The sequence below is a fragment of the Pseudoalteromonas sp. NSLLW24 genome, assembly GCF_015864725.1.
Taxonomy (GTDB): Bacteria; Pseudomonadota; Gammaproteobacteria; order Enterobacterales; family Alteromonadaceae; genus Pseudoalteromonas; species Pseudoalteromonas arctica.
Map to the genome: position 1 here is coordinate 173,014 of NZ_JADYWQ010000006.1, position 57,671 is coordinate 230,684.

Sequence of the window (57,671 nt, forward strand, 5' to 3'; positions counted from 1 at the left end):
TTTTACATCGTCGAACGCAGGAAGCGTTTTATAAAGCTCTAGCAGTTGCCCTTTTTGATCTTCACTTAGCTCGGTTTTGTGCGCTAAGCAGGCGTAATCGAGTGCGTGTTTTGTACATAGCGAAAAGGGAATATAATTTTGCATTAATCCACGTCTAAATGAATACTCTAATTGCTTTTCGCGCCATGTATTTGAAAATGCTTGGGCGTTATCGCCAATCATGTCGTCGAGTAAGGACAGTACGCCGTGAGTGTTTATTAGCGTACCGTATACGTCAAATGCAAGTGTAGTTGCCATGTTTGCTCCGCAATAAAATAAATTAAGTTGGTTTTAGAGTACTTGCTTACAGCTTAACTTAATTTGAACGAACGCTCAAATTAATAAAACTTATAAGCATCGAGTGCCAAAATATCCATTTCTATATCTTCATGTATTTTTTTGGCTTTACCGTCACTACTTCCAAGCGCTGCAAAAAGAGGTAAAAGGTGCTCCTGGGTAGGGTGATTAAATAAAGCATAGGGTGCTTCATTTAAATAGTTAAGTAACGCTTGGGTGTTTTGCGCTATTAATTTTTGCTCAACCCAATGAGTAAACTCATTAACCATTTGAACACGGTTAGGTGTAGCAGGGCTTTTAAATATTTCACGTAGATTGTGACTAATCCCGCCGGAGCCAATAATTAATACGTTATCGCTGCGCAGTGGTGCAAGTAACTGTCCGTATTTATACATCGCCTGAGCGCCTAAACGCGTGTTAATAGACACCTGAACAATGGGAATATTAGCTCTTGGGTACATTAAGCGCAGCGGGATCCACACACCATGATCCCATCCTTGATCTGCACTTTGCACCGTTTTAATACCCGCTTTGTAAAAGTACTCACTAATAGTATTAGCAAGCTTAGGGTCTCCTGGTGCTGGGTATTGAATTTCATACAGGGGCTTGGGGAAGTTATAAAAGTCGTGAATAGTATGCGGCGCATCTCCTGATGTAATAACTATATCGTGCGCTTCATCAAAGTGGGCAGAAAAAACCACAATAGCACGTGGTTTACTAAGCGTTTGACCTAATGATGCAAGAAAATCTGACGTAGCCGATTGCTGAACAGCCATCATTGGCGAGCCGTGAGATATAAATAAAGCAGGCTGAGTCATACTAAAACCTTAAATAAATAGACGTGTTATAAACACTATATAAGTTTCTAATTTGACGATAAATATGATACTTATTTATACATTATCAACAAAGCATTGTTAAAAAAAATGGATAAGCTCACCACCATGAAGACCTTTTTAGCCGTTGTGCAAGAAGGCTCGTTTTCAAAAGCGGCCGATAAACTCGATATTTCGCCGCAGTTAGTCAGCAAATATATTTCTGCATTGGAAGATAATCTACGCACGCGTTTATTACACCGTACAACGCGAAAAGTAAGTGTTACAGAGGCTGGAAATCAGTATTATCAGCGTTGTCAGCAGGTGATTATTGATATTGAAGACATGGAAAACTCCCTCAATAACTTAAGCGAAAATGTATCGGGTGTGCTTAGTATTAGTGCGCCTATGTCGTTTGGTACTAAGCATTTAGCAGGTTTGTTGGTTGATTTTCAAAAGCAGTATCCAAATTTAAAGTTAGATTTACGGCTCACCGACCAATATGTAGATATAGTAGAGCAGGGTATTGATATTGCTCTGCGCATTGGCGTATTAAAAAACTCAACGTTGATAGCTAAAAAAATTGCCCCTATACACCTAGCGGTGTTTGCGTCACCCGACTATTTAAAACGCCATGGCACGCCACAAACACTGCTAGATTTACAATCACATAATTATTTACGCTATTCCCACAGCGAGCCCACAAAGCGATTATTTGGGGTTAATGAGCTAAAAAGCGAGCTAAAGCTTGAAAGTAACTTTGTGGCTAACAATGGTGACTTACTACTAAATACAGCCATTGCTGGAGGTGGTATTGCTATGCAGCCAACATTTATAGCAGGGGAAGCACTGGCTCAAGGTAAAGTAGTGCGCATTTTAAAAGACTATGAACCCGAGCCAATGGGGCTTTACATGGTGTATGCAAACAGACAGTTTTTACCCAGTAAAGTACGTGCATTTGTTGATTTTACTAGTGGATATTATGGCGATACACCTTACTGGGATTTAGCGTAATAAAAAGTAAACCGCCTAACAGGCATTATATAAAAGCTAAATTTTTAAAAAATTCCGTAGTAAATTTCTTAGTACTTTAAACACCTCTTGATTACTGTGTTGCTGATGCTGTAATACATCAACATTAGCCATCCAACCCATTTCTTCAAACTCAAGAGGAAGTTTAACCAGCTCACCACTTTGTACTGCATCTACAGCTACATGGTTTGGTAATAAGCACCACCCGTTACCTTGTATTGCTAGCTCGAGTAATACAAAGTAATTATCGGCATACCAAATCTCTGGGCTAATTTTTAGCTGAAAGCTACTTGTTTGCGTATTGCGAGAACGAAGAAGAAGTTGTCGATGTAGCCGAAGGCCATCCATATTTTCACATCTGATCCCCGCTAAAGGGTGCGATTTAGCAACATATAAATCAAATTTTACTGATCCAATACATTCATAGTCTAAGTAACTCGGTATATTTAATTCACTAAAAATAATACCCGTTATAGGCTTTTCGCTGTTTAGCATGTCAATTATGTCATGGCTGGATGCACTTAAAAACTCAAGCGATACGTAAGGATACTTACTTTGCAGCTTGCTAATAATACTCGCGATAGTTTTAAACGGGATCCCTTCGTCAAGTGCGATAGTGATTTCGGTTGGTGTTTTTTCGTTTAGTGCTAATGCAGAGTTTGTTAATCGCTGGTGTTGATTAAGCACGGCCTTAGCCTGGGGTAGTAACTGTTTACCGGCTTCGGTTAATTGTGGATAGCGCCCTGTGCGCTCAAATAATGTCGCATTACAGTCTATTTCTAAATTAATAATATGCTGGCTTATTACCGACTGCGCTTTACTTAAACCGCGCGCAGCAGCTGAAAACGATCCAGCTTCAACGGTAGCCACAAATGCTTGAAGCTGTTCAATACTAAACATATCGCTTTTCCCGATACTAAGTAACTAACACATATCTTTATAATGAATGAAAATACAGCCATCGTCATCAACTTAAGAAGTTATTTATATATGAACACAGCAGAACGTATTTTTCAGGCACTAATATTTGAGATGATAGCATTATCTTTTGTTGTACCTGCATCAGTTTATTTTGGTGGGTTTGCAACAGGAAAAATGGCAATAGTAGGTGTTGGTTTATCAGTCTTCGCCATGCTTTGGAATTACATTTACAACATAGTGTTTGATAAAATAGTTGGGCATAACCGAATCGAGCGAGGTTTAGTAACCCGCATTACGCATGCATGTGGCTTTGAGCTGGGTATGGTGGTTATAACGCTGCCAATACTTGCTTGGTATTTAAATATTACATGGCTAGCCGCTACAGCATTAGAAGCTGGCTTTTTAGTTTTTATACTTATATACACGTATATTTTTAATGTGTTGTACGATAAGTACCAACCTTACAAAAAATGGGTTAATAAATCGCAATGTGCTTGATATTTTTAAGTTTATAAAAGCAACGTTGTGGGGTATTGAGATCGTTTTGGCAAAAGCGCAATGGTAATAAATAACGGTAAATGTGGTTTTTAATTAAACCAATTAGCACTGCTCAATTGACTAAGTAGTGCTAATTTACTATTTGTACAATTTACCGGCTAACTGTAATGGGGGTTTACAGTAACTTTTTACTTTATATATTTAGCTCTTTCAATATGTTCCACACGCTCTCACCACTAGGATGAAGTGCAGCATGATACCGATATGCGTAATATGTAATAGGCACGTAATAATGCTTTTGGCCAACCACAACTAAACAATCCTCTTTTAACATACTCACTGAGATGTTCATTTAGTTTATAAGGTTACGAGCTGTTATATAAAATATTTTACTGCTTGAGGTAGTGTATTCGGTAGATTTTTCCTACCTATTAGCTCTGCGCCTTGTGTCTATAATTTATCGAGACACAGCATGTAGAGCTTGCTCACGCGAGAAACCGAGCTTTTGACTGCCTAATCACTAATTTTAAAAACTACGTTTTTAAACGCCAGCAAGCTGCGCTTATATAAATGCCCAACAATCAATGTACTTACTACTAAGCGTTGCTTGAAAGTCAACCTCATTAGCTATAACGAGGTGTGCCAAGCAAATGGCACACCTATTTTGTTATGTGGGTATGGGGGCGTTTTCTGCAATAAGCTGTTTAGATTTCAATTCACTCCAAAATTCGCTTGGTATGGTAACTTTCATTGAGGCTACATTAGCTTTAATTTGCTCTGCCGTGCGTGCGCCAGGAATAATTGAGGATACCGTTGAAGGCGCCTCTGCGAATTGCAGTGCAGCTGTTTTAATATCAATCCCATGTTTAGATGCAATGTCGCTTATTGCATTAAACTTTTGCTGCATAGGCCCAGGAATTTTAGGTGAATAATTAAAGCGGTTACGACCGGCTAAAAAACCACCATTAAGCGGAGCACCAATGACTGCTGAAACACCTCGTTTATCAAGCATAGGAAAGGTTTTATCAAGTGCCTGCTTATGATCTAAAATTGAATATTGCAGCGCTAGTAAGCAAATATCAGGGTCTGACATATCAAGTGCTTTATAAATAGCATGAGGTGTATTTACTCCAAAACCCCAGCCTTTAATTATTCCTTCATCACGCATTTTAGTTAACTCAGGAATAGCCCCTTTTGCAGCCTGATCAAAATACTTAAGCCAATCATCTCCCATATCACTATTTTGCGGTGATAAATCGTGAATATAAACAATATCAAGTGAGGCGACACCAATACGATGTAACGTGTCTTCTATTGAACGACGCGTACCTGATGCAGAGTAATCATATTTATAATGAAAAGGTGAGTGATCAGCCCAATGCCAACTATTTTCTAGAGGCTCTGCTGAAGGGGTAAGAAGGCGACCTACTTTTGAGGATAAAACATAATCTTCACGCTTTTTGTTTCGAAGTAAATCACCGAAGCGCCTTTCACTTAAACTCAAGCCGTAAAAAGGTGACGTATCAAAATGACGAATACCAGAATCCCATGCTGCATTTAGCATTGTTAAAATTTCTGCATCGCTTGATATAGTATTAAAGCCATTCCCAGCGGCAAGACCGCCTAAGCCCATTCTGGATTCAGGCCGGTAATGCTTAGCGTTAGTAACATCGTTTGTGGGCAGAGCAGCGCTTTTATCTATTGCTCCTTTAGTTTGCATAACACTGCCGTTAGACATTTTTACTTTTAATTGTTCAGCCAAAGCTGAAGCACTAAAAATAGAGCCTAAACTTAAAGCAGCGCCTGCTTTAATAAAATTTCTGCGAGATACCATGTAACTATTCTCCTTGAGTAAGGTTAAATATCTACGCTATAAACTAGTATAAATACCAACCAAACTCAAGCGGGAGAAAAACAATAAATATCAATAATTTCAATAAGATGGTTAAATTAACAAACGCTGAACGCGCACTTTAATTAACATTTTAGAATGATTATTTTCTTTACTCGTACAGTACTTTAATATGCACAAAATAGTGCACTTTAATAGCTTGATAAAAAAGCAAACTTCCAAATTGGTGCACGCCTTAATACTCATTTACACAACATAAAAATGGTTACATTTATTCAAGTGTAAAAATTAGTAAACAAAACCGAAATGTATAAAAAGAGTGAATACCAAAGCTTAGTTAATCTCACTAGCAAAGCGATTGCGGTAACGCTTAGTTAATTTAACCGAACGTAGCTGGTCGCTAATTAAAGTAAATATTGGTGAAGCGTTTGTTTTTACAGGTTTACCTTGGCCTAAACGGCGTATTTGCCTTTTTACCAGTGCCATAGTGGCAAGCCCTGCGAGGGTTTTATCTTGCCAAGTAACATTGGGTAATACGGCTAGTTGCAGTGGCTCATTTTGCCATTTGTTTGGTAAATTTGGTTGGTATGCAAGCGCAGTGGCAATACCCACGAGGGCCACTCCACTTTCAATCACGTTGTTGGCAATAGATAAGCGACTAATGCCGCCGGTGGTCATTATTGGGATTGATGAGCGGTGGCTAATCGCTTTTGCAAACTCTAAAAAGTATGCTTCGCGGGCAAGTGTGCGTTCGTCACCTGTTTTACCTTGCATTGCAGGTGCTTCGTAGCTACCACCCGATAACTCCACAAAATCAACATTGAGTTCATTCAATAAATCCACTACAACTTGCGCGTCACTGGGTTCAAACCCACCTCGCTGAAAATCAGCAGAGTTTAACTTTACCGAAACCGAAAGGGTGGGGGAACAAACCGCTTTAATACTGCGGGTTATTTCGAGAAGTAAACGGGCTCTATTTTGTAAACTTCCCCCCCATTTATCGTTGCGCTTATTGGTAAGTGGCGATAAAAACTGGGCAAGTAAATAGCCATGCGCTGCATGTATTTGTACGCCATTAAAACCGGCTTTTTCGGCTTGTAGTGCAGTTTGTGTAAAGCGGGTAATAACATCGTCAATGTCGGTTTGCGTCATTGCCTTTGGTACGCCAAATAAGTGCGAGTGCTTACCCATATTAAGTGTAACACTTGACGCTGATAGAGCCTTTCCACCCATTTTTTTAAATACTTGCCTACCAGGGTGATTGATTTGCATCACCACTTTGCAATTATTTTGCTTTGATAAACGAGCAAGCTCTGCAAAGGCAGTAATATCGGTACTTTGCTCAAGCACAAGGCCACCAGGGCCTGTCATCGCTAAATGATCAACCATTACATTGCCAGTAATAATTAGCCCTGTACCGCCTTTAGCCCATGCGCTATAAACGTTTTTAAGTGCTTGGGAGGGCGTTTGGTCCTCTTGTGCTAGGTTTTCTTCCATAGCGGCTTTGGCAATACGATTTTTTAATACTAAACCACTTGGCAAGGTAAAGGAGGTAAACACAGGGTTGCGCATAATTATTGGCTAATTAAATTGACATTAAAACAACTATAACCTTAAAGTTAGCTTGAAGGTCAACCTACTAAGTTTATGTAAAGTGGAGTTATTATTAGTTATGAAAATAGGCGAACTTGCAAAACTTACCAACATACCTGCCAGCACTATTCGTTTTTACGAAAGCAAAGGGTTATTAACACCAACCACTCGCAGTGCTAATGGTTATAGGCTGTACACCCAACAAAACTTAGAAAAACTGCAATTAATTAAATTTTCACAAAGCTTGGGTTTTTCACTCAACGAAATACCTTTATTACGTAACGAAAACGGCGAGCTAAACCACACAGTAATAATCGAACGTTTAGAAAAAAAACAAAAAGAAGCTGACATTTTGATTGAGCAAATGCAGAAAAAGTCACAGCGTATTGGCAGTTTAACTGCGTTACTAAACTCTTATTGGGATAAAGGCGAATGCCTGCCAGAAAGTAAATTAAATGAATTACTAGAAGTGATGGATTACAAATAAACTAATACAGCTTATTCAGGGCCTGTTTATCTTTTGAGGTTAAATTTGCAGCAGTATGTTTGGTATTTAGGCAAGGCAGAGTCTATGTAGTGTGGTTATTCCCCATAAACAGACGATAACGTAGTATAAATGCCAAACATGCGCTGCCCTAAGGGTTCTGCCTAGGGGCAATTTACTCTTTGTAGCTCGGTTTTTACTTATTATTACATGGATGTAAGCCATTAGAATAACGCAGGAGCAGTTATCGAGCCCACTAAATTACAAACCTCGCGCCGCGATTAAATAGCCCCTAGATTGAACAAATTTTATCCTGAGAGGTCAACAAGCCCCAGTAAGCTGTATTTTATTTATGTTACTTAAGCTTTTTAATGCCAATTAACACACAGATGGCACCGCCAATAATACCCGCCCATGCTTCTATTGGTGTATCACCACTAAATGCACGGCTTAACTGCGAAGCCGCCGCATCATAAACGTCATATCCCCACATAATTAAAGCGATACCTATAACGATTAAAACAATACCTATAATCTTATTATTCATAAACACCTCTGGTTTCTAACGTACATTATTCAACATACTTAATTGAAAACACTTAATAAATCTAATCAAGCTCTAGCTGCGCACGTTCAACGCTCTCACTAGGTAACTCTTTTTGTACCGATACACCAAGCTCTTTAAACTCTGATGCTTGTTTAATTAAATTACCTTTACCGCGGTATAATTGCGAGAACGCTTTGTCGTAACTTTCTTTCGCTTTATCAAGCTGCTTACCTACGCCTTCCATACTTAATAAAAAACCATTGAGCTTGTTATAAAAACGCTCAGCACGATTTGCCAGCTCTTTTGAGTATTTGGTTTGCTCTTCAAAACGCCAAAGCTGTTTAACAATATTTAAACTAGTAAGCAGGGTAGTAGGTGTAGCTACCAGTATATTTTTTTCGATTGCTTGTTGGTAAATATCACTTTGATATTTAAGTGCTTCTACAAAAGCTGATTCTATTGGTACAAACATAACCACAACTTCAGGCGAATTAAGCCCTGGTAAACGGTCGTACGATTTACTCGCAAGCTCATTAATACGTGCTGTAACAGCGCTTACATGCTCTTTAATTGCTTGATTAGCATCTAGCTCATTTTCAGCGTTCACATAGCGTGTATAAGCATTTAATGATGTTTTAGCATCAATGACTAAGTGGCGACCTTGTGGTAAGTAAACAACTACATCAGGGCGCAAGCGGCCATCTTCAGTGTTAAACGACACTTCGCGCTTATAATCAACGCCAGCACGTAAGCCAGCGCTATCTAAGACGTTTTCGAGCATGAGTTCGCCCCAATTACCTTGGGTTTTCTTTTGCCCTTGTAGCGCGTTGCTGAGCTTGTCGGCTTGATCTGTTATGGCTTGGCTTTTAGCTTGCAAATGCAATAGCTCGGTTTTAAGCGCGGTTCGTTGTTTTATGTCTTCAACATGTATTGATTCCATTTTTTCTCTAAAGCCTTTTAGCTCGCCTTGAACCGGTTTTAATAATTGTTCAATGCTTTCTTGATTTAAGGTTTTAAAGCTTTGTGATTTTTCTTCTAGAATCTTATTGGCTAGGTTTTCAAATTCTTTTTTGAGCATATTTTTACTTTGCTCAATTTGCGCGAGTTGCTCGGTAAAGCTTTGTTGTTTTTGCTCGAGGGTGGTGCGCATATTATTATATTCAACATCGCGTTGATTATATTGCTCACGAAGCGCTGCAAGCTCGCCTTCGGCTTTACGCCAAAAGTGATTGTATTGAATGCTTTGTTTTTCTTGTTCGCTAAAACGCGTTTTAAAATGCTGGGCTTCATCGCGCTGTTCTTGGTGAGTATGTTCTAGCAGTTCGTGATCTTCTTGCAAGGCACTATATTGCAGCTCTTTATTATCAAATTGATTTTGTAATAGGGAAAGCTGTTGCTGCTGTTCGCTTATTTGTAGATGTAGCTTTTTGCGAAGCTGTGTTGATACAACGCCGTAAAATACAACGCCTAACGCAACACCAGCACCGGCGCTTAGCCAATCAATATTAGTGAGTACTTGAGTGAGCATAAAATAAACTTATAAAATTTAGAGACATGCCATCATAACCAATAACACGCAATAGAAGTAGGGGAGCAAAGAAATTACAGACATAAAAAAACCAGCTCAAAATAAGCTGGTCAAATATTACTAAATTAAGTAATCAAAGGGAAAATCAACATGTGCCCGAGTAAGCTGCAACTTAAATACATAATCACCAAAATAACTAATATTACTGGGTGAGGCTATATAACAACAGGCATTAGAGTAGACCGGAAAACAAAATAATTAATTCAAATTAATTTACGAAAGATCATTTATTTTTATTCGGGTTGATTTAAACAAATCAAATTATGCGCATAAAAAAAGCCAGTTCAAAATGAACTGGCTTAATCATTACTAAAATTAGTAATCAAATAGGGGGAAATCAACATAAAACCTGTATTAACTGCAATTAATCAACAAGCATAATAGTAGACGCCGCTCTTTGAATTAAGTTCATAAAAAGATCAAAACTTTTAAAATAAAAATTGAATGCTAAATTTAGGCATAAAAAAAGCCAACTCAAAATGGGCTGGCTCAATCATTACTAAAATTAGTAACTAAATGGGGGGAATCAACATGAAAACTTGTATTAACTGCAATTAATCAACAAGCATAATAATAGACGCCACTTTTTTAATTAAGTTCATAAAAAAATAAAAACTTTTAAAATAAGTGCTACACGCTAAATTTTGGGCATAAAAAAAGCCAACTCAAAATGGGCTGGCTCAATCATTACTAAAATTAGTAACTAAATGGGGGAATCAACATGAAAACTTGTATTAACTGCAATTAATCAACAAGCATAATAGTAGACGCCATTTTTTAAATTAAGTTCATAAAAAAGTAAAAACTTTTAAAATAAGTGCCGAACGCTAAATTTTAGGCATAAAAAAAGCCAACTCAAAATGGGCTGGCTTAATCATTACTAAAATTAGTAACTAAATGGGGAATCAACATGATGCTTGTGCTAACTGCAATTAACCAACAAGCATAATTGTAGACGTCCGCTTTTTAATTAAGTTCATAAAAAGATCAAAACTTTTTAAATCAATTTAGTTTTTAATTAGCGATAACATTTGTTGTTCATCAAATTTTGTAAAGCTCATTGATTTATCAGTAAATAACGCATCTACAAGGGCTTGTTTGTCTTGTTGCATTTTAAATACTTTTTGCTCTATTGAATTACTCATTATGAGCTTATACACAAATACAGGGTTAGTTTGGCCAATACGGTAAGCTCTATCAGTCGCTTGTTTTTCTACAGCAGGGTTCCACCATGGATCAAAGTGAATAACTGTATCGGCTTGTGTAAGGTTAAGGCCTGTACCGCCAGCTTTTAAGCTAATTAAAAACACTGATGTTTTACCACTGGTAAACTCGTCGATTACTTTATCTCGGTGGCGCGTTTGGCCTGTAAGCATACTAAAGTTAATGTTTATTTCTTCAAGGCGTTGGGCTATTAAATCAAGTGCCGATGTGAACTGACTAAATATAATAATTTTACGACCGAGACTTAACATAAGCGGTAAATGTGTTGTTAACCATTCAAGCTTAGCGGAGCCTGCTTGAGTGTCTGGATCTATTAATTTAGGGTGGCAACAAATTTGCCTTAACTTTAAAAGTGCCTCTAAAAATGCAAGTTTACTTTTTTGTGCGCCTTGTTCGGCAAATAAGTCTATTAGCTTCTCTTCTAATGAACGTGTAATACCTTGATACATTTCTTTTTGCTTAGGCTCAAACTCAAACTCTTTAGTTAGCTCTGTTTTTTCAGGCAGCTCTTGCGCTACTTGTGCTTTAGTGCGGCGCATTATAAAAGGCATAATTAACGCTTTTAACTGCTCAGCTCTCTCCATATCAGCTTCACGCTCAATAGGCGTTTGAAAGTGCTGCTTAAAGTGGGCTTGAGACCCAAGTAACGATGGCATAGCAAAATCGAGTAACGATTTAAGCTCAAGTAAATTATTCTCGATTGGAGTACCACTTAAACAAAGTTTAAAGTCGGCATTTAAGCGTTTAACTAATCGCGAAACCTGTGCGGTATCGTTTTTAATGTATTGTGCTTCGTCGAGGATTATATTTTCAAAATATAATGGCGAATAATATGCAATATCACGCTTTAAAAGTGGATATGTAGTAAGTATACACTGCGCTTGCGCTAAGTGCTGTAAAGGATCGTTACGGTTTGAACCAAAAATAGTGGTGACTTTTAAGCTTTTAGCAAACTTAATAATTTCGTTTTTCCAGTTACTCACCAAACTAGTTGGACACACTATAAGTGTAGGGCCCGCTTGCGGGCGGTTAAATGTACTGGCTAAAAATGCAATAACTTGCAAGGTTTTACCCAGACCCATGTCATCAGCTAAAATACCACCTAATTGGTGACGTTTTAAAAAGCTAAGCCAGTCAACACCTTGCTGTTGGTACTCACGAAGTGTTACTGAGTCATTTAAGCCATGTAATGAAACCTTAGTAATTGCTTTATCGGGACTATTTAGCTCTTGTAAGTATAGCTCTAATGAGTCGTCGTGAAGCTCTACGTTTATAGCAGTGTGCTTTACTAATTCAGGTAAATACGAAAGCGGAATATTAAATTCGTCTCGTGTTTTTACAAATTCAAAACGCTCTTTAAATTCATTTAATAAGTTAATTGCTGACTTATTAATAACCCCAAATTCACGACCAAGCGGATAGTAGTAAAATAGTTCACTTTGGCGATTTAATGACTGATATAGCGGGTCAGTATTAGTAAACAACAGCGATGCCTTAGCATCACATAGCAATACTTTGCAGTGCATTTGATGCCCTGCTGCGCGGTGTACATGTAAACTAACTTCACACTGCGGATTAGGACTCGTTACTTTACTTACACTTACTTGCCAACCACGTTGCTTAAAGCCAGGGAATACTTCGTATATTAGCCAATGCAAATGGATTGAAGACTGCTTTGTAAATACTAGTTCACTTTGTAAACCCCCTTTACAAAATTCAAATCCTAAGTTAATTAGTTCGTTAGTTACAGTATTTTCAAATGCACTATTAATCGTACTTGCAGGTGCAGCACCTGCTAAATAGTTTTTATTTTTATACTTAAATAACAACGAAAGAGATAAACCTTGATCGCCCATAGTTACTTTTAAAACAGCATTACTAGAGATTTTAGGCAATGTTGGCTGTAAATTAGTAGGGTGGGGTATTACACCTGCACCAAAGTTATCGGCAAGCTGCTTGTATATTCTATCAAAATTAGCGTCATGCAAAGCAGGCATAGTTTGTAAATGTGCTATTTCGTCTGCACTCAATGGGGTGCGAAGACGGCCCGCTTTTAAATGATCTAAATCGAGGTAAGTAGGTGGTGTTGTTTTTAATAAAGCCCAGTTTTGTGTTTGCTCAAGCTTAATAACTAATTGTGAGAGATCTTTATCTTGCTCCCAACTAAAACTTAATGCTTGGCCCGATTGCGCCTTAATTGGCACTCGAGAACGCTGGAAAAACAGGCGTTCTGTAGCTATCAACTGTTGTAAGGCACTAAAACCCCACTGGCCTTTTAGCTCAATACTTCCCACTGCATTTTGTGAGCGTATCCAACTAAATAATCTAAAATCACTTTCGAGTAAGTCACTCGGCGTTACAAAACTATTTAACTGCTGCTCGGTCAGGTTTCGACCTAACGTGTAATTCTTTTTAGTCTCAACATTCGCTATTTTAGGTGTTAAGAATACTTTGTTATTTTCAATATCTAATACAAATAATAATACTTGCGATGGCGTGTTTTGATCACCACTTTTAAGTGCGCTTAATTCGCTAAACCAGTCATTAATAAAGTAATCTTCGCCATACTCACCAGAGTGCTCTATTTTGAGCTTAAATAAAATAGCAGCTAAATGTCGGCATTTAGTTTTTGCATTACACGTACAATGCGTATCAACAGAATAGCCAGTTGGTACTTTACTGATCTCAATACGTTGGTTAAACGATGATCCATTATCCACTTGTACAGTAGAGTCGACTACAGAAAAATTAGGGGTGTGTTCTAGCCAAGTAATTTGACCTTTCTTGTAATATTCTTTTCCTTTATCTAAAACATTTTCACGGAAAAGTTTTTTAATAAAGCGTTCAGACAGAGGAAACTGGGTAGCCTGCTCATTTTTAATTTCTTCAAAAATAGCCATTAAATCATTTTTTGATAAGTTAGCAGACATGTCACTCTAAGCATTAAATTTTAAAAATAATCCTGCCAGTATATGCCTTATGTGCTCTGAGCTAAAGCACTATTAACAAGATATAAACTGGTTGGAGCTGATAACTTAGTAAAAAATCGGTTTGTAAGTAAAAATAAGCATCCAATTTTACAAAATAATATTTAAAACAACTGCAATGGTAGAAGTTACATATAGTTAGAAACATAAAAGTAAGCATTACAGATCACGATTTTACTAACAATAATAATAAATGAAGGAATGTAGCTAAAAAGAGGAGATTAGTTAGTAAAAAAGTGATCTTGAGGAAGGAATATGATTATTTAAAGAGGAAATAGGCTAGTAAAGATCAGATTTTTACTAACAAAACAATCTGCCAGATCACTATTTAACTAAGTAAATATGCCTGACAGATCATTATTTAACTAACTAATTAAAGGCACTTAATAACTTAGTTAATTGCTCTAAGCGTTTGTCTGTCATTACTTTATTATCAATTTTGATAGAGACATCACCGCTTTTTAAATTGCGTTGTACCGATATAAAGTTATTTTCTAGTACAGCTTCGCGCTTAACAGCTACTTGTGGCTCTGAAGTTAGGCATTTAGTGATCGCCATTGCACGCTTGTCGTCGCTTGTAATCGCATTTAACTCTTCATCACTAGCAAGGGCACTAACAAGTTGATTAAACGCCTCTTCGTCTCGCTCCTTTGCGCTAACAAGCTTTTTAGCGACTTCGCGACCTACGTGATTAGCAGTAGGGTAAAGCGCAATGACATCAGCAGGAATTTGCTCATAAGCTTTAATTGCATCTGCAATTGCAGTATGCGATACACCTTCTACCGCGGCAATCTCTCTGTAAGATCCTTTTTTACCTTGCTCAATAAGCTCATTTTTAGTTTGTTGGTAAGCTTGGCCAAGCTCCCATAAACTAGGAGCAATGTATTGATCTGAAGATACCGCTAAAATTTTTGCATCTTGATCAGTAAAATCGCTTGAACTAAGTACTAAATAATCTGCGTTACCTAAAATACAGGCCATACGACGACGTGAACCTGCCAGAACTAAACTTTTGTCACCTTGATCCCAAAGTAGGGCAGGATGTTGATTTCGGCCATCCTCACGAATTGCAGGAAGAATGTCTGATACTGACTTTTCGTTTAGAAGTGCCTGTACACGACGATTTTTGCCATATACACCAGTGGTAGATTCAATATCAGCATGTGCGATCACTTTACAAACAAGCGTAATTTGACGAGCAGGGTCGCTCGGTGCAGGCATTCTAATTACATCGCCAGCATTCGCTTGTTCTAGTAATGCATCAAGACTACTGCTACCTACAGCAGTTGCAAATGGATCTAAGCGGGTGTCATTTTTACGTTTTTTAGCCATTTTTATTTAACATCCTTACTTAGGGGTATTGAGTGTTGATTGAGTTGACTGCCAATTTGAACGAATAAGCATTTCTAGCTCATCGACCACGTCTTTAATATTTTCTTGAGCGCGCATTAATGACTCACGACTTGCTAAGCTGTCTGATGCTTTTTGATCAAAAATAGTGTTGAAAGACGATGAACTAGCGGTAATCGCGGAGCTGTGATTGATTGGGTAGCTCATTACTTGGCGACCAAATGCACTACGAACATCTTTAACGATATCGCGCTGTGAGTGATTACCTTTCACATAGTTGGTCACTAAAAATTGCATAAAGTCCCAGCCCTCATGGCCAAGTGCTGCAACTGTATGGTAAATCTCACCTAGTCGTTTCAAATATTTGTTATTAGCATCAAAATCTACAGCTTCTGGATGAACAGGAATAAGCATCGCAGTAGAGGCCATTAATGCATTATAAAACATAAAGTTAAGGGTAGGTGCGGTGTCAATTAAGATAATATCAAACTCGTCTTTAACGGGGTCAATTACTTTCTCAAGTAACTTGTGGTAATGGCGAGTTTGCTCATAATTTGAGGTATCTTTGAGCAATGTTGCCGTTTCGTGCTCAAAGTAAAAGTCATCCATACCCGATGGTAATACACGAATATTTGGGATATGCGTTGGTAAAAATGAGTTAGACACAAATTCAGGCCATGTTTCACCCTCGTCTAAATCTATGCAATCACGCATTAAATCACCAACAGTAATCGGGTCGTGCTCACTTGAAGGAAAAAAGCTTGAAGAAGAGCCTTGTGGGTCTAAATCTATAATACCAATGCGATAACGTTTAATATTTGTAGTTGCAAGCGCTGCCGCTATATTAACCATACTGGTAGTTTTACCGCAGCCGCCTTTGAGAGAATTAATTACAATAACTTGCAGTTTGTCATCACCAGTACGATGATCTGGTTTAATGTCCATAATATCGGCCATAGCAAAAATATTTACTAATGTGTAAGCATAGTGACCGTTAGCACCGCGTTTTATGTTTAAATCATCGAAGTCGCCATTATCATGACGTCTTTTTAAAGTACGATTATTACAACCTAATAAATCAGCAGCTGCTTTTTGTGTATACGTTCTTAATTCTTTTTCTTCTGATTTAAGATGAGCACGGTAGTGCTGAATACGTCCTTCTAATGATTTTTCAGCAACTTCAGCTGTGGCTTTCAAAAGCCGATAGGTACTTAATGCGTTATTGTTGATAGACATACTTTCTTCCTCAAAGTTAGGCAGTTAGTATAATGTCCATTCAAATAGCTGTAAACAACTATTTAAGACGACATGCATTTTAAAAACAAGACATCTAAAAATATTTTTACACCTTTAATATTGCTTAGTATAAATAAAGAAGTTTAAAGGTGGTTAAATATATAAGGTAATAAAGGTTAAGGGTGTAAAATCATCACATAACATTATGATTTATATGAATAATGTTTAAAAAAGCAGATCAGGTTTATACTTGGTTAAGATCAGATCTTTATCTACCTGCGGATCAGCTTTTTACTAAGGTCAATTTTAAATATAGAGTTATGCACAGGTTACGCATGAAGTTATGAACAAAAAGAGCCCTGCAGATCAGTTTTTTACTAAGTAAATTATAAAGTTATGCACTAGTCGCAACATCAAAATACGCTTTTAATTAGTATAGATCTGATCTGTACTTGGTACAGATCAGATCTATTCTAACTCGATAAGGCTTTATCCACAGGGGAATATATTTTTTGGTGTATTTGTCGTGCTTAATTTTAAAATTAAGCCATTGTAATGGACAAAATAACAGCTGAGTTAGTAAAAATTAGATTTGTGATAGTCCACTTAGTATAAATATGATCTGAAATCGTAAGTAATGTACATCACTTAGTATAATAGTGATCCAAACGTTTTATTTAAAGTCAGATCACTTTTATACTAACTTAAACATTTAACTTTTGTTGCTTAATGTGTTGTTATTAGCTGTCGCAATAAAAATGGAAATAAGAACAATGAGCCGAAAGGTCAACATCTCGGTAGATAACTTGCCCGATACACTTAGGGGCCAAATCCACGGGGTGGAAAGTGCAATAGATAACGAAAGTTTAGCACTATTTACAGACAACAAAGACGTGCGAATTTCTATTGAAAACGCAGCACATGGATTACGTGCATATTCAAACACGTTTAATCACTATGATTTGTGGGGACGCTTTGTTCGCTCGGGCTATAAAAAATTGCCACTTGAAGAAGCGCCTAAAAAAACAATTATTACGCGTAAAATATCTGAAAAAGTAGATGGTATTTTGTACGATGGCGAAATAAAAATAACGCCAGCTGTTGTAAGTACACGCAAAGATGGCGAAGATGTTGAATACCTTGTTTGGCCATCAGATAGAGAAGAAAAAGTAGAGCGAGCACTTATTCGTTTAGCTTCTAAAGGCAAAATAGTTAAAATTAATTTTAAATCCGGTATTCAATACGCGGTTGTTTTTTCTATGAACGAATTAGCACAAGAACTCAAAGCGGTAGGGCAGTCAATGCCATATCCTGCAATAAAAGAGTCACTTGAAGCATTGCAAGGTTCTAAACTTTCATTTAAATATTCGGCAACAGATACTAAAAATTCTGATATAGATGATTCGTTTTACGAGTCAAACATGAACTTTTTATCGTCACTGCATTTTAGTGGCAAAAAAGGTCAGGGTGGCAATGTAAAATGTGTTGCCTGTTTAAATGCATTTGTTCATAACATGATTGATAACCTTGAATACAAAGGGTATTACTTTAATAGCGCTCAAGAATTAAAACGTGGATTATCGCGTTGGATGATGCTTCGTTTGTATCACCTTTGGCGTTATGCAGCACCAGGTAAAACGTACCATTTTAGATTACTTTCAATTATGGAAAAATACGGATCTATTTATTCAACTGATGATATTACCGAAAATAAATTAAAAGCACTTCGTCGTGATATGACCACCACAATGAAAGATTTGATTGAAAAAGGTGCAATATCAGAATACAGCATTACAAATGTTAAAGATGACAAAACCGGTAACATTATCGATTACACATACGAAATGCACCCGTCTGATCAGTTTTGCGATGAAATACTTACATTGAACAAACACAATAAACGCATTGAAATCCAAGGCGGTAAACGCATTGTTGAAAATGCCGTACTGATTGATGAAGATAAAATTGAAGAAATAGTAGAAAAATAATAACCGTTATTTTAAATACTGTACGGATAACTAAAAAGGCCAGACTATGTGGCCTTTTTAACATAATGACTACCGCTCAACCTGTTCTAAATATAACCTATCAACCAAAAAATCATACTCGCGCTTACGAGGGTGAGTTTCGGGTTTTTGATAATCAGGTAATATACCTAATTTTACGTCTGGTTCTGGATTAATCAGAATAAAGGGTAATGCAGCACTCACATGATAGCGATTTTGCGCCGTATATCTCACATTTACCTGTGGACTCACTCGAGTAGGGCGGCGAATTCTAAGTTTTTCCTTTTCGCCTAAACTAGCAACCCGTAATTGTTCTTGAGCTACAAGTGATTGCCATTTTTGTTGATCTATCATTCTTGGATTTCGATAACTGGCCGATTTGTCGAGCATTTCGAGAGCCATTTTTTTAGTCAGCGTTTTAGTTGCGTGTTTGTGCATCCAAGTAAACCTAACCGAAAATGGCGATTCGCTTTCACTATGAATTTTACGATATGCAGCAAGCGTTATTAAATTTGGTATAGCATTGTGAACTGCCTCAAATCGAGCATCGTTGCTATCAATAGCTAAAATACATTCTTTAAACGTAGCTTTAGCTTTATTTACTTGAGCTATACGATTATTTAAAGCTTGTTTATCTGCATTTTTAATAACGAGCAAACCAGGGTGCCTTTTTAAAACACGACTGCTTAATCCTGATTTTTTATACATGTCTGAAAAAGAGTTTAGGATTGATTTTTGAGCAGGTACTCCAGTGATTTTAGAAACAAGTATAGATTCTGGAACTTTACTCTCATCGAAACTACTTACATCTGGTAATTGATAATATTCCGCTTTGGAGAATTCACACTCTTTTAGTTCTTCAATCAAACTTAAAGTTAATTCGTTCATTAAATCAAACTGACTTCTAATTTGTACCTTAGTTACCATTACACACCTCAAAGAACACATCTTACTAGTCTTATATTATTACATGCACTTTGCTTTGTCTAAATAAATAACAAATAGTACTCGGGGCTTATAGTAATATTATATTTAAATTAAGTATGATGTGTTCTTTTTAGTGGAGATATATAAATGAAGAAAGTTTGAAACTCCTTACTAATTCATATGAGATTGGAGTATTTACTTTGTCGTATATAAAAAGGCTAATACGCCAAGTACTAGATTATCTAAGTAGTAGGTGATAAAACTAAGTTTAGAAAAATGAGTTAAGCGGAGTTATATAATTTTCATATATTTATCTAACAGTCCTAGTATTTATAATTACTGACTCATATTACACCGTGTTGGCAGTACGGTGATCAGGCTAAAGGTTACAATGACTACAAATGCTTTTTGATATCAGTTCCTCTTTAAGGATACTTCAAGCAGTAGCGGCTTTAATCATGATGAATTGTAAATTAGCACTATCACTTTGAAGAGAAAACTTAATGGCCTACCACACCTTTAAGTTGTGGCACTTGTGAATATAGTCCTGCATACGAGTGCTATACAAGACTATGCGTCTAGGATTTAAAGCGCAGATAAATGATTACCACAAACGCTCATATCATACATTAAGGTCTGCACATAGCACTTGATAGCTATTAATTAATTACCCGCGTAAAGTTAAGATTACAGAAGCTGTCATTTAAGTATGATGTGTTCCTAGCAAAATTACGTATAACATACCCTTATGTACTCTTTATTCTCAATGCGTTAAAATTGTAAATAGTTAGCTCTAAACGCATGTATTTAAACACTTTAGTTTCTTCGAAATAAAACTAAAGTGTATGTTATATAACCACCTAGGTTAAGTAAGATTACTATTATACTTAACTCATAACTAAATAATTGGAAAATAGTGAATTTAGTCCTTGAACATAGGGGCCTGCATACGTTAATTTCTTCTTATCAGGTAATGTAGGAATGAGGAAAAATTATGCAATCGTGGAACCCAAATAGCTGGAGAGAGCTGCCAATACTGCAGCAGCCACAGTACCCGGATCAAGAAATACTTAAATCAGTAGAAAGCCAATTAAAAACGGCACCGCCTTTAGTTTTTGCTGAAGAAACAAGAAGCCTATTCAAACAACTTGAAGATGTGTGCGAAGGTCGTGCTTTTTTACTTCAAGGTGGTGACTGTGCAGAATCATTTAGCGATTTTAATGCCGCTAACATTCGCGATACATTCAAAACAATCTTACAGATGGCTGTTGTATTAACTTACGGCGGTAAATGCCCTGTAGTTAAAATAGCGCGCATGGCTGGTCAATACGCTAAACCTCGTTCAGCAGACTTAGAAACAATTAATGGCGTGTCTTTACCATCTTACCGTGGCGACATTATTAATAATATCGAGTTTACAGAAGAAGCACGTATACCCGATCCACAACGCTTAATGACTGCATACCATCATAGTGCCGCTACGTTAAACTTATTACGTGCTTTTGCACAAGGTGGCCTTGCCGATCTTCACCAGGTAAACCGTTGGAACATGGGCTTTGTTGCTGCAAATCCACTTAAAGAAAAATACCAACAACTTGCTGATAAAATTCAAGACGCACTAGAGTTTATGGAAGTGTGCGGAATTAACTCTACAATTGCGCCAAGCTTAAAAGAAACCGATTTATACACTTCTCACGAAGCGTTATTACTTGGTTACGAAGAGGCGCTTACTCGTCGCGACCACTTATCTGGTGATTGGTACGATTGTTCTGCTCACTTTGTTTGGATTGGTGAACGTACTCGTCAACTAGACCATGCACATATTGAGTTTTTCAAAGGCATCAAAAACCCAATTGGTGTTAAAGTTGGCCCAGGTATGGACCCAGATGACCTAATTCGTTTAATTGATGCATTAAACCCAGATAACATTCCTGGTCGTTTAACGCTAATTACGCGTATGGGTGCAGATATACTTCCTGAAAAACTTCCAGCACTAGTAAGAAGAGTTCAACAAGAAGGCCGTAAAGTAATTTGGAGCTCAGATCCAATGCACGGTAACACTGAAAAAGCGACATCAGGTTACAAAACACGTAACTTCGACAATATTATGCGCGAGATCAGTCAGTTCTTCGCTGTACACAAAGCTGAAGGTTCATACGCAGGTGGTGTTCACCTAGAAATGACAGGCCAGCACGTTACAGAGTGTACTGGCGGTGCTTACGGTTTATCTGACGATGACCTAGCACAGCGTTACAAAACGCAGTGTGATCCACGCCTTAATGCCGACCAAGTATTAGAGTTAGGCTTTTTAGTAGCTGATTTACTAAAAGACGCACGTAAATAATATTTATTGATACAAAAAAACCGCTTAGTTGCGGTTTTTTTATTTCTTTGATGAGTAAGTTAGTACTTACGTCGCTCCAAGTCTGTTTCTATCAATATTTTTGCAGATATTTCTTCAACAGAATGATGCGTAGAATTAAAGTAAGCAATTTTATGACGCTTATACAACATTTCCACTTCGCGGACCTCAATACGACACTGTTTAATTGAAGCATACTTAGAGTTCGCCATACGTCGATGCCTTATAGCCGCAAGCCTCTCAGGGTCAATCGTCAGTCCAAATAACTTATGTTTATAAGGGACTAAACATTTAGGCAAACCTTCATTATCTAAATCTTCTTCTGTAATAGGATAGTTAGCTGCTTTAATGCCGTACTGCAGTGCTAAGTATAAGCTTGTCGGTGTTTTACCACTTCTGCTAACACCAATTAAAATGATGTCTGCTTCAGAAAAGTTTTTAATATTTCCGCCATCATCATTCATAAGTGCATAGTTAACCGCATCAATTCTAAAATCATAACTTTTTTCGTGGATAGAATGCGTACGATGCATTTTAGGAACTGGGGCTACATTGAGTTCTTTTTCTATTTTTTCGCTATATGTAGTTAAAAAGTCATACGTGACTGCATCAGCCGATTTTATAATTTCACTTAAATTGTGATTAACAAAAGTAAAAAAAACAAATGGCTTTTCGCCTGTTTTTGCAGCGGTTGCATTAATTAATGCTTTAATTTCGTGCGCTTTTTCTTCAGTTTCTACAAATGGAATTGTTTTATGATTAAAATCGATAGGAAACAACGACAAAGTCGCATGCCCAAACACCTCTGAAGTAATAGCTGTTCCATCTGATATATAAAAAGCAGTTCTCATAATTAACCTTTTTATTGCGTTTAAATCCCTAAAATGGGTTTCTCACGGTTTACGTGAGGACTATTGCCAGTGTAGAATGATGATGACCTTTATAAAAGGTTTTCTTTCTTAACTCTCACAGTTAGACCTACAATTTGTTTTTTTTGGAGAAAGATCCGTGCAAGAATACGTTCTCTGGTATCAAGAGCTTGGTATGCAAGATGTTCCTCGAGTTGGCGGTAAAAACGCTTCACTTGGCGAAATGATTTCAAACCTAGCAAACGCTGGTGTACAAGTACCGGGTGGTTTCGCAACTACCGCAGATGCTTTTAATGAGTTTTTAGATCAATCAGGACTCACAGCAAAAATTCACAACATTCTAGATACACTCGATGTTGATGATGTAAATACACTCGCTAAAGTCGGTGCCGATATCCGCCAATGGATAATCGACACACCATTCCAACCAAACCTAGATCAAGCCATTCGCGACGCATATAGTCAACTCCATGGCGATACTGCAGCAGATGTATCATTCGCAGTACGTTCATCAGCTACCGCTGAAGATATGCCAGATGCATCATTCGCAGGCCAGCAAGAAACTTTCCTTAATGTTGTTGGTATCGATTCAGTCATGGTCGCTATTAAACACGTATTTGCTTCATTATTTAACGACCGTGCAATCTCATATCGAGTTCACCAAGGTTACGATCACCGTGGTGTGGCGTTATCGGCTGGTATTCAGCGCATGGTACGTTCAGATAAATCAGCATCTGGCGTAATGTTTAGCATTGATACAGAGTCTGGTTTTGAAGACGTTGTATTTATTACATCAAGCTACGGCTTAGGTGAAATGGTTGTACAGGGCGCAGTTAACCCTGATGAGTTTTATGTTCATAAACCAACACTCCTTAAAAATAAACCTTCAGTAGTACGTCGTAACATTGGTTCTAAAGCCATTCAAATGATTTACTCAGAAGATAAAGCACACGGTAAGCAAGTAGACATCGTTGATGTTGCCCCTGAGCTTTCAAATAAATTTTCGATTACAGATGAAGAAGTGCAAGAACTTGCCAAGCAAGCTGTAATCATCGAAAAACATTACGGTCGTCCTATGGACATCGAATGGGCAAAAGACGGTAACGACGGCAAACTATATATAGTTCAAGCACGTCCAGAAACTGTACGCTCAAACGAAGACTCTAACGTAATGGAACGCTTTCAATTAAATGGTACAAGCAACGTTGTTGTTGAAGGCCGTGCAATTGGTCATAAAATTGGTAGCGGTGTTGTTCGTGTTCTTGATTCAATCAAAGAAATGGATCAGGTACAAGTAGGCGATATTTTAGTTACCGATATGACCGACCCTGATTGGGAACCAATCATGAAACGTGCAGCAGCGATTGTTACAAATCGTGGTGGACGTACGTGTCACGCGGCAATCATTGCACGCGAACTTGGTATTCCGGCAGTGGTAGGCTGTGGCAACGCAACTGATTTAATTAAAGCGGGCCAAGAAGTAACAGTATCGTGCGCCGAAGGCGATACCGGCTTTATTTACGAAGGTATTTTAGATTTTGAAATACTAACGTCACGCGTTGATAAAATGCCAGAACTACCAATGAAAGTTATGATGAACGTAGGTAACCCCGATCGTGCATTTGACTTTGCACGCTTACCGCATGCAGGTGTTGGCCTTGCGCGAGTTGAATTTATTATCAACCGTATGATTGGCGTTCATCCTAAAGCGTTATTAAATTTTGATGCTCAAACAGATGCATTAAAAGCAGAAATTACTGACATGATTGCCGGTTACGAATCACCAGTAGAGTTTTACATAACAAAACTGGTTGAAGGTATTTCTACTCTAGGGTGTGCATTTGCACCAGAGCGTGTAATTGTTCGTATGTCTGATTTTAAATCAAACGAATACGCAAACCTAGTTGGCGGTCAGCAATACGAGCCAGAAGAAGAAAACCCAATGATTGGTTTTCGTGGTGCAGCCCGTTATATCTCTGAAGACTTCCGCGATTGTTTTGCACTAGAATGTGAAGCTATAAAACGCGTAAGAAACGACATGGATATGGCTAACATAGAAATCATGATCCCATTCGTACGTACCCTTGAAGAAGGCAAACGCGTAATTGAATTACTAGAAGAACATGGCCTTAAACGCGGCGATAATGGTCTTAAAGTAATCATGATGTGTGAGCTACCTTCAAATGCATTACTTGCAGATGAATTTTTAGAAATGTTTGATGGTTTTTCTATCGGCTCTAACGATTTAACACAGTTAACGCTTGGTCTTGACCGTGATTCTGGTTTAATCGCACATTTATTTGATGAGCGTGACCCTGCAATTAAAAAGCTACTTTCTATGGCAATTAAAACAGCTAAAGCAAAAGGAAAGTACGTAGGTATTTGTGGCCAAGGTCCTTCAGATCACGAAGACTTTGCTGCATGGTTAGTAGAGCAGGGTATTGACTCTGTTTCACTAAATCCAGACACAGTAATAGAAACATGGTTATACCTAGCTAAAAAATTAGCAAAGTAATAAATATGTAAGCTATAAATAGGTAAGCTATAAATAGGTAAGCTATAAAAATGCCAGCAATAAATTGCTGGCATTTTTTTATACTCAATTAAAAGTAAATTAACGGGCTAATTTTTTATCTAAATAGGCACATGATTTAGTTAACGCCTTTTGACAAAATGATAAGTAATGTCGCGCTTTAGGATAGTAAAACGAAAAGCAAAATAAATAACACGCCACTGATCTGTAATAGTAATTTTTTCATATAACACACCTCATTACTTGTTAGTATGAGTATAATTTAAGCTGCATTAAAATCGACTAAAAGAGTGTTACAAACTGTAAAATCTTCAATTTCTATTCGCCATCACCATGATATAATTAGTCAAATGCCCTAAAATATCGCCGTCATGATAGCAACAATTACACAGCAAGATGCCGCGACAGAACTTGTCGCAAACTACCTAAATACCATTGCAAACCAAGGTTTTACCGGAGATACCGACGCAAGTTATGCAACGCGTATTACCGCTTCAACCGATAACAGTGTGTATCAGCAAATACCGCAAGGTGTTATTTTTCCAAAAAGTGAAAAAGATATTCAGCTCGCATTGCAAACAGCATCTCGCGACCCGTTTTTATCATTAACTTTTGGTCCTCGTGGCGGTGGAACAGGCACTAACGGACAATCGTTAACACCTGGTATTGTTGTAGATTTGTCTCGCTATATGCGCGAAATCCTCGAAATAAATGTAGAAGAAGGCTGGGTACGCGTTCAAACCGGCGTAATAAAAGATCAACTTAATGACTTTTTAAAACCTTATGGTTTTTTCTTCTCACCTGATTTATCTACCAGTAACAGGGCAACTATTGGTGGCATGATAAGTACTGACGCATCGGGGCAAGGCTCGTTAGTTTACGGTAAAACGAGCGATCATGTTTTAGGGCTAACAACTTATTTAGTTGATGGCACACCTATGTGTACCTCCCCAATAGACATCGACAAAGCACAAATTATAGCTAATCAAGACTCATTAATTGGCAGTTTATATAAAACAGTTTTAGATATTTCAATTAATGAACGCGCTGCTATTTTAGCTAAGTTTCCACGGTTAAATCGTTTTTTAACCGGCTATGACCTAGAGCATGTGCTAAGTGATGACTTACTTACCTTTGACATGAGCCGACTAATAACGGGTTCAGAAGGCTCATTAGGTATAGTAACTGAAGCAAAATTAAACCTAACGCCTATTGCTGAATTTAAAACGCTTATTAATATTAAGTATGATAGTTTTGACTCAGCACTTCGTCATTCACCATTTTTAGTCGATGCACGTGCAACATCGGTAGAAACCGTTGATAGCAAAGTTTTAAACTTAGCGCGTGAAGATATCATTTGGAATTTAGTATCGGACTTAATAACCGACGTACCAAATAAAGATATGCAAGGCCTTAACATGGTCGAGTTTAATGCAGTATCAAACGATGATATAAAAGACAAAGTAGACACGCTTTGTAAGCTTCTAGATGAATGCGTAATAAATCAAACTAATGGCGTTATTGGTTATCAGTTAACCAGTGATAAAAGCGATATACTAAAAATTTACGCAATGCGTAAAAAGTCAGTGGGTTTATTAGGTAATGTAAAAGGCAGCCAAAAACCGCTCGCCTTTGCAGAAGACACCGCTGTACCGCCTGAAAATTTAGCCGATTATATTGTCGAATTTAGAGCATTACTCGACAGTCATAATTTACAGTATGGTATGTTTGGCCATGTTGATGCGGGCGTTTTACACGTACGCCCAGCACTTGATATGTGTGACCCAGAACAAGAAAAACTACTTAGAACTATTTCAGATCAGGTCGTAAAACTAACCGCTAAGTACGGCGGTTTAATGTGGGGCGAGCACGGTAAAGGTTACCGTAGTGAATATAGCCCTGAGTTTTTTGGTGAGCATTTATATACGCAACTTCGTAAAATAAAAACAGCTTTCGATCCTAACAACCGTATTAACCCCGGTAAAATATGCACTCCTATCGATAGTGAAGACTCACTAGTTAGTGTAGATGGACAAAAGAGATCGCACTTCGATAAGCAAATATCAATAGAAGTTAAAACCAGTTTTAACAATGCAATGACCTGTAATGGTAATGGCATATGCTTTAATTACGATGAAAATTCACCTATGTGTCCATCGTATAAAGTAACTGGCGATCGCCGTAATTCACCAAAAGGACGCGCAAGTTTAATGCGCGAATGGCTTCGTCTACAAGAGTCAAAAAATGTAGATTTGCTCGAAGTAGAAAAACAGCTTAACAAAGGTGAAGTAATCACCTGGTGGGAACGTTTTGTTCATAGCCGCGAAAAACGAAAAGGTATTTACGACTTTTCTCACGAAGTAAAAGCGTCAATGGATGAATGTTTAGCATGTAAGGCATGTACAACAGCATGCCCAATTAAAGTAGATGTACCCACTTTTCGTTCGCGCTTTTTAAATTATTATCATAGTTATTATGCACGCCCGCTAAAAGATTACCTTGTTGGTAACATAGAAAATAGCGCGCCATTAATGGCAAAGTTCGCTAAAGTTATAAATCCAATTGTTAAAACATCATTAGTTAGTAATGTTATTAAAAAAACGGTTGGCTATGTTGATACACCACAGTTAAGTATTCCTGCACTTTCAAAGCGTGTTACTAAAATACAAAAATTCGATTTTGATTTACTAAATAAATTAAATGCAGAGCAACAAAGTGAATATGTATTAATAGTACAAGACCCATTTACGAGCTTTTACGAAGCCGAATTAGTAGAAAGTTTTATTACTTTAATAACCCAACTTGGCAAAAAACCAATGCTATTACCTTTTAAACCAAATGGTAAACCGCAACACGTAAAAGGTTTTTTGCATGAATTTAAAGTTACAGCTAAAAATGCAGCCGAGTTTTTAAATAAATTAAATGATATTAATGCACCGTTAGTCGGTTTAGATGCGTCACTCGTTATGTGTTATCGCGATGAATATAATACAATTTTAGAAAATAACCGTGGCGAATTTAATGTGCAGCTTGCTCATGAATGGCTAGAAACACAATCGTTTAAATCACTAAGCGCAAAGCAAAATACAGATACCGAATTTACATTACTGAGTCATTGTACTGAAACAACTGCGCTGCCAAAAGCAGCAAATGTATGGCAAACAATTTTCAATGATATTGGTTTAACATTAAAAACAACAAATACAGGTTGTTGTGGAATGGCGGGAACTTATGGCCACGAAGCACAAAATCAAGATAACTCACGTGCGCTTTACGAAATGAGCTGGAAACCAATTGTAGATAAAAATAAACCTGAGCAACTTTTATCTACGGGATTTTCTTGTCGTAGCCAAGTTAAACGTTTTGAACAATTTAAACCAAAACACCCAATTGAATTACTAGCACAGGTTCTTAAATAACTTTATAAAATAAGAGTACTTAAATAAGATCACTTATATAAGAGGTACTTAAATAGTTTTATCTAAATACAAATTTAGTAAATTATTTATTAAATACAAAAAGGCGCAACGATTAACTTCATCAGTGATGAAAATAACCGTTACGCCTTTTTTAAATCTATTATTTTAATTACCTAATTTAAATAACTGTTTTAAAAACTACTTTTTAGCAAAGCTATCGGCAATAGGTTTAGTGCTAATACCATGTATAAATACACTAAACAAAATAGTCGTCATTGCTATCGTCGCTATTTGATATTTGTTTTCTATTTGCGTATCTATCACCATCAATGTAAAAACAATTGATGCTAATCCTCTTGGTCCAAACCACGCAAATGTAAAACGCTCTTTAATACTCAATGCCGTAAACTGCAGAGACAGCATAACTGGAATTATTCTAATCAATGTTGTACTTAACAAAGCGTAAATTATAATTTCAGTATTTAATTTAGGAATAACTAAGTAAGCACAAACAAACCCGAACAAGCACCAAATCATTAACGATGTGAAATCTGCGATATGCTCTGAGTCTTCAATTAATTCTGTTCTAACTTCTTCGGTCGAAAATTTATCAAATAATAAGCCTGCAATAAACACCGCAATAAATCCACTGCCATGAAAATATTGAGTCACAGAAAACACAGCCATTGCAAAACCGAGTAATAAAAATGGACTAGTATTTTGTGCAAAGTAATGACGTTTCATTGCAAAGTTTAAACTCGGTATAAAAACAACAATACTTGTAATAGCTATTAATAAAGCCAAGCCAAGCTCTCGGCCAAACACACTTAATGTTTGTGTTGCAGTAATAGCTGAATCAGGATTTTTAGCGAGTAATATAAATATTAAAAATATAGGTACGCATAATCCATCGTTCAAACCACTTTCAGTATTTATTCCTTCGCGTATTTTTTCAGGCACTTGTGTACTTGCTAGTAACCCTTTACTTAATGCCGCATCAGTAGGTGTTAAAATAATAGCGAGCAACGCTGCTTGAATAAGTGAAAGCTCAGCAAAGAAAAATAAAGCAACAGCAATACCAAGTAACAAAGTTAAGGGTAGGGCAACAAACAACAGTAAACTAGGATACTGAAAACTATGCCTTAATACACTCAACTTTGATTTAGCTGCATCAGAAAATAAAAAAATACTTAGCGTAAGTTCTATAAATGGTAATAAAAGATCAACGCCTTCTTTTATTTTATCCCCTTCGTTGGGTAGCATTGAAGCTAAACATATTCCGCCAACAACAAAAAACATTGGGCCTGTTACTTCTGTTTTTTCTAACTGGCGAAGTGTTAAAGAATAAATTAAAAATAATCCGCCTATAAATGCTATTACTAAATACTCCATTAAATTTTCCTTTTAAGCCCTGATTTTGCTCGCTCTTTAATATTTGTTTGAATATAAATTTGATCGGTAGTCGCAATTTTAGAATGACCTAAATCTTCTGATAAATGTTTGAGCGGTCTAGTTTGCGCATCATGTGTGGCACCAGTATGACGAAGCCAATGTGCAGTTGCAGCGCCAAGTTGTTCAGCATCATCTTTAAAACCATCATCGAGTAATGATTGCTGTGCATAATCAAAACTTTGTTGAACTAAACGCCTAATTTGCCTTACGGTCATACCACCTTGCCCGCGAATTTTATGAACCAAAGGATCTGATTCATCAACACGGGGAAGGGCAGGTAAACCTCTGTATAGTCTATAACGTTTTAAATATTCAACAAAATCATCGCTTAAGGTTACATCTCGTAATTTATTACCTTTTCCCATTATACGTAAAAACCAAAAACTATCATTATCTTGCCAAAAATGAGACATCACCGGCGACCATTGTGGGCGCTCAGATAATTCTGAAATTCGTAAATAAAGACCTTTTAAGCAGGCAAGCGTAAATAAGTTCCGCTCTAAATCAGGGTTATGTTCGCATAAATCACGCGTTACACCAAAAACGTATTCCCATTGAATATCGCTTAATGTGTCTGGAATTTGAATTTGTGATTGAACAACTAAGTACGGACTATTTTTTTTAACAACAGGGACAAAGTTAGCAAATGTTTTTTCTTCTAGTAAGGCAAACTTATAAAACACATTTAATGCTGTAAACATAGACGATAAAGTTTGCTGACTAGCAATGGATTCTTTAAGCATAAAAGGGCGCCAATTTTGGTTTAATCGACGAATTCCTTGTTCATCTTTATAACGCCATTGCACTGAAGTTGCAGCCCATGCTTTATCGGGTTCGACCATAAAATCAACGTAAGCTTCAATATCTTCGCGTTTTAAATCGAATACTGATTTTTCTGCTATTAACCACGACCATAAATAAAAGCGTTCAAGCTCATTTCGAAAACGACTATAAGTGGCTTCTGACTTTCGGCCATAAACATATAAAAACTGATACAAGAATGTCAGATCAGCTTTTGATTCAGTTACAGTCAAGCCAATTTCCTGTATAAAGGATGCAAGTTCTGGGTATTCTGAATTGAGAGTACCGTCATCTAGATGGGCAATTTGATATCTTAATTGTTTTAACGTATCAACCAAAGCAACAAGCATAATGTATAAATATTCAATTAAATAATAGACTTACAGAATAACGTCAAAGTCCGATACTGTCTAGTATTGGACATAGTAAAGTTCTAATTATTTTAATACCGTGATTATTCTATGGTTGTTGGTTGCTATATCTTATTAAGGAAAACATTATGAAAAAACTAATTATACTAAGTGTACTTGCTTTAACTGTTGCGTTAACTGGGTGTGCTACTACAGGTAGTGCATCGCCAAGCGAAAAACGTTCACTTGTACAAAGTATGAAAGCAAACACATTAGATAAATTATACGCTGAAAAACCTGATGTTAAAAAACAAATTGCTAACTCTGCTGGTTATGCTGTATTCGATAACGCAAATGTAAATGTAGTGCTTGCTAGCTTTGGCGGTGGTTACGGTGTTGTTAGAAATAATCTTACAGGTAAATCGACTTACATGAATATGGGCGAAGCCGGTTTAGGACTTGGTTTAGGCGTTAAAGATTTTAACGTTGTAATGGTTTTTCATAACCAAGCTGCACTAAATAGATTTATTGAACATGGTTGGGCATTTGGCGGAAACGCTGATGCAGCAGCAAAATATGAAGATAAAGGCGGTGCACTAGTTGCCGAAGCGATTGCAGATCAAGTTACTGTATATTCTGTAACCGAAAATGGCCTTGCACTACAAGCTGTATTAAAGGGAACTAAGTTTTGGGTTGATTCAGAGCTTAATTAACCACCAAATTACTATCCTAAAAGCGAGCTGGTTTGTATAATCACGCTCGCTTTATTAAAACCCAACCAATTTAACATAACGTAACTTATGGGCTATATAATCAATTCCTATACAACATGATTTATATGACTCAAACAATAAATAAAATAACCTATCATAGCTATTAACTATCATTCTACCCCAACACACTATAAAGTTTAGCTAAATGATCATACAATGTTTACAGTTTGAGATAATTTAAATTTCAGATATTCGGTTAATTTAAAGCTATAAATATAGTGCAGATAGCTGAATTTAGTTTTAGCATTTTTTATATCTAACTTGGAACAGAACACTATGAATGTTTGGGAAAGTGATAAATTAATTTTGTTTATTTTGTTCGTAATCCCAGGTTTCATTGCAATGAAATTTTACAGTATGTTAGTTGCACCTGATGCTTATAGAGACTCATCTAAACAATTGGTAGATGCCATTGCTTATAGTTGTTTTAATTACGCAATTCCTTTCCCCATAATTCTTTATTTCGAAAAAATAAAATTAATTAACTCAAGCCCTAACGGTTATATTTTCTTTTACTTTTTTTTAATCTTGATATTTCCTATTGTTTTAACCTATATATGGCATAAGATAAGATCATGTCCTAGACTCAGACAGAAAGTAACTCATCCAGCAGGTAAACCTTGGGATTTTATTTTTTCAAAACAAAATAAAACATATTTTATTAAAGTAACGTTAAAAGATGGAAAAGTGGTTGGAGGCTTTTATGGTGAGAATTCTTTTTCATCTAGCTCTCCAAACCCTGAACAGTTATTCCTCGAGCAAACATGGATTATTTCTGATAAAGGAAAATTTGAAAGACCTAAAAATGATAGTGCTGGAATTATAATTTTGACGAATGAAGTTTCACATATTGAATTCAGACATGGAGTAATAAATGAAAAATAAAGTCAGTGGACAAAATGGCTATCAGCCTATTGTATCTCAAGAAAGTAGCAAATTTGATATACAAAAAGGTTATCAGCCAGTTGTACAATCAAATCCAAATTCATCACCCGGAGGTCAGCTAGGTTATCAACCAGTATCATCATCTTCTGGAAATATACCTACAACACAAACGGTTAGCCCTCCCGGTGATGAATAATAGTATAATTTGAAAAAAATTAATTACACATCTTAATTTTAAAGGGCTGTCGCCCTTTTTCATTTGATATATATTAATTTATTTTATTAATTTTTATTATCCTAAGTTGCCTATGAAAATAATCTGCTAATCTCTCAGTTTCACTAAAAACGGTATTCCAATATTTAATCCGTATATCTGCATCAAGATCGGTAAAGTCGGTTCTGTCTGGGATTTTTCCGTAAGGTAAGCTTGCTACAAATTCTTTTGATGGGGTGATCATCACCACGTTGTCGTAATTAAGTGGTGATACTTTACGTTTTAAATTTTTATCGAACCACCCTGCTTTTGGCTCTGAATTAAAATGCGGATATAAAATTAAGCCTGGGTTATTAATTTTTAAATCAAAGTGGTAGTCAATTATTCCGCCATCGCGATAAATACCGGGTGGCGAGCCTGCAATATTTTTTATACCTTGCATAACAAGTGGTATTGAACCCGATGCAAGTAATGCATCTTTTAAATTATTTTGAGTAAGCGCTATGTTTTGTGTTTTAAAATTGTAGGTATCGGTAATTGATAAGTCACTTGTTGCTGGGCCAAATATAAAACGCTCATATTGCGAGCCTAATAATTTTCGGTTAACGCGGTTTAACATATAACTTTTTGATAAACCCATTAACTGTATTAATTTATTTTCGCTAGCAATAAAGCCATTCGATTTTGCCACTATAAAGTGCGCTTTAAATATTGGGTTATTTATAATTTCGGTTACGCCGTTATCGCCAAAAACATCTTCAAGTAATGCGCGCGCTTTTATTGTGATTTCACTTGGTGTTGGTTTATTACTTGAGTACCTAGTTTGCGAATACGATTTTGCTAATCGCTCAATGGCAGCAACGGGATCGTTTTGTGCAAAACACGCAGAGCGAAAAGCGCCGGCAGATGAGCCAATTAAATTAAGTGGTTGGGTACGGTTTTTAAAAAATTCACCAAAAATATATTTATCTAACCCAAATAATGTAAACCATTTAGGACCGCCACTTGCACCTAAAAAAGAGGTGAAAAGTTCGGGTTTAAAGCCCTGTTCGTTAATAATTTTAGCCGCTGTTTTCCCTGCGTGAATCTCGATCATTTAAAAAATTATGCCTTTAATTTTGGTTTTTTCAGTTATTTTTACAACACTGAAAGTGAATACTTATGCAAAATGAAAAGCGGCTTTATGTTGACATAAAACCGCTTTTTATAGTTAAGTGTGCTTAAAATACGTGAGTTAGTCCCAAATGCCGTCTTCGCATTTGCCCTGTACCTTTACATCTTTTACTTTAAATTCGGGCTCTAAACCTTTGTCTCTTTGTGCGTGGTAATCGCTCGTAACAGACAAAATAGTCGGCGTTAACAGTATAATAGCGATAACGTTAACCACTGTCATTAACCCTAAGGCAATATCGGCTAAATCCCAGACTTCTTTTAATGTGGCCGACGCGCCCCACAACATCATTGATAAATAAAGCAAAGTGTAAATGCCGCGCCCTACTTTGTTGTCGAGTTTAAATAAGTGCAAGTTGCTCTCTGCATAGGCGTAGTTTGCCACTACCGATGTAAAAGCAAATAAGGTAATAGCGGCTGCTACAAAGTAAACACCACCTTGTGCTAAGTGAGCAGTCATCGCGCTTTGTGTTAGACGAATGCCTTCCATTTCGCCGCTAATGTCTATATCGGCTAATAAAATGATCACCGCGGTACAGCTACACAGTACTATTGTATCGAAAAATACGCCTAGCATTTGTATGTAACCTTGCGTTACAGGGTGATTAGGAATTGGGCTGGCACTTGCTGAAGCATGCGGGACACTACCTGCACCGGCCTCATTAGAATATAAACCACGTTGAATACCGTTTTTAATGGCTGCGCCCATTGCACCCGCTCCGGCTTCTTGTAAACCAAACGCCGATAAAAATATATCTTTAAGCATGGCGGGTACTTGCGTGAAATTTATAATCGTAATAATAACGGCGGCAAGTACAAACACAATGCCCATTATTGGCACAACACGCTCTGCAAATCGGGCAATTGCTTTAAAGCCACCGAGTATAATTGAGCCGGCTAGTACGGTAATAACCAGGCCTGAATAAAATGTAGGAACTTCAAACGCGTAGTTAAGCGCGTCGGTAATTGTGTTAGTTTGCATTGCGCTAAACGTAAAGCCGTAACCTAAAAACAAACACGCAGCAAACACAATTGCGAATGCTCGGCTACCCAAACCTTGTTGAATATAATACGCAGGGCCGCCTCTAAATTCGCCGCCACTATCGCGCACTTTATATACTTGCCCAAGTACGCTTTCAGCAAAGCCTGTAGCCATACCCAATATGGCTATTACCCACATCCAAAATATAGCGCCGCTGCCACCAAGTGAAATTGCCACTGCCACACCGGCTAAATTACCGGTACCTACTCGTGCGCAAAGCCCTGTACACAACGCTTGAAATGACGAAATGTCGTCTTTTTTACATTTGCTACTTCCTTTTAAAAGGCTAAACATATGTTTAAATTTAAGTATTTGAATTGCTTTTAGTCGTACCGAAAACCATATACCTGTAAACAAAAGTATATAAATAAGTACCTGACCTTCTCCCCATAAAAGGTTGTTTACACTTTTGACGACGGTATCGAACATTACTAATCCCTTTTTATTTTATACTTTTACTTTATGTTAGCACCGACTTTAAACTCTGCATGTAGCGCTACTCAACTTTAAAACTCCGGCAGCTAATTATGCATTAAACATAATAGTGTTTAAGTTTGGCTTTACCCGATAGTGAAGTGTGTATTGGTGTTTAATAATCTGTAAGTAAGCACATTCAACATTGAATTTTATTTCTATAAATATGAATAATAAATCATACCTACACTTTATATTGATTAGTTAAAAAATCAATAATATCTTTTTAAGATTCAGTATTTTATTTTGCGCATAGGTGCGGGATGCAATAGTTTTTATTTTGATGCAGTAAGGTTTATATGAGGCGTAATGAGGATTAAGAATGGCAAAAAAATAGCGCATAAAGTTATGCGCTTTTTTGTAATTATATTTAATTAGTTATAGCTGTATTGTGTAGGTGCACTGTAATGGTTGTTGCTGTTAATCTGTAAATTTTGCATTGCTAAGTATGAGCGACCGGCATCTAAGCCTAATTTATGATCAAAACGTAAATCGTTATTTGAACTACCTAATAATTTGCTATGCAGTTTTTCGTCTGCAAAAATTTGTATTATTTCCACATCACTTGGTGGGTTTGCAATAAACTCAAGCTCATCTAAATACGCTTTCTCGTGCTGTATCAAGTAGTCCAATGTTTTTGGACAATAGCCTGATGCTATAGCAAATGATCTTAGCTTTTGTACCCATGCAGATTGCGCTTGAAAATTAGCGTCAACCGTTCTTATTACAACAATTTTACGAGCCCCTCGGTTGTAAGCTTCACGCACTGGTAATGGAGCGGCTAAACCGCCGTCTAGGTAAAAATCGCTCTGTACTTGCTCTTCAGCAAGGTGTATTTCGTTAGCTGCTTTTGCGTTTAACCAAGGGGTTAACTTTACACCCTGTTTGTATAAAAACGGGAGTGCGCTAGAAGCCTTTAACAAATCACGCCATTGACCACTCTCACCTGTTGGCGATAAATAATAAGCTTTTCTGTCTCGTGCGTTAGTGGCTGTTATAAGTAGTTCACGCTCACCTAAACTCGTTTTCGCTGTTTTGAAATCTATAGCTCTGTTTACTTCAGTGGTTTTGTCAAAGTACCAATCTAAATCAACTATATGCTTACCCACTAATCCGCGACCAAGCTGAAAAAAACGTTTGTTACGCGAAAGCCCTCTAATTAGGCGTTTGGCATAGCCTTTTTGACGCGCTAAGTAACTAGTTAAGTTTTGCGAACCTGCAGAGGTGCCAATGAATAAATCGAATGGGTCATATTCTTGCTCTAACCACGCATCAAGTACGCCAGCTGTGAAGATCCCTCGCTGCCCGCCACCTTCAGCAATCAGTGCAACTTTTGGTTGCGCTGTTTTGTTAACTGAATTAGCTGTTGCGCTATTTAGAGACTTCACGGTGAACCTACCTTTATTTAATGATGTTTGGTTTAATACATACATTATAAAAAATAAAAGTGATATCTTAAAATTGATTATTTAAATCAGTTCGATTGAAAAAACAGAACGGTATGTAAAGCAAAATATATACTAAAAATAGCAATCAAATTTACTTTGAATATTTAAATAACAAATACAGACATCACTTAAAGTTAATAAAATGAGTTAAAAAAGTTTAACTTTTGATGATGTCTGTATGTTAACAAGCCCAGAGTGTACGCTTGCTTAACTAACTATATTTTAGTGCTTTATTTCCATTAAAATTTCGAGTGCACGGTGGCGTTTTTCACTATCGAATACATCATTGGTAAATATAAACTCATCAACTTCTAGCTGTTTCGCTATCATCTCTAACTTGTGTTTAATACTTACATGTCCGCCTACTACGCTTAGACTTAAAAAGTTCTCTACATGAGCGCGTTCTTGTTCGCTCCATAACCCGTCCATGCTTTCAACAGGTGGTTTTAGCCACAGCTCGTTACCGCGTATCAGTTCGAGCACACGTTGCTTAGAAGTAGTCGACAAGTATTGCGCTTCATCGTCGGTGTCTGCTGCCACTAAAGGCAGTGCAAGCATGACGTATGGCTTATCAAGTACGCTTGATGCTTTAAATTCGCGCTTATACAACGCTATTGCGTCGTGCACGAAGCGCGGTGCAAAATGTCCTGCAAATACATACGGTAACCCTTTTTGCGCCGCTAGTTGCGCGCTAAATAAACTCGAGCCTAATAACCAAATAGGAACGTTTGTGTCCTCACCCGGTATAGCACGTATAGGGTGCGTACCGTTGTAAGGACCTAACAATGTTTGCAGCTCAGTTACTTCACCCGGGAAGTTTTCTGCACGGCTCATATCGTTGTTTAATGCACGACTCGTTACAGGGTCGCTGCCGGGGGCACGCCCTAGTCCTAAATCTATTCGCCCTGGATATAAGCTCTCTAACGTACCAAATTGTTCAGCAACAACTAATGGGGAGTGGTTTGGCAGCATAATACCGCCCGATCCAACGCGTATCTTTTTGGTATTACCTGCAATGTGTCCAACCAAAATAGAAGTGGCAGCACAAATTATTCCTGGCATATTATGATGCTCAGCAAGCCAAAAACGGTTAAAGCCAAGTTCATCTGCACGTTGGGCGTATTTAGTACTTTTATGAAGAGTGTTAGTAACGCTGTCCCCTTTGATCATGGGGGCAAGTTCTAATAACGAAAAAGGAATGGAATTTAACAAAATAGCAGCTCCTAAAAATGCATGCTAATAATGGATTACATCATTAGCATAAAACACTTAAATGGGTCTGCTATTAGGTCAATTCAAGTTACGCAGAGGTATTAAAGCAAAATAGGTATATGTTATTTTGCTCTAAGGTATTCAGGCAAGCTGTGCATCACGTTGGCGCTGCTTTTTATAGCCTTCTGAATCTACGCCTTTTTTCCAATAACCTGAGGAAACAATATTACTGCGCGGTATATTAAATTGCTCTGTTAGCAGTGTTTTTGCCCTACGTACAAGCCCAGCTTCCAATGCCATAAATACAATGGGAGGCTCTGCTGTAATGTGCAAATTTTGAAGCGCGCTAAGTAGCACTTCGTCAGCGTTGTCGGTAACAAGCCAATTAACATCGCGGCTTGTTTCTAAATCAATAATGTCTTTTTCGGTGGGTACATGTACAAAGGCATCAATTTTTGAAAATAAAGGTAATTGCTGCGCATACCCTTTTATTGCATTTACCGATGTTAAATCGCCTAGTAATACATAATGCGAATGCTCATAATTATCTAGCTTTTTAGGGCCTGGGCCTGCAATACCTAGCTCATCACCTACTTTTGCAGTTTTAGCCCAGTCAGTTGCCGGACCTTGGTGCATATTTATAACAAAATCAAGCGTTAGCGCGCCTGTTTGTGCATCTACATGCCTTATTGTATATGACCGTATACAGGCTGTTTTTAAGTTAAAATCTGCTTCACCATTTTTTGGGAACAGTACTTTTACATAGTTACCAATGTGCTGTGAGGTTAAGTCTTTAAAATCATCAGAGCCTACAATAATACGCTGTAGGTGGGGTGTGATTTGCTGTGTACTTAATACGTTGGCTTTGCGAACTTGTTTACTCATGTATTACCTCGTTTTACAAAACTTAGACTTTAATTCCAACCTGCATAAATCTTTGATCAATTTAACGAATTAAATTGCACTATAACGTTGTTAAAATTTTTATTTAGAACGACTAGGGTCTGTTGATCTTTCAAGATTAAATTTGCAGCAGCCTGTTTGGTATTTAGGCAAGGCAGAGACTATGCAGTGTGGTTATTCCCCATAAATGGGCGATAACGTAGCATTAATGCCAAACAGGCGCTGCCCAAAGGGTTCTTCCTAGGGGCTACTTACTCTTTGTTGCTCGGTTTTTACTTAGCCCACTAGGTTACAAATCTCGCGCCGCGATTAAATAGCCCCTAGTTTGAACAAATTTTAATCCGCAAAGAACAACAGACCCTAGATACAAAAGTTTTTGCCTAGTTCTAGCGTAATTTTCTTAACGTTAAATAGACCCCATATATAAGCAGATTGGTATAATAATTGGCTGCTATAAAAAGCAGGTATTGCACAACGCCCCATTGGTTGATAAAATCAACTATAGCAAATTAATTGACTTTGTCAACTATATTGAGAGTTCTATGAATACACCTTTATCAAATACGCTGTTTGAACTAATGCAAAATTACCGTGTCACAATTCGTGAAGCAATTAACGCAGGCGAACTGGGTATTAATGCTATGCACGTACGCTGCATACATATTATCGCGAACGTAAATAACTGTACGGCTAACGATATTGTTACTAAAACGCAGCGCGATAAAGCGCAAATAGCACGTTTAATTAAAGATCTTATTGGCTTAAATTTAATTAATAAACAGGCGAGTGAGCACGATAAACGCTGCTTTATTTTGTCGCTCACAGAGCAAGGTAAAGTTCTTTTTGATAAGTTATTAGCATCAGAGCAGAAAATAAATAATCAAATGTGTAAAAACTTAAATCCTCAACAAATCAAAGACTTTTTAGATACCGCACAACAAATGATCAAAAACATGGATTGATCAGTTATACATTTCTTGGCATAACTTACACAAAACGCATATACTGTACACTTATACAGTATATGCGTTTTAGGTTGTGTTATGTTTGTCATTCCCATTTATATAGAAGCAGGCGTGTGTGGTTTTGAATCCCCCGCAGCGCAGTACACCGAGCTAGGTGTAACCCTTGATGAGCTTTTAATAAAGCATCCAGATGCTACGTTTATTGGTATTGCATCGGGTAACTCTATGCAAGAAGTCGGAATTTTTGAAGGGGACTTATTAGTAATCGACCGTGCAGAGCCTGCAGAAAATGGTGACGTTATTGTTGCTAACTTAAATGGTCTTTTTGTATGCAAACTACTTGATAAAACCAATGCACGGCTGCTTTCAGCTTCTTCTTTACATAAGCCTGTACAACTAACCTCTGCAGACGAATTTCAGCTAGAAGGCGTAGTAACGCTATCAATAAGAATGCACAGGCAAAGCCCAGAGTTACTAAAATGTATGCCTTAGTTGATGCTGTGTCGTTTTATGCCAGTGCCGAAAAAGTATTCGACCCTGCTATTCGCTCCAAACCCGTGGTTGTACTTACCAATAACGATGGCTGTGTATGCGCTATTTGCCCTATTGCTCGGCGCTTAAATATTCCTAAATTTGGCCCGTACTTTAAAGTTAAGCATTTGCTTGAGCAAAACAACGTTGTTATTCGCTCTAGCAATTACGAGCTTTATGCTGATTTAAGCGACAAGATGATGAATATTATTGGCCGCTTTTGCGATACACAGCACATATACAGTATTGATGAATCGTTTTTGCACTTTAATGGCTACACATCGTTAATTAAAGACTGGCATGAATACGGCCATACAATAAGGCGCACAGTATGGCGCGAAACAAAACTTCCTGTAGGTGTTGGTTTTGGCCCGACCCCTACTTTAGCAAAAGCCGCTAACCACGCCGCTAAAAAGCTCAGTGGTTTTAATGGCGTAGCAGTAATAAATAGCGAGCAAACTCGCCAAGCTATTTTACAAAGAATGAGCTGCGAAGATGTGTGGGGAATAGGCCGGCGACTAGCTAAAAAGCTTAAAATAATGAATATACACACCGCTTGGGATCTTGCTCAGCAAAACCCTAAAGCAATGCGCCGTGCATTTAGTGTGGTTGTTGAACGTACAGTAAGCGAACTTAACGGGATAACATGTTTAAACTGGGATGATGTACGACAAGATAAGCGAGAGATTTATTCGACCCGTAGTTTTGGAGAGCGCATATGCGAGCCAACAGCACTTAAAACAGCGCTAATTAACCATGTAACCACAGTGGCTAATAAACTAAGAGCGCAACGCTCGCTTACTCACCAGCTTTATATTTTTGCAGCCAGTGGCGCGCACGAAAACAGATATTATAAAAAGTCGTTTGTGTATAAGTTCCCCTCACCCACTAACGACACCTGCGTGATGGCTAATGCTGTATCTGAGGTATTTAATAATATTTACCAACCGGGGATCCGATTTTATAAGTGTGGTGTGGGCGCGGTAGAGCTAATATCAGAACAGTTTCAGCAAAATGACTTATTTAATAAGAGCCCTGATAATCCAAAGCTTATGCAATGCCTAGATACAATTAACAATCGATACGGAAAAGGGATGCTCAGCCTTGCAAGCAGTAAATTAAATGACCGATGGCACATGAACCGTGATTTTTTATCGCCGCAGTACACTACGCGTTGGCGCGATATCCCTAAAATATACTGCGAATGATTTACTACTTACTAGATGCTTTATTTGCTCTCGTCTGCTTTTTTAAATGTGCACTCTACACTAGGTTCGCTTAATGTATATTTTAGTGTGTTATCAGCTAAAAACTTGATACTTTGACTGATTGTTTTTTCGTTTGCAGGGTTTTCACAACGGCTCATTCTTAAACCGTTTTCAAGGCCATCACTTTTATATTTAAGCGTACTGGTTATAAAACAAAAGTTTGGTTTTTTAATAGTGCGAGTACCATTGTGGAGCGATCCAAATACAATTTGTTCTCCAAGTTTAAAACCTGCACTTAAATCACTTTCGTCTGTCAAACTCAAATCGCTATTAACGCATAACCCTGAATTGGTCGACACAACTTCGTATGCCCCCAGTTTTGACTTTAAAAACGGTATAAATCGTGTTTTATTACTCGGCTCAGAAAAAGCATTTGCACTTGTAAAAGCGACAGTTAATAAAGCGAGTGTTAAATATTTCATTTCGTGGGTGTATCCTCGTGAGTCAGCGTGTTAAATAATAGCAAAATGCCTAATCACTTAGCTTTTATAACTTTTAACAACTATAACAGAGATTTACTATAAAAGGAGAGAAGTCGTATTACAGGAGCGAGCGCGTGAGTAGGACGCGGAAGCTTTGCTCGGTTTTTACTTATTCTTACATGGATGTAAGCCATTAGAATAACCCAGGAGCAGTTGTCGAGCCCACTAGTTTACAAATTTCGCGCCGCGATTAAATCCTTCTTGGATTGAACAAATTCAACCACCAAAGGTAAACATGCCCTAGATACTCATTACGAACCATTTTGTTGTTAAGCACTTTATTTAATACGTACTTAAACAACAAAACGATTTATACCAATGCGCTTAATTGTAAGGGTAAATTGAACTCATTAGATTGTTTAACTAGTTATACGAATTGGTATTTATTTTATTGCCAGTACTTTGCAAATAATAAAGGGTAGCTTTGCTTTAAAAACTTAGGTTTGTCTTTAAAACGTTTACCTTTGGGTTCATCACTGCCAGATGGGATAAACGGCAATTCGTCTTCGTTACGTTCTTCAAATAATAAACCGGCTATTAAGTCGTACTCATCAATGTACGGATAAGGCTGCTCGTTTAAGTAATAAACAGGTGTACACTGCGCTATAGAATCAGCATTTTCTAAGGCGTTTTCGAATACTGTTTTACCGCGCGAAATTAACCAACATCTAAATTCGCTAAAGCCGTAATCGTCGTTACATCCGGCCATCACAAAGGCGGCACCAAACAAATCCCAGGTAAAACACTTGCGCATATGTATGCCAAAATGCTTATCAAAATCAATAAGGTGCTGATCGCTTAAATCATTAAGTTTAGTTTTTAGGTTATCGCTCACACTTTGCGGATCGAGCCCTAAATCAGGCGTTGTTACTAATTCCCAAAAAGCCTGTTCTGTTAACGCTGCCATTATAAAATCTCTTTTACTCGGCCAACTTGACCATCTTCTAAACGTACTTTAATGCCGTGTGGGTGATTTGGTGATTTTGTTAAAAGGCGCTCAACAACACCCTCAGTTAATGTGCCGCTGCGTTGATCTTCTTTTAATACAATATTTACTGTGGTACCTGGTGATATTTGCGAACGCGTAGGAACAGCCATAATTTAAACCCTAAAAATAATTTATCTAATTATAACGTCCATGTGCTATCAAACCAACAAAAGCTCTGTTAATTGGCGGAAAATGAAATATGTGCTGGTTTTGCGTTCAACTTAATACTCGTAAGCTCTTTGAGTATTATATTTGTTAATTCGTTAAGTTGCGGTTTTGCACTTTCAAGGGCTATATCATCATTAAAATAGCACTGTACTTTTAACGTATTGGCCTCGTTATTTAAATCAATGGTATGCGTTAGATAATCAAAACCAATTACGCTTTCTTTTATTGCCTCGCATGCATTAGTAAGTGCTAGTCGAATGTGCTTATCGCGCTGCTTTTGAGTTTTAGTCATAAATATAAAGGTTACTTATTTAGTCTGGGCTTGTTGCTGTTTTTTAAACTCTTCGTAGTTAGAGTCTTGTTTATCTAGGCATTCGTAATATTCTTTGTCGGCTTTATAGTTACACTCATCAAGGCGCGCCGATTGAACTTCATGAAAACGCGCGTCAGAGCTACAACCAGCTAAAACACATAATCCAACAATAAGTAATGCGCTACTTTTTAGTTTATTGATAAACATTAAATTTCCTTACACTTTCTATATCGAAAAAGCGTTAAATTATTACAATATTATTGTATATTAGCGCCATAAAATCTTAATCTCCAAAGGATCTATTTCTATGATGTCGCAGTTACAAAAGTTGTTTCAGCGTATAGACAAAAGCAAGATATTTCAATCATTTGTTATAGCTGTAATTATTGTTTCTGCCCTGACAGTCGGTGCGCACACTTACTCACTACATCCTACCGTAGAGCTTGCTCTAAATTGGATGGACGTTGGCATTACCGCATTCTTTTTAATTGAGCTAGTAATCCGCTTTATTGCAAGTAAAGGCATAAAACACTTTTTTTCTAAAGGATGGAATATATTCGACACCATCATAGTATTGGGCAGTTTATATCCTGCTGCTGGTTCTACTATGTTAATTGCTCGTTTACTGCGCATATTTAGAGTACTGCGATTGGTATCGATGATCCCAGAGCTGCGCTTATTGGTTAACTCATTGCTTAAAGCCATTCCGCAAATGGGTTATATAGCCCTATTAATGTTTGTTATTTTTTATATATACGCTGCAATGGGCAGCATGATGTTTGCGGAAATAAACCCCGTACTTTGGCAAGACGTATCAATCTCAATGCTTACCTTGTTTAGGGTGGCGACGTTTGAAGATTGGACCGACATAATGTACGAAACAATGGCGGTGTACGAATTAAGCTGGATTTATTACCTTACGTTTATATTTTTAACCGCATTTGTATTTTTAAATATGATGGTAGGTGCCATTTTAGAAGTTATGAGTGAGGAGCACCGCAAAGCGCGAGAAGAGCTCGCAGACGACAGCTCATTACCTGCAACGCAAGGGCAAGTAAACGAACTACAATCCCAAATTGCTGAGCTTAAAGAGCTATTGAGTAACCGCAAAAACTAATCTGATAAGAGTACTAAAGCACCCACTTAAAGTTTAAAAAGTGGGTGCAATTTAAAGATCTAATTGAAATAGAATTACCAAAGAGCTTTAATTTTCCTCGTTATCAGGTTTTTCATCCGTATCTTCAAAAGAAATAACGTTATCTACTTTCATTTTAAACGCATCAAAAAAAGCATTTTTTAAAACCGAAGTAACTGCTTGGAAAGTCGAAACATCCGCATTGTCTAATTGCCCTTCTATAGGAATGCGTGCAGCAACAAGTTTAGACTCATTGTTTTCGAGGATAGAGCCGAGTAAATCAACACTGCCTTCAAATATGGCCGTAAATATGCCGTCGTCATCTTTTTCTATATCTTCGCGCCACGAGAACACACTCAAGTTTTGAACGCCCGCTTTTACATAACCATTTAAGTTATTGTCTTTAGCTACAAGTTCCATAGCGCCATCAATGCCACCCGCTTCAATATCAAAAGGCGTGTATACCTTAAATACAGTATCGAGGTTTTTAACAGAGAAACGCTGTACCTCTGCGTTAAAATCAAAATTGGCTTGTTTGCTAAAGGGATCTAATTTGCCATCAAGCTTTAATCCGGCCTCCCCCATTAATGCACCTTCTACGCTTAGAGTAGTCACTAGTGTTTTTGATAGGTTTTGCGCGTTGGTTATATTTTCAATTCGAGCGTTAATATTTGATATAAAAGTGGGTTTTTCACCACTATTAGTTGAGTTAACTAAAGTTAATTTGCCTTGCTCAATTGTTAAGGTATCAATAGAGAACAGTACTAAATTATTGGCGAGCCCTACCCAGGTAGTTTCGTCTTTTACTTGTTTATTTTGCTCAGAAGCATTGGGGTCTTTATCGTAAATAACTATTTCAGGACGCGTAAAGGCCATGTTTGTTACTAAATTGCCCTTTAAAAGGGCTGACCACGCAAGTGAAAAATCGAGAGTTTGAATACTCAGTAAAGGCTTAGGGGCTGAAGTTGCATCAACAGCGTAAATTTCAACGTCGTCAATTGCGTAGGCACCGCGATATAAAAACAAATCTACATCACCAATATGTCCCGTAACACCTTGCGTATGCTTTAACTGATAATTTACGTAATACTGAACGACATAAGGCGCGGCTATTCTGGCAATAATAAGGACTAATAAAGTAACCGCTAATGAGTTAAACCATTTGCTATGAAATAAATTAGAAACCGAGCTCATTGTAATTTCCTTTACTTAATACTTTCAAATGAGCATTTTAAACATGTAAGAATTACGCAAAATTGTAATAACACTACGTAGATCGCATTTAAAATACATCGTTGGTAGCCTCATTGTAGCTAAACAGGCTAATCTACGTATTAAGAGCAAAGGTTATACCACTTTAAGAGTGAACGATGAATATGAAGATTCAAAAGTACGAGTAGGGAAATATTCTAAGGTAGTAAAATGCAATATAGATTTTAAGTTTTTCTGAAAAAATGATGTAAATCCAGTATTTAAAATAAGACATTGCTGCAAAATGTAATTTATACAGCAATGCTTAATTGAATATAAAGCGAGTGTATCCCTTTAACTTATAAGTGAAAATGCTTGATCAAATCTAACTGGTTTACTGAATATAAAACCTTGATACTTATCAATTTGTAAGCTTTGTAATAACGTTAACTGAGCTGGACTTTCTACGCCCTCAGCTATTACTTGGCATCCAATCATATGCGACATGTTAGTTACCGCAGATACAATACTTTTATCTTTTGAGCATTCACAAATGTTATCAATATAAGATTTGTCTATTTTAATGTAATCAACTGATAGCTCTTTTAAAACCGATATAGAAGAAAACCCAGTACCAAAGTCATCAATAGAGATACGCACACCGGTATTTTTTATGGCCGTAATCACTTTTGACAAATACGGTAAATTTTTGATCATGACTGTTTCTGTTATCTCTAAATGCACATTGTATGGTTTGACTGCGTACCTACTTAAAAGCGCAACTAAAAAATCTAAAAAGTTATGGTTTTCTAGTTGCAGCACCGACACATTAATCGACAATCCAATCTTACTATTCACAGCGTTTAACTTACTTAAACTCGCGATGGCTTGTTCTAGTACAAATTCACCTAATATATTAATTTTTCCATATCGCTCTGCAATATCTATAAATTCTGAAGGGGGGATAAATTCATCATTAAACTGCCAACGAAGTAGTACTTCAAACGTGGTTATTTCATTTGTACTTATATCAACAATAGGTTGATAACACAGATGAAAGTCACCTTTTTCTACGCACTCTTTAATTGAGCTACGAAGTACTTCTTCTCTTTTAAGCGATTCATGCATTCGCTCGTCAAATACTGATATTTCATTACGGCTTTTCTTACCTTCATACATAGCAACATCAGCGTATTTAATCGCGTCTTCAAGGTTAAAATTTTCACGCGTAAAATACAGCCCAACCTTAAAAGAAGGGTTTACTTGATAGCTATCCATGCTTACTGTTTTCGTTAAAGTTTTAACTAATCTAAAAACACAGTCAAAAAGTTCGTCTTCGGTGTTACTACGAGAATAAAAAATAAACTCATCCCCTCCCCAACGACAAGCAATAAAATCGCCCTGAGTTTGTGTTTCAACTAATCGTTTACCTGTTTGGGCCAGAACAAAGTCACCAAAATCGTGACCGTATTTATCGTTGATGATTTTAAAGTCATCCATATCTAAAAATAAAACGGCTTTAATATCATCATTTTGATTGGCTAAATCAAGTTCAACATTAGAAACAAAGCTCCCCCTGTTAAACAATTTAGTTAAATTATCTTTTTGCTCTAAAAGGATTATTTGTTCGGTACGAAGTTGCACTTCGTTTTCTAAGTTTTCAATAAATTGATCTAACTTAAGTTCATTATTAATTGATGACTTTACATCTTTAGCAGAACGTACAGCGGTAACAAAACACAAAATAAACCATAAAACGAGCCCTAAAATACCTAGTACATTCTCATCTTCAATAGGCTGTAAAAGTAATAAAATACTAAAAGGAACCAGTAAACAGGTTATATACGACAAGGAGGAACGAATATCAGAAGCTAAAACATTTACACCGCCACCAGCAAGGGAGCTAAAAACAACGAGTGATACAAACTTCTCCTGCATTGGCATATTTTCATAAAACAAAATGGGGAAAGCAGCCCATGTTAAAGTCGTTAATAATAAACCTATAAAATACAGATGATATTTAAAAGCATGGGTGTTGTTAACAAATACATGGCTGGCTATTCGAAGTAATGAAATAAATGATAACGTAAAAAGCCAGTAAAGTTTTTCTTGCGAGGCGCTGTGGTTAATACTGCTAAAAATAAGAAAACAAGAAACAACCGTGTTTATAGCAATTGCAGAACTAAAATAGGAGCTAACAAATGCTAATCGCTTATTGGCAAAGTTATTTATATGAGAGGTCATTAATGTTACTTGAATAGGCTGTTGCACAATGTAAACAGTTTACTTAAGTTCAATAATAAACAACAGTGAACATTCATAAAAAAGTATTGTTTAAGCCTCTTAAGCGGTTTTATAAGCCATTAAACTAAAAAGGGCTGGCAAATTGCCAACCCCTTTTGTTAATACTGATTATATATTATACCAATTCGCTTAATTAAGTGATCTATTTTGAGGGAAGAAAAATCGTGTCGATAACAAGGCAAAGATTTCGTTATTTAGTTGTTCTATATCAGAAATATTTAACGTAGTTAGCGTCAGATTTAACCCCTCAAATTGATTAAGTATTATTGCGAATTGGTATTACTCACCATCAACAATTATGCGTAGCATACGACGAAGTGGCTCTGCCGCTCCCCATAAAAGCTGATCGCCTACTGTAAATGCGCTAATGTATTTAGGACCCATCGCAAGTTTACGGATACGGCCAACAGGAATGCTTAGAGTACCTGTTACTTTAACAGGTGTTAAGTCTGTTGCGCTAATTTCGCGCTCGTTCGGAATAACTTTAACCCACTCATTATGAGACGCTAAAATTTCTTCAATTTTTTCTACGCTAAGATCTTCACGTAACTTAATGGTCATTGCTTGTGAATGACAACGCATAGCGCCAATACGTACACATAAACCGTCAATAGGCACTGGTTGCTTTGAAGAACCTAAAATTTTGTTCGCTTCAACTTGCGCTTTCCATTCTTCTTTAGACTGACCGCTTGGCATAGGTACGTCAATCCACGGGATTAAACTGCCCGCTAATGGCACACCAAATTGGTCTTGTGGTAAGTCTTTTGACGCCATTGTTTCACTTACTATTTTATCAATTTCTAAAATAGCAGAGCTTGGGTTATCTAGTTTATCTGCAACACTTGCATGAATAGCGCCCATTTGTGCAATAAGCTCTTTCATATTTCGTGCACCAGCGCCCGACGCCGCTTGGTAAGTCATTGGGCTAACCCATTCAATTAGGTCTTGCTCAAACAAGCCGCCTAAAGCAAGTAGCATTAGTGATACAGTACAGTTACCGCCTACAAAGGTTTTTACGCCTTGCGCTAAACCTTGTTCAATAACGTCTTTGTTTACAGGATCTAGCACTATTATGCTGTCCTCACTCATACGCAGAGCTGAAGCTGCATCAATCCAGTAACCATCCCAACCCGACTCTCGAAGTTTTGGATATACCGCATTGGTGTAATTGCCGCCTTGGCAAGTAACAATAATATCCATTTTAGCAAGTTCGCTAATGTCACTTGCATCTAGTAATGGTTTTGCGTCGCCTGCTATATCTGGGCCTAGTTGACCCGTTTGTGAGGTGGTGAAAAAGGTGGTGTCGATCAGTGCAAAATCACTTTGCTGCTGCATACGTTCTAATAACACAGAGCCAACCATGCCACGCCAACCGACTAATCCTACTTTTTTCATTGTTTGTTCCACTGTTTGATTCATAAAAGATGCCTTAATACATTAAAAATTAAATTCATTGCGTGAGATTTAATTTTCATTAACGCTAAACTAACACTCGTAGACGGCTAAAACTAGCGAATAAAACAGAACTTAAATATTTTTCATACTGAGCATAAACACAAAAAAGCTCTGTATTAAAATACAGAGCTAATAGATAGTGAAGTTTATTATTTCATTCCTTGAGTTTTATTTTAAATAAAGCTTAAAACTCATAGCTATAACTTAAACTAAACTCAGTGCCGGTGTCTTGTCCCCAAAGGGTAAGACCTTCTTGTTCAATTTCTTTTTCTTGGCCAAGCATATTCTTAACCTTAAAATTAACTTTAGAGTTAAAGTTAGGGAAGTAAGAATAAACTAAATCAACTGAGTGGAACGACTTTTCTTCTGCATCTTCATTACCACGTGTACCAGGTACAATTATACGAGGACCAAACACATTATAAATTAATGAAGTAGAATGAAATCCATCATCCGAGTCATAGCCCATTTGTAAGTTTGCAACCCACTCAGAATGACCAACTAAACGACGCTCATTGTTAGTTACAATATTCGATACTGTATCGGCCTCAAGGGCTTCTTTAAGCTGTGTTTCAAACAGTGAGTCAACACCGTCTGAATCATTAATTCCCAAATTAACACTTGAGTCAGATAGCGTAACGTTGCCTGACAAAAATGCTGAAGACCAATCTTTATTTATAAAGCCAAAGTCAGTTAAAAAATCAACTTCAATACCCGACAATTTACCCGACTGAGCATTTGCTGTTAATAACTGTGGAGATGCTCCCCCTACGCCCGCAAGCTCAACCATTTCAATTGGGTTTTCAATGTCTTTATAAAACAATGCAACAGAAAGATTATTACCTGATGGCATATACCATTCAAACCTAAAATCAACATTTTTTAAATTAGAACTTTGTAAACTAGGAGATCCTCTCACCAAAAACTCAGTTAACGGGTCAACAAAGAAAGAAGAGCTTACATCACGTAGATCAGGGCGAATGGTTGTTTCACTTAAATTTAAGCGAAATTGCATTTCTTCATCCATGATGTACGTAATAGCTAAAGAAGGAAAAAAGTTATCTTCATTAATAGCTACATCTTGGATTTCTTGTAGCGTATTTTCAAAGAAATTAGTATGCGCTTCATAACCGACTGATACTTGCGAAAAATCTTCCCATCGAACGCCACCAGTAAAACGCCAAGTGTTTTGATAGAAGTAATCCGCCATAAAATAATAAGCATCTAATTTATGCGCTGCACTGTACTTATCACCATCAGTGGTACCGTCATCAAAAATACCTGAGCCAGTTACACTTGCATAAAAAGCGTCATTCGCCGTGTTTTCATCAGCAAAAATATCGCTTACGTTAGAACCGAACGAGTACTCATCGCTTATACCACGGTGCGTAATGCCAAACTTCACATTACTTGCATCACGTTTTTTCTCTGAAAAATCGCCGCCTATTTTTAACTCAAGCTCATAGCCGTCACCATAAAAAGGCATACCCATATTCCAACCAAATGTTTCAACATCGTCGTGTAATACTTGATACTCACGGGTGATATTTGTTGCAGCTACATCTTGCAGTTGTTCAGATTCAAGCACGCCATCAACTAAGTTTTGCTGATAAACAACATCTAAACCACCTGGTGCATTACGGTTTGCTCGACTTAAACCGCCATACCAATCAAAAAATAAATTATTTAGCTCTGCAAAGTTGTGCGTCCCCTTAAGCTGAGTCGAAAACATTTCGCGCTCTTCGTACGTAATATCTACTCGGCGTAATTCGGTGACACCTTCTTCGGTTTCATTTGCATCAAAGTAATCGCGGTTACGTACGCGGTCACTCATGTCATGAAGTGCAATATTAGTAAGCTCAAACTTATGGTTTGAATTTAACTCATATCCTAAATTTAATGTGCCGCTCCAACGTACATTTTGCTCAGTCGATGTACCATCGTAATACTGGGCAAAACATTTGTCTTCACAGCCTAAGCTACCAAGGCTTGAGCCGCTTTGCTCTTGAACTACTTCCCACTCGTTATCGTAAGATACGGCTGCAAGCACACCAAAAGTACCGACCTCACTTTCAAATCTATCACCTAAGGCAATAGAGAAGTTCATGGCAGGGTCAACATCCTTTTCTGAAATACCTACATCCCAATCAAGCGATTGAATCAGGTTTTTACGCTCAGCTAACGTAGTGTTTATATTGCCCTCAAGACCAGCATCACTGGTAAGCGCAGTAGTAAACACATCCGATAATGCTCGCGAACCATCATCTCGACCCATCCAGTCATCATCACCGCCACTGTAAAAGTAACCGGTATCGCTATTAGAAGTATTGTACGATGTACCCACTTGTACTTTTAATAAAAAGTCAGAAGGAATTGATTTAGTGCGAATATTTACATTACCTCCACCAAAATGCGCTGGCATATCCGGTGAAAATGACTTTTGTACACTCAAGCTTTCAATAATTTCAGATGGAAATAAATCCAAAGGAACCACTGAGCGAGTAGGATCAGGACTTGGTACATACATGCTATTTAGCTGAGTACTAGAATAGCGTTCACCTAAACCACGCACATAAATAAATTTGCCATCGACTAACGTTAAACCAGTAACACGACGAAGTGCAGAGGCGGCATCGCCATCACCAGTACGTGATATTTGGTCTGCACCCATAATATCAGCAACAAACGCTTGGTTTTGACGTTCTTGCAGTACAGCACCCGCACTGCCCTTTAATCGTTGCCCTACAGCAACAACTTCTTCTATTTCTTGCTCTTCTACTTGCTGCTCAGCAGCCGTGGCTGTATTTACTGATAAACCAAGTAACGCAGCCATTACAGCGTAGTTTAACTTTGATAAAGCAAGTGTAGAGGGTTTAAAAGATTTCATTTTTATACTCCGAAACAAAACAAGACATTAGCCGAGCTTTCGCTCGGCTATAATGTGGTTTGGGTTAAAGGCCTACTTTTACCCAACCTGCTGTCCAGTCTGTTTGTGCATCCATCGCACCAATGTAATCTACAGAATCAAAGTAACTATCTAAGCTTGATGAATCAAAGCCATTACCGAGTAATAACGACTCAGCAGTTGGCATATAGCCATTATCTGCTAGCCCAAGGTCAGCGGCTACTTGAACTGAATTGCCTGTTTGTCCTAAGAACCAAGATTCAACATTACCTGTACCAATTGCTTGCGTACCAAAGTTGTTAGCGGTTTCACACGCAACGATTGAGTGAGTAACAGTTAATGTACCGTCCTCTGCTCGCGGCGCTGAATCAGAGCCTACTCGTAAACAGTTTGAATAGTCTGCCCCGCCTGTCACCACTACGTTTTTAAGCATACCCGCAGTACCTGCACGTAAGCGGATACCATTTACACCCACATTACCAATAATTGTTACATTAGAGATAGTTGGCATTGTTAGTGGCGTTGCACTTGAATCAAACTCAGAGTTATCAGCTTCAATTGCATTGTCGCCCTCAGAGTCTGATTGTTTAATCAGTACATATTGCGCTTTACCCGTCCAACCGAATGACCAATCAAGTGAATCATCGCCTATGCTTGTTAAAACAAGGTGACTAATATTTGCAGTACCACCAAAAAATTCAACACCATCGTCTAGATTTTCATGAACGTGAATGTAATCTAGTTCAGTCTGACGACCAACACCCGCAAGTGTAATACCGTTAAGTTCATCGCCATTACCCAGCGTTTTACCCGCTTGCTTAACTGCAACATACTTTAGCGTACCTGAATTATCTTCAGGGTCATTACCACCGAACTGGCCTGCGTCACCTTCAGCAGACACACCACAGTTTGCAAGTTCATCTGCGGTAGCTTCACCTTGTTGGTCGCCACATGAGTTAGCAGGTGCATTACCCAATAATACTAAACCGCCCCATTGACCAATCGTAGTTTCGCCGCCCGTCATATCCTGGATTGACGTCATAGTAATTGGTTGATTTACACTGCCTACCGCTTCAATTTTAGAACCACGGCGAACAACTAAGAAGTCATCACCCGACTCACCAATTAACGTTGTACCAAACTGAACATAAAGTGTTGTGTTGTCAGCCCGGTCATTACCAACGGCTGTACGTCCTTTTAAAATCCAATGCGCATCGTTAGTCAGTGTTACATCAGATGTAAATACAACATCAGAGGTTAATTGATATACAGGTTTGTCTGTAATTGTAGGGAAGCTAGCAGAAACATCTGTTGCAAGTCCTTGTGCTAATGCATTAGCTATATCGTCAGGAAAGCTTGGTGTAATAGCAACTGTCCAACCATCCATCCAATTATTATCGCCATCGAATGCGCCGATGTAATCTGTTTTGGTAAAGAACGAGTCAAGCTCAGATGAATCCCCACCAGCACCTAATAAAGGTGAACCCGATTTTGGTGTAAAGCCGTCTGTCGCTAAATTAAGTGCTGAAGCCGTAAGCGTTAAGTTACCCGTTTGACCTTCAAACCAAGACTGCACATTGCCACTACCAATTGCTTGTGAACCAAAGTTATTATCTTCACTACATGCAACAGCTGAGTTTTCGATAGACAACTCACCCGATTCTGCATTAGCAGCAGAGTCTGAGCCTACACGTAAACAGTTTGAGTAACCTTCAGGGCCCGTTATAACAACATTTCGTAGAACGCCCGCTGTACCTGCACGTAAACGAACACCGTTAGTACCATCAGCACCTACAATTGTTACGTTAGAAATAAGCGGTTTAGTCAATGGTGTCGCATTTGAATCGAATTCTGAGTTATCAGCTTCTATTGCGTTATCACCCTCAACTGAACTTTGTTGAATATAGATATTTTGTGCACGACCCGACCAACCAAATGACCAATCGAATGCATCGTCGCCAATATCAGTTAGTACAATGTTACGAACATTAACTGTGCCACCAAAAAACTCAACACCATCATCTAGGTTTTGGTGAATTTGAATGTATTCAACTTTCGTTTGTGAACCAACACCTGCAAATGAGATACCGTTAAGTTCATCGCCATTACCCAGCGTTTTACCTGCATGTTTAACAACAATATAACGAAGAACACCTGAGTTATCATCGATAATATCACCACCAAACTGACCAGCGTCACCTTCAGCTGATACACCACAGTTAGCTAATTCTTCAGCTGTCGTTTCACCGGTTTGATCGCCACACGAGTTAGCAGGTGCATTACCTAATAATACTAAGCCGCCCCATTGACCAATCGTTGTTTCAGCACCTGTTACATCTTGAATAGATGTCATAGTGATTGGCGCAGTTGCATTACCATTGGCATTAATTTGTGAACCACGACGTACAACTAAAAAGTCATCACCTGTTTCACCAATTAGCGTTGTACCCGCTTGAACATATAATATAGTTGCATCTGCACGGTCATTACCAACTGCAGTACGACCATTTAAAATCCAATGTGCATCGTTAGTAAGCGTTACATCTGCTGTGAACGTTGTATCTTCAGTTAAACGGTATACTGGTTTATCTGTAATTGCTGGAAATTCACTAGAAACATCTAATGCTAAGCCTTGTGCGAGCGCGTTATCAATATCAGTAGGGAAGCCGCCATTAATACCGACAGTCCAACCTTCCATCCAGTTAGTTGATCCATCAAAAGCACCAATTTGACCATTTGCGATAAGCGGTGAACCAGCAAGTGGCGTGTAACCGTCATCAGCAAGCATAAGCTCTACCGGCGTAAGTACTTGGTTACCATCTTGTCCTTCAAACCAAGATTGTACATCGCCACCGTTAATTACTTCACTACCAAAATTATTTGCCGTTGTTTGACACGCCACAATAGAGTTTACAATCGTTAGTGTGCCATCTTCAGCGCGAGGAACTGAATCAGACCCTACACGTAAACAGTTTTCGTAAGTAGCAGGACCCGTTACAAATACATTTTTAAGAGCGCCCGCAGTACCAGCGCGTAGACGAATACCATTATTACTTTCTGCACCGACGATTGTTACGTTAGATATAGTAGGCAGTGTTAATGGCGTGGCGCTTGAATCAAACTCAGAGTTATCCGCTTCAATAGCGTTATCGCCTACGTTAGCAGCTTGTTGAATGTAAACATTAGTAGCCGAACCCGTCCAACCAAAAGACCAATCTAGTGAATCATCACCAATGTTAGTCAGCACTACATTACTTACATTAACCGTACCACCAAAAAACTCGATACCGTCATCCAGGTTTTCATGAACCTGGATATAATCAACCGTAGTTGCAGAGCCAACACCGGCAAATGTAATACCATTTAACTCATCACCATTACCAAGCGTTTTACCTGCTTGCTTAACAAGTACATATTTTAGAGTACCTGAATTATCATCACTAATATTTCCACCGAATTGACCTGCATCACCTTCAGCTGACACACCACAGTTAGCAAGTTCGTCTGCTGTTGCTTCACCTTGTTGGTCTCCACATGAATTTGCAGGTGCATTACCAAGTAATACCAAACCACCCCATTGGCCAATTGCTGTCTCGCTACCCGTAACATCTTGAATTGATGTCATCGTAATAGGCTGGCTTGCAGTGCCTACTGATTCAATTTGTGAACCTCGACGCACAACTAAAAAGTCATCACCTGACTCACCAATAATCGTTGTACCTTGCTGAACATAAAGCGTTGTACTATCTGCGCGGTCATTACCCACAGCAGTACGACCACTCACAATCCAATGTGCATCATTAGTTAATGAAACATCAGCAATCAATGTTGTATCAGCACTTAAGCGATACACTGGTTTATCTGTTATTGCTGGAAATTCACTTGAGACATCCGTTGCTAAGCCTTGAACAAGTGCATTGTCGATATCAGCAGGAAAACCCGTAGTTCCATTTTGAGAATCATCACGCGATGATGTTTCATCTACTGTATCACTGCCACCTTCAACAACATTAGTAACTGTGTCGCCTTCATTTATTGTTGTGTCGCCTTCAGATACAACTAAGTCACCACCACAACCCGCTAATGATATTGCAGTTGCAATCAAACTAACTTTAAATAAGTCAGATAATTTCATTGTTCACTCCGTTAAAGTATTTAATTATTTTGTTAAGTGCTTTAAATAAACTCAAGTCACCTTAAAACATTAAGTAATGCTTTAAGGTCACTTGAGTTATCAGCAGCGCCTACCTTACGGTAGCTATATGACATTACAGTTACACTTTAATAAACATAAGATGACAAAGTTATTTACATAAAATTCAAGTAGTTAATTTATTAAAAACATAAAAAAACCACACTAAAAATAGTGTGGTTTGGATTTGCGATTATGAAATTATATTTAAACGTTATTACTAAAGCTTAAAGCAGTGCCGTTCTTAATGTTTCTGCATGCACTTTCTCGCGCTTTACATATTTAATCCATTGTTGTGCTAAACGCTGTGATTTTTTGTGTTTTTCTGCCTGTTCAAACGCTAAAATAGAGGCATCAAAATTTTGTAAGTTGTACTGAGCCATACCCAAGGCAACAAATGCATTTGATTCAAAATCAAGTGAGCCTTTATCAAGTGCTTTACGCGCTGCGTCGGCCGCTTCCTCGTATTGC

44 protein-coding genes (2 of these 44 only partly in view) are annotated in these 57,671 nt (G+C 37.7%); 14 read left to right on the forward strand and 30 right to left on the reverse strand.

The window, feature by feature from the left end:
• Both I6E72_RS08445 and I6E72_RS08450 read right to left on the reverse strand, forming a co-directional pair.
• Nucleotides 1-297, reverse strand: partial view of a haloacid dehalogenase type II gene (locus tag I6E72_RS08445; RefSeq protein ID WP_024591580.1) — the beginning only. Its footprint begins 381 nt before the window's first position; 297 of the gene's 678 nt are visible here — the first part of the coding sequence; the start codon lies at nt 295-297; its stop codon lies off the left edge, out of view.
• A gap of 80 nt (nt 298-377) precedes the next feature.
• Nucleotides 378-1,154, reverse strand: a complete 777-nt coding sequence (locus I6E72_RS08450) for a DODA-type extradiol aromatic ring-opening family dioxygenase (RefSeq protein ID WP_197111858.1) — start codon at nt 1,152-1,154, stop codon at nt 378-380.
• 108 nt (nt 1,155-1,262) lie between these two features.
• Between I6E72_RS08450 and I6E72_RS08455 the strand changes: the two genes are divergently transcribed.
• Nucleotides 1,263-2,165 carry a LysR family transcriptional regulator gene (locus tag I6E72_RS08455; RefSeq protein WP_197111860.1) on the forward strand — a complete coding sequence of 301 codons (903 nt, stop codon included), beginning with the start codon at nt 1,263-1,265 and terminating at the stop codon, nt 2,163-2,165.
• Between the two features lie 36 nt (nt 2,166-2,201).
• On the opposite strand, the gene I6E72_RS08460 is transcribed toward I6E72_RS08455, so the two are convergent.
• On the reverse strand, nt 2,202-3,083 hold the full coding sequence (locus tag I6E72_RS08460) for a LysR family transcriptional regulator (protein ID WP_197111862.1): 882 nt from the start codon (nt 3,081-3,083) through the stop codon (nt 2,202-2,204).
• A 90-nt stretch (nt 3,084-3,173) separates the two neighbouring features.
• Here I6E72_RS08460 and I6E72_RS08465 point away from each other — a divergent pair, with 90 nt between their 5' ends.
• Entirely contained in the window at nt 3,174-3,602 is a 429-nt protein-coding gene (locus I6E72_RS08465; protein ID WP_197111864.1) for a PACE efflux transporter, read from the forward strand.
• Nucleotides 3,603-4,269: 667 nt separating this feature from the next.
• Here the strand turns inward: I6E72_RS08465 and I6E72_RS08470 are convergent.
• Together I6E72_RS08470 and I6E72_RS08475 are read right to left on the reverse strand one after the other, a co-directional pair.
• A complete protein-coding gene (locus tag I6E72_RS08470) occupies nt 4,270-5,436 on the reverse strand; it encodes an aldo/keto reductase (RefSeq protein WP_197111867.1) in 1,167 nt (388 codons plus the stop codon).
• Between the two features lie 351 nt (nt 5,437-5,787).
• Complete coding sequence (locus I6E72_RS08475; RefSeq protein WP_197111869.1) at nt 5,788-7,026, reverse strand: NADH:flavin oxidoreductase/NADH oxidase family protein; 1,239 nt, start codon at nt 7,024-7,026, stop codon at nt 5,788-5,790.
• A gap of 100 nt (nt 7,027-7,126) precedes the next feature.
• Here I6E72_RS08475 and I6E72_RS08480 point away from each other — a divergent pair, with 100 nt between their 5' ends.
• On the forward strand, nt 7,127-7,534 hold the full coding sequence (locus tag I6E72_RS08480) for a MerR family transcriptional regulator (protein ID WP_197111871.1): 408 nt from the start codon (nt 7,127-7,129) through the stop codon (nt 7,532-7,534).
• Nucleotides 7,535-7,886: 352 nt separating this feature from the next.
• On the opposite strand, the gene I6E72_RS08485 is transcribed toward I6E72_RS08480, so the two are convergent.
• From I6E72_RS08485 to I6E72_RS08505, 5 genes are all read right to left on the reverse strand, one after another.
• The gene (locus I6E72_RS08485) at nt 7,887-8,078 is read right to left on the reverse strand and encodes a DUF3185 family protein (protein WP_007583678.1); all 192 of its coding nucleotides are present in this window, start codon (nt 8,076-8,078) and stop codon (nt 7,887-7,889) included.
• A 61-nt stretch (nt 8,079-8,139) separates the two neighbouring features.
• Nucleotides 8,140-9,606, reverse strand: coding sequence for a DNA recombination protein RmuC (rmuC, locus tag I6E72_RS08490; protein WP_121954823.1), 1,467 nt, complete (start codon nt 9,604-9,606; stop codon nt 8,140-8,142).
• Nucleotides 9,607-10,673: 1,067 nt separating this feature from the next.
• A complete protein-coding gene (locus tag I6E72_RS08495; protein WP_010552907.1) occupies nt 10,674-13,820 on the reverse strand; it encodes a DEAD/DEAH box helicase in 3,147 nt (1,048 codons plus the stop codon).
• A 426-nt stretch (nt 13,821-14,246) separates the two neighbouring features.
• Entirely contained in the window at nt 14,247-15,209 is a 963-nt protein-coding gene (locus I6E72_RS08500; RefSeq protein ID WP_197111873.1) for a transcriptional regulator, read from the reverse strand.
• 15 nt (nt 15,210-15,224) lie between these two features.
• Complete coding sequence (locus I6E72_RS08505) at nt 15,225-16,463, reverse strand: AAA family ATPase (RefSeq protein WP_007583176.1); 1,239 nt, start codon at nt 16,461-16,463, stop codon at nt 15,225-15,227.
• Nucleotides 16,464-17,236: 773 nt separating this feature from the next.
• Between I6E72_RS08505 and I6E72_RS08510 the strand changes: the two genes are divergently transcribed.
• Nucleotides 17,237-18,451 carry a hypothetical protein gene (locus I6E72_RS08510; RefSeq protein WP_024591590.1) on the forward strand — a complete coding sequence of 405 codons (1,215 nt, stop codon included), beginning with the start codon at nt 17,237-17,239 and terminating at the stop codon, nt 18,449-18,451.
• 69 nt (nt 18,452-18,520) lie between these two features.
• Here the strand turns inward: I6E72_RS08510 and I6E72_RS08515 are convergent, their stop codons facing one another.
• On the reverse strand, nt 18,521-19,396 hold the full coding sequence (locus tag I6E72_RS08515; protein WP_197111875.1) for a DNA replication terminus site-binding protein: 876 nt from the start codon (nt 19,394-19,396) through the stop codon (nt 18,521-18,523).
• Between the two features lie 994 nt (nt 19,397-20,390).
• Here I6E72_RS08515 and I6E72_RS08520 point away from each other — a divergent pair.
• Entirely contained in the window at nt 20,391-21,740 is a 1,350-nt protein-coding gene (locus I6E72_RS08520; RefSeq protein ID WP_008167282.1) for a class II 3-deoxy-7-phosphoheptulonate synthase, read from the forward strand.
• A 59-nt stretch (nt 21,741-21,799) separates the two neighbouring features.
• On the opposite strand, the gene ppsR is transcribed toward I6E72_RS08520, so the two are convergent.
• Nucleotides 21,800-22,609: a posphoenolpyruvate synthetase regulatory kinase/phosphorylase PpsR gene (ppsR, locus tag I6E72_RS08525; protein WP_007583184.1), complete on the reverse strand. Its 810-nt coding sequence runs from the start codon at nt 22,607-22,609 to the stop codon at nt 21,800-21,802.
• Between the two features lie 157 nt (nt 22,610-22,766).
• Here ppsR and ppsA point away from each other — a divergent pair, with 157 nt between their 5' ends.
• A complete protein-coding gene (gene ppsA, locus I6E72_RS08530; protein WP_007583187.1) occupies nt 22,767-25,142 on the forward strand; it encodes a phosphoenolpyruvate synthase in 2,376 nt (791 codons plus the stop codon).
• A 389-nt stretch (nt 25,143-25,531) separates the two neighbouring features.
• Nucleotides 25,532-28,579 (forward strand): D-2-hydroxyglutarate dehydrogenase YdiJ, encoded by a 3,048-nt coding sequence (gene ydiJ, locus I6E72_RS08535; protein WP_197111877.1) that lies wholly within the window; start codon nt 25,532-25,534, stop codon nt 28,577-28,579.
• A 198-nt stretch (nt 28,580-28,777) separates the two neighbouring features.
• Here the strand turns inward: ydiJ and I6E72_RS08540 are convergent, their stop codons facing one another.
• Complete coding sequence (locus tag I6E72_RS08540) at nt 28,778-29,971, reverse strand: cation:proton antiporter (RefSeq protein WP_197111879.1); 1,194 nt, start codon at nt 29,969-29,971, stop codon at nt 28,778-28,780.
• Nucleotides 29,971-31,182 (reverse strand): tyrosine-type recombinase/integrase, encoded by a 1,212-nt coding sequence (locus I6E72_RS08545; protein ID WP_197111881.1) that lies wholly within the window; start codon nt 31,180-31,182, stop codon nt 29,971-29,973. Before I6E72_RS08545 ends, I6E72_RS08540 begins: the two co-directional genes overlap by 1 nt.
• A gap of 149 nt (nt 31,183-31,331) precedes the next feature.
• Here I6E72_RS08545 and I6E72_RS08550 point away from each other — a divergent pair, with 149 nt between their 5' ends.
• The 3 genes from I6E72_RS08550 (at nt 31,332) to I6E72_RS08560 (ending at nt 33,036) form a co-directional block, all read left to right on the forward strand.
• Nucleotides 31,332-31,895 carry a YSC84-related protein gene (locus I6E72_RS08550; RefSeq protein ID WP_007583197.1) on the forward strand — a complete coding sequence of 188 codons (564 nt, stop codon included), beginning with the start codon at nt 31,332-31,334 and terminating at the stop codon, nt 31,893-31,895.
• Nucleotides 31,896-32,231: 336 nt separating this feature from the next.
• Entirely contained in the window at nt 32,232-32,840 is a 609-nt protein-coding gene (locus I6E72_RS08555; RefSeq protein ID WP_197111883.1) for a DUF6338 family protein, read from the forward strand.
• Nucleotides 32,830-33,036: a hypothetical protein gene (locus I6E72_RS08560; protein ID WP_197111885.1), complete on the forward strand. Its 207-nt coding sequence runs from the start codon at nt 32,830-32,832 to the stop codon at nt 33,034-33,036. The genes I6E72_RS08555 and I6E72_RS08560 overlap by 11 nt, the downstream gene beginning before the upstream one ends.
• 73 nt (nt 33,037-33,109) lie before the next feature.
• On the opposite strand, the gene I6E72_RS08565 is transcribed toward I6E72_RS08560, so the two are convergent.
• The 5 genes from I6E72_RS08565 to I6E72_RS08585 form a co-directional block, all read right to left on the reverse strand.
• The gene (locus I6E72_RS08565; protein ID WP_197111887.1) at nt 33,110-34,150 is read right to left on the reverse strand and encodes a patatin-like phospholipase family protein; all 1,041 of its coding nucleotides are present in this window, start codon (nt 34,148-34,150) and stop codon (nt 33,110-33,112) included.
• A gap of 138 nt (nt 34,151-34,288) precedes the next feature.
• Complete coding sequence (locus I6E72_RS08570; protein ID WP_076924661.1) at nt 34,289-35,695, reverse strand: alanine/glycine:cation symporter family protein; 1,407 nt, start codon at nt 35,693-35,695, stop codon at nt 34,289-34,291.
• A 419-nt stretch (nt 35,696-36,114) separates the two neighbouring features.
• On the reverse strand, nt 36,115-37,128 hold the full coding sequence (locus I6E72_RS08575) for a patatin-like phospholipase family protein (RefSeq protein ID WP_169060517.1): 1,014 nt from the start codon (nt 37,126-37,128) through the stop codon (nt 36,115-36,117).
• Nucleotides 37,129-37,410: 282 nt separating this feature from the next.
• Nucleotides 37,411-38,400, reverse strand: a complete 990-nt coding sequence (locus I6E72_RS08580; protein WP_007583209.1) for an LLM class flavin-dependent oxidoreductase — start codon at nt 38,398-38,400, stop codon at nt 37,411-37,413.
• A gap of 141 nt (nt 38,401-38,541) precedes the next feature.
• On the reverse strand, nt 38,542-39,285 hold the full coding sequence (locus tag I6E72_RS08585) for a siderophore-interacting protein (RefSeq protein WP_197111889.1): 744 nt from the start codon (nt 39,283-39,285) through the stop codon (nt 38,542-38,544).
• A 560-nt stretch (nt 39,286-39,845) separates the two neighbouring features.
• Here I6E72_RS08585 and I6E72_RS08590 point away from each other — a divergent pair.
• The 3 genes from I6E72_RS08590 (at nt 39,846) to I6E72_RS08600 (ending at nt 42,007) form a co-directional block, all read left to right on the forward strand.
• Nucleotides 39,846-40,265 carry a MarR family winged helix-turn-helix transcriptional regulator gene (locus tag I6E72_RS08590; protein ID WP_007583213.1) on the forward strand — a complete coding sequence of 140 codons (420 nt, stop codon included), beginning with the start codon at nt 39,846-39,848 and terminating at the stop codon, nt 40,263-40,265.
• A gap of 81 nt (nt 40,266-40,346) precedes the next feature.
• Nucleotides 40,347-40,760, forward strand: coding sequence for a S24 family peptidase (locus I6E72_RS08595; RefSeq protein ID WP_010552918.1), 414 nt, complete (start codon nt 40,347-40,349; stop codon nt 40,758-40,760).
• The gene (locus tag I6E72_RS08600; protein WP_024591032.1) at nt 40,748-42,007 is read left to right on the forward strand and encodes a Y-family DNA polymerase; all 1,260 of its coding nucleotides are present in this window, start codon (nt 40,748-40,750) and stop codon (nt 42,005-42,007) included. The genes I6E72_RS08595 and I6E72_RS08600 overlap by 13 nt, the downstream gene beginning before the upstream one ends.
• A 20-nt stretch (nt 42,008-42,027) precedes the next feature.
• Here the strand turns inward: I6E72_RS08600 and I6E72_RS08605 are convergent, their stop codons facing one another.
• The 5 genes from I6E72_RS08605 to I6E72_RS08625 all read right to left on the reverse strand — a co-directional run bounded on the left by I6E72_RS08605 (nt 42,028) and on the right by I6E72_RS08625 (nt 44,225).
• Nucleotides 42,028-42,489: a hypothetical protein gene (locus I6E72_RS08605; RefSeq protein WP_010552920.1), complete on the reverse strand. Its 462-nt coding sequence runs from the start codon at nt 42,487-42,489 to the stop codon at nt 42,028-42,030.
• Between the two features lie 448 nt (nt 42,490-42,937).
• On the reverse strand, nt 42,938-43,456 hold the full coding sequence (locus I6E72_RS08610; protein WP_007583221.1) for a DUF4240 domain-containing protein: 519 nt from the start codon (nt 43,454-43,456) through the stop codon (nt 42,938-42,940).
• Nucleotides 43,456-43,647, reverse strand: coding sequence for a YwbE family protein (locus tag I6E72_RS08615; RefSeq protein WP_007583223.1), 192 nt, complete (start codon nt 43,645-43,647; stop codon nt 43,456-43,458). Before I6E72_RS08615 ends, I6E72_RS08610 begins: the two co-directional genes overlap by 1 nt.
• Before the next feature lie 68 nt (nt 43,648-43,715).
• Nucleotides 43,716-43,997: a hypothetical protein gene (locus I6E72_RS08620; RefSeq protein ID WP_007583225.1), complete on the reverse strand. Its 282-nt coding sequence runs from the start codon at nt 43,995-43,997 to the stop codon at nt 43,716-43,718.
• A gap of 15 nt (nt 43,998-44,012) precedes the next feature.
• Complete coding sequence (locus I6E72_RS08625; protein ID WP_121954678.1) at nt 44,013-44,225, reverse strand: hypothetical protein; 213 nt, start codon at nt 44,223-44,225, stop codon at nt 44,013-44,015.
• Between the two features lie 100 nt (nt 44,226-44,325).
• Between I6E72_RS08625 and I6E72_RS08630 the strand changes: the two genes are divergently transcribed.
• Nucleotides 44,326-45,135 (forward strand): ion transporter, encoded by an 810-nt coding sequence (locus I6E72_RS08630; RefSeq protein WP_007583228.1) that lies wholly within the window; start codon nt 44,326-44,328, stop codon nt 45,133-45,135.
• Nucleotides 45,136-45,222: 87 nt separating this feature from the next.
• Here the strand turns inward: I6E72_RS08630 and I6E72_RS08635 are convergent, their stop codons facing one another.
• From I6E72_RS08635 to I6E72_RS08660, 6 genes are all read right to left on the reverse strand, one after another.
• Nucleotides 45,223-46,347 (reverse strand): DUF748 domain-containing protein, encoded by a 1,125-nt coding sequence (locus tag I6E72_RS08635; RefSeq protein WP_197111891.1) that lies wholly within the window; start codon nt 46,345-46,347, stop codon nt 45,223-45,225.
• Between the two features lie 351 nt (nt 46,348-46,698).
• Nucleotides 46,699-48,588 carry a putative bifunctional diguanylate cyclase/phosphodiesterase gene (locus I6E72_RS08640; RefSeq protein WP_231620518.1) on the reverse strand — a complete coding sequence of 630 codons (1,890 nt, stop codon included), beginning with the start codon at nt 48,586-48,588 and terminating at the stop codon, nt 46,699-46,701.
• A 339-nt stretch (nt 48,589-48,927) separates the two neighbouring features.
• Nucleotides 48,928-50,067, reverse strand: a complete 1,140-nt coding sequence (asd, locus tag I6E72_RS08645; protein WP_197111895.1) for an aspartate-semialdehyde dehydrogenase — start codon at nt 50,065-50,067, stop codon at nt 48,928-48,930.
• Between the two features lie 220 nt (nt 50,068-50,287).
• A complete protein-coding gene (locus I6E72_RS08650) occupies nt 50,288-52,990 on the reverse strand; it encodes a TonB-dependent receptor domain-containing protein (RefSeq protein ID WP_197111897.1) in 2,703 nt (900 codons plus the stop codon).
• A 64-nt stretch (nt 52,991-53,054) separates the two neighbouring features.
• The gene (locus I6E72_RS08655; RefSeq protein WP_197111899.1) at nt 53,055-57,143 is read right to left on the reverse strand and encodes a hypothetical protein; all 4,089 of its coding nucleotides are present in this window, start codon (nt 57,141-57,143) and stop codon (nt 53,055-53,057) included.
• A 284-nt stretch (nt 57,144-57,427) separates the two neighbouring features.
• On the reverse strand, nt 57,428-57,671 hold the 3' portion of the coding sequence (locus tag I6E72_RS08660; protein WP_197111947.1) for a tetratricopeptide repeat protein. It continues 1,091 nt past the right edge of the window; 244 of the gene's 1,335 nt are visible here — the last part of the coding sequence; the start codon falls outside the window, past its right edge; it ends in the stop codon at nt 57,428-57,430.

Bases quoted from the DNA above. Each gene is read 5' to 3' on its own strand.
- I6E72_RS08450 (WP_197111858.1), bottom strand. From the start codon at position 1,154: ATGACTCAGCCTGCTTTATTTATATCTCACGGCTCGCCAATGATGGCT.
- I6E72_RS08455 (WP_197111860.1), top strand. From the start codon at position 1,263: ATGGATAAGCTCACCACCATGAAGACCTTTTTAGCCGTTGTGCAAGAA.
- I6E72_RS08460 (WP_197111862.1), bottom strand. From the start codon at position 3,083: ATGTTTAGTATTGAACAGCTTCAAGCATTTGTGGCTACCGTTGAAGCT.
- I6E72_RS08465 (WP_197111864.1), top strand. From the start codon at position 3,174: ATGAACACAGCAGAACGTATTTTTCAGGCACTAATATTTGAGATGATA.
- I6E72_RS08470 (WP_197111867.1), bottom strand. From the start codon at position 5,436: ATGGTATCTCGCAGAAATTTTATTAAAGCAGGCGCTGCTTTAAGTTTA.
- I6E72_RS08475 (WP_197111869.1), bottom strand. From the start codon at position 7,026: ATGCGCAACCCTGTGTTTACCTCCTTTACCTTGCCAAGTGGTTTAGTA.
- I6E72_RS08480 (WP_197111871.1), top strand. From the start codon at position 7,127: ATGAAAATAGGCGAACTTGCAAAACTTACCAACATACCTGCCAGCACT.
- I6E72_RS08485 (WP_007583678.1), bottom strand. From the start codon at position 8,078: ATGAATAATAAGATTATAGGTATTGTTTTAATCGTTATAGGTATCGCT.
- rmuC (WP_121954823.1), bottom strand. From the start codon at position 9,606: ATGCTCACTCAAGTACTCACTAATATTGATTGGCTAAGCGCCGGTGCT.
- I6E72_RS08495 (WP_010552907.1), bottom strand. From the start codon at position 13,820: ATGTCTGCTAACTTATCAAAAAATGATTTAATGGCTATTTTTGAAGAA.
- I6E72_RS08500 (WP_197111873.1), bottom strand. From the start codon at position 15,209: ATGGCTAAAAAACGTAAAAATGACACCCGCTTAGATCCATTTGCAACT.
- I6E72_RS08505 (WP_007583176.1), bottom strand. From the start codon at position 16,463: ATGTCTATCAACAATAACGCATTAAGTACCTATCGGCTTTTGAAAGCC.
- I6E72_RS08510 (WP_024591590.1), top strand. From the start codon at position 17,237: ATGAGCCGAAAGGTCAACATCTCGGTAGATAACTTGCCCGATACACTT.
- I6E72_RS08515 (WP_197111875.1), bottom strand. From the start codon at position 19,396: ATGGTAACTAAGGTACAAATTAGAAGTCAGTTTGATTTAATGAACGAA.
- I6E72_RS08520 (WP_008167282.1), top strand. From the start codon at position 20,391: ATGCAATCGTGGAACCCAAATAGCTGGAGAGAGCTGCCAATACTGCAG.
- ppsR (WP_007583184.1), bottom strand. From the start codon at position 22,609: ATGAGAACTGCTTTTTATATATCAGATGGAACAGCTATTACTTCAGAG.
- ydiJ (WP_197111877.1), top strand. From the start codon at position 25,532: ATGATAGCAACAATTACACAGCAAGATGCCGCGACAGAACTTGTCGCA.
- I6E72_RS08540 (WP_197111879.1), bottom strand. From the start codon at position 29,971: ATGGAGTATTTAGTAATAGCATTTATAGGCGGATTATTTTTAATTTAT.
- I6E72_RS08545 (WP_197111881.1), bottom strand. From the start codon at position 31,182: ATGCTTGTTGCTTTGGTTGATACGTTAAAACAATTAAGATATCAAATT.
- I6E72_RS08550 (WP_007583197.1), top strand. From the start codon at position 31,332: ATGAAAAAACTAATTATACTAAGTGTACTTGCTTTAACTGTTGCGTTA.
- I6E72_RS08555 (WP_197111883.1), top strand. From the start codon at position 32,232: ATGAATGTTTGGGAAAGTGATAAATTAATTTTGTTTATTTTGTTCGTA.
- I6E72_RS08560 (WP_197111885.1), top strand. From the start codon at position 32,830: ATGAAAAATAAAGTCAGTGGACAAAATGGCTATCAGCCTATTGTATCT.
- I6E72_RS08565 (WP_197111887.1), bottom strand. From the start codon at position 34,150: ATGATCGAGATTCACGCAGGGAAAACAGCGGCTAAAATTATTAACGAA.
- I6E72_RS08570 (WP_076924661.1), bottom strand. From the start codon at position 35,695: ATGTTCGATACCGTCGTCAAAAGTGTAAACAACCTTTTATGGGGAGAA.
- I6E72_RS08585 (WP_197111889.1), bottom strand. From the start codon at position 39,285: ATGAGTAAACAAGTTCGCAAAGCCAACGTATTAAGTACACAGCAAATC.
- I6E72_RS08590 (WP_007583213.1), top strand. From the start codon at position 39,846: ATGAATACACCTTTATCAAATACGCTGTTTGAACTAATGCAAAATTAC.
- I6E72_RS08595 (WP_010552918.1), top strand. From the start codon at position 40,347: ATGTTTGTCATTCCCATTTATATAGAAGCAGGCGTGTGTGGTTTTGAA.
- I6E72_RS08600 (WP_024591032.1), top strand. From the start codon at position 40,748: ATGTATGCCTTAGTTGATGCTGTGTCGTTTTATGCCAGTGCCGAAAAA.
- I6E72_RS08605 (WP_010552920.1), bottom strand. From the start codon at position 42,489: ATGAAATATTTAACACTCGCTTTATTAACTGTCGCTTTTACAAGTGCA.
- I6E72_RS08610 (WP_007583221.1), bottom strand. From the start codon at position 43,456: ATGGCAGCGTTAACAGAACAGGCTTTTTGGGAATTAGTAACAACGCCT.
- I6E72_RS08615 (WP_007583223.1), bottom strand. From the start codon at position 43,647: ATGGCTGTTCCTACGCGTTCGCAAATATCACCAGGTACCACAGTAAAT.
- I6E72_RS08620 (WP_007583225.1), bottom strand. From the start codon at position 43,997: ATGACTAAAACTCAAAAGCAGCGCGATAAGCACATTCGACTAGCACTT.
- I6E72_RS08625 (WP_121954678.1), bottom strand. From the start codon at position 44,225: ATGTTTATCAATAAACTAAAAAGTAGCGCATTACTTATTGTTGGATTA.
- I6E72_RS08630 (WP_007583228.1), top strand. From the start codon at position 44,326: ATGATGTCGCAGTTACAAAAGTTGTTTCAGCGTATAGACAAAAGCAAG.
- I6E72_RS08635 (WP_197111891.1), bottom strand. From the start codon at position 46,347: ATGAGCTCGGTTTCTAATTTATTTCATAGCAAATGGTTTAACTCATTA.
- I6E72_RS08640 (WP_231620518.1), bottom strand. From the start codon at position 48,588: ATGACCTCTCATATAAATAACTTTGCCAATAAGCGATTAGCATTTGTT.
- asd (WP_197111895.1), bottom strand. From the start codon at position 50,067: ATGAATCAAACAGTGGAACAAACAATGAAAAAAGTAGGATTAGTCGGT.
- I6E72_RS08650 (WP_197111897.1), bottom strand. From the start codon at position 52,990: ATGAAATCTTTTAAACCCTCTACACTTGCTTTATCAAAGTTAAACTAC.
- I6E72_RS08655 (WP_197111899.1), bottom strand. From the start codon at position 57,143: ATGAAATTATCTGACTTATTTAAAGTTAGTTTGATTGCAACTGCAATA.